The sequence below is a fragment of the Nocardioides pymetrozini genome (assembly GCF_046058985.1).
GTDB lineage: Bacteria > Actinomycetota > Actinomycetes > Propionibacteriales > Nocardioidaceae > Nocardioides.
The window spans coordinates 4,299,953-4,353,543 of record NZ_CP175556.1 but is presented as its reverse complement, the minus strand read 5'-3'; the positions used below and the strand labels follow the sequence as shown (position 1 = coordinate 4,353,543).

Below are 53,591 nucleotides of genomic sequence, written 5' to 3'. Positions count from 1 at the left end.
CTGGCCGGGGGTGCCCTCGCGGGAGCGTTGGTCGAGCTCCACGTGGCTGTCCTCGGGGTGCTGGTCGTGGCGCTGCAGGTGGGTGCGGCGGCGCTGCTGTGGTGGACTACCCGGAACCGCGGGACGGCATGACGGCCGCTCGGCCAGGTGAGGGTGAGGGATGTCGATGGAGATCGTGCTGCGACCGGTCGTGGCCGAGGACCTGCCGCTGCTGGCCGGCGGCGACTCGCCGTACGACGACTTCGGGCCGCGCGCGCCGCGCACGCAGCCGCAGCCGCCGTCGCTGCGCGAGGCCGGCGGCCTCGCGGTCTGCGACGCCGACGGGCTGCTGCTCGGCGACGTGAGCTGGATCTGGATGCAGTGGGGACCGACTCCGGAGTCGCGCAACCCGATGATCGGCATCTGGCTGCGCCCGGAGGCGCGCGGCCGCGGCGCGGGCACCGCGGCCCAGCGGGCGCTGGTCGACCTGATCTTCCGCCACACGACCGTCAACCGCGTCGAGGCGTCGACCGACGTCGAGAACCGCGCGGAGCAGCGGGCGCTGGAGAAGGCCGGGTTCACCCGCGAGGGCACGACGCGCGGCGCGCAGTGGCGCGACGGCGCCTACCACGACTGCTACTCCTACAGCGTGCTGCGCGCGGAGTGGACGGCCGGTTGACGCGGTCGCCGCGGGCCCGCGACGGTGGGGTCGCGGCTGCCGGACCGGTGTGACCGCCGCCTGGCTGTCGACCGGGGGTGTGCTCCACGGCTTCCGGGTACCGCAACCAGATGTGCACCGACTCGGGAGGTGTCCGATGACGAAGGTACGCACATGCGCCGCACTGCGCGCGGCGCTCGCTCTCGTGACCGCGACCGCCGCGGCCACGGCCCTGACGGCGGGGGCCGTGGACGCGCCGCCGTCGTACGCCGGGGACCGCGAGGTGCGCCCCATGGGTGACGCCTACGAGGCCGCCGTGCTCGACGGGCTCGAGCGCCGCCGCGAGCGGCGCGACCTGCGCGGTCTGGCCCGTCCTCGTGCGTCGACGAGTTCGCGGAGGCGCGGGCCCGGCGGATGGCGGTCAACGACGAGATGCGGCACTACGACGGCCTGCGCAAGGTCTTCCGCCGCTGCGGTGGCGTGCGGGTGGGCGAGATCCTGGCCCGCGGCAACGGCTTCCGCGAGCCCGCGATCGTGCTCCGGGCGTGGATGGACTCGCCCACGCACGAGGAGGTGATCGTGCAGCCGGCCTACCGCCAGGCGGCCGTGGGTGCCTGGCGCGACGAGGACGGTGAGGTCTTCGTGAGCGTGGTCTTTCGCGCTCCCTGACCGCGGGGCGAGCGGAGCGGTGCGATTGCTGTAGTGAGGTAATGATGTAGTAACTTCACTACATGGAGCCGAGTACGCCGCGTGAGGCGATCGACCGGGTGATGCAGCTGTCGATGCTGGTCGCCAGCGATCTCGCGCGCTACGAGAGGGAGTCGGGGCTCACGGCCGCGCGGATCCACCTGCTGTGGGAGCTGGGCCGCGGCGGGCCGCAGACCCAGCAGCGCCTGGCCGCCGCGATGGACGTGACGCCCCGCAACGTCACCGGGCTCGTCGACGGCCTGGTCGCCTCCGGCCACGTGACCCGCGAGCCGCACCCGAGCGACCGCCGCGCGACGCTGGTGACGCCCACCGCGGCCGGTCGCGCGGTGATCGAGGAGAACGAGGCCGGCTACGACGACCTGGCCCGCCAGCTCTTCGGCGACCTGCCGCCGCGGCGCCTGGCCACCTTCTGCGCCGTCCTCGACGAGACGATCGCCCGCTTCACCGCCCTGATGGAGGAGGCCGCGCCGTGAGCTCGCCGTGGAGGCTGGCGAAGCACGCCGTCCTGCTCGAGCTCGCGATCTGGCGCAACCTGGCCCGCTGGGTCGCGCGTCGGCCGGACGCTCCCGCCGGCGCCCTCCAGTTCGGCTACGGCCGGCTGACCGCTCCGGTGCTGTGGCTGTGGATCTTCGGCTCCTTCGCCGAGGTGGTCGCGCTGGAGCTCGTGCTCCGCTCGGTCGACGCCACCTGGGCCGAGGTGGTCCGGATCCCGCTGTTCGTCGTCGGACTGTGGGGCGCGCTGTGGATGCTGGGCATGGCGAGCTCGTTCGCCGTACGACGCCACCTGCTGCTCGACGACCGCGTCGTGGTGCGCAGCGGCCCCCGGTTCCGACTCGACGTGCCGCTCGCCGCGATCGTCTCCTGCCGGGTCGTCGAGCACGAGTTCGAGGGCATCGCCCGCACCGTCCACCACGAGGACGGGCTGCTCCTGGTCGGCCCCGGCAACCGCACCAACGTCGAGCTCACCCTGGACGGGCCGACGGCGCTGGCGACCCACGACGGGCAGCGGGTCGCCGACCGGGTGGGGCTGTGGGCCGACGAGCCCCGTGAGCTCGTCCGGCTCCTGGGCGCGCGGGTGCCGGGCGCGCGGTGAGCGATGCTCCGCCCGCGGCGCCCGGCACCCGGTCGGCTCAGCCGGCCTGCTTCCAGCTCGGGGCGTCCGCCCGCTCGCGGACCGCGACGTTGACGCGGTTGAACAGGTTGAGCGTCGCGATCTGCAGGAGCAGCGCGGCGACCTGCCGCTCGTCGTAGTGCTTGGTCACCTCGCGCCACAGCTCGTCGCTGACCGGGTCGTGGCTGTCGGCGAGCCGGGTGAGGGCGTCGGTGAGGGCGAGCGCCGCCCGCTCCGCCTCGTCGAAGTACGGCGACTCGCCCCACGCGCCGACACCGACGATGCGGTCCATCGACTCGCCGGCGGCCTGCAGCGCCTCGAGGTGCCCCTGGACGCAGGCGCTGCAGCCGTTGAGCTGGCTCGCGCGCAGGGCGACCAGCTCCAGCGTGGCGGTCGGGAGGCCGCCCTTGGCGACGGCGGTCATCAGGCTGCCGATGCCCTTGAAGGCGTCGGGCAGGATCTGGGCGGGGTTGGCCATGCGGGGGGTGACGGTGGTCATCGGGGTTCTCCTGGTTCGCTTGGGGGATCTGTCGACATCCCTGACCCGCGGCGGCAGCGGAGTGTGACCGGTCGGCGCGGAGAATCTCCGAGACCTGCCGGGTCCCGGTCACATCCCCGGTCCGGGAGGGGTCAGGGAGACGACCCCTGAGGAGAGGAACCGCCGTGAACGACGACGTCACCCTGGCCGCCGCCTTCGAGCAGCACCGCCGCCACCTGCACACCGTCGCCTACCGCGTGCTCGGCTCGGTCGCCGAGGCCGAGGACGCCGTCCAGGAGGCGTGGCTGCGCCTGCACCGCACCGACGCCGCGGACATCGACAACCTCGGCGGCTGGCTGACGACCGTCGTGGGCCGGATCGCGCTCAACACGCTGCGCTCGCGCGCGACCCGTCGCGAGGACTCGCTGGAGGAGCGGGTGGAGCGGCTGCCCGACCCCGTCGTCACGCCGTACGACGCGGCACTGCCCGAGGAGCAGGCACTGATCGCCGACTCCGTGGGCCTCGCCCTGCTCGTGGTGCTCGACCAGCTGGCGCCGCTCGAGCGGATCGCGTTCGTGCTGCACGACCTGTTCGGCGTGCCCTTCGAGGACATCGCGCCGATCGTCGAGCGGACCCCGGCCGCCACTCGCCAGATCGCCAGCCGAGCGCGCCGCCGGGTCCGCGGGACCGATGTCGTGCGCATGGACGGGCGGGCCCGCCAGCGCGAGGTGGTCGACGCCTTCTTCGCTGCCGCGCACGCCGGCGACCTCGAGCGTCTCGTCGGTGTGCTGGCTCCCGACGTCGCGCTGCGCTCCGACCTCGGTGCCCTCCGGGGCGGGGTCGTCGAATACCGGGGAGCCGAGACCATCGCCCGCAACGCGCTCATGTTCGCGCACCCGGACCGCGTCGTGCACCCGGTGCTCGTGAACGGCCAGGCGGGTGTGGTCATCACCCTGCACGACGAGCTGTTCAGCGTGATGGCGTTCACTGTCGTCGAGGGTCGCGTCGTCGGCGTCGAGACCTGGTCCGACCCGGACGTCCTGGCCGCGGCCGCCGCGGCCTGGGCGTAGGAGCGGGCGGACCGCTGGAATCCGCGACCGGGTCGTGGTGTTGCATGGCTCCGTGACAGCCGCGCCCACCGACGTCGTACGGGACTCCCGCGTCCAGCGCCTCCTCGTCGTCCTCGGGATCGTGGTCCTCGCCTTCAACCTGCGCCCGGCAGCGTCGAGCGTCGGCCCGCTGCTGGCGGAGATCCGGGCGGGCGTCCCCCTCGGCGACGCGGAGGCGGGCCTGCTGACCACGCTGCCGGTGGTCTGCTTCGCGGTGGTCGGCGGGATCGCCCCGCGCCTCGCCTCCTGGGTCGGCGTGCACCGGGTGTCCCTGGTCGGCCTGGTGCTGCTCGCGGGCTGCCTGTGGGCGCGTGGCCATGTGCACCAGGGCTGGCTCTTCCTGGTCCTGTCCTTCGCCGCGCTCGCCGGCGCGGCGGCCGCCAACGTGCTGATGCCGTCGCTGGTCAAGCTGCACTTCCCCGGACAGGTCGGCCTGCTCACCGCGGTGTACACGACGTCGATGGCCGTGGGGCTGACCCTGTCCTCCGCGCTGAGCGTGCCGATCGCGGGCATCGGCGGCGAGGGCGTCGACTACGCGCAGGGCCTGGGAGCGTGGGCGGTGACGGCGGCCATCGCGATCCTGCCCTGGATCGGGCTGGTCGGCCACGACCTCCACGAGGGTCGTCGTACCCGTGCCCTCGGGGTCGGCTCGATGGTGCGCACCCGGCTCGGCTGGGCGATGGCGGTCGCCTTCGGCCTCCAGTCCCTCCAGGCGTACGCCGTGTTCGGCTGGTTCGCCCAGATGTGCCGTGACGCGGGCTACTCCGCGGAGACGGCCGGGATCCTGCTCGGCATCGTGACCGGCGCGAGCATCCCGCTGTCGGTGCTGATCCCGATCCTGGCCGGACGCCTGCGCGACCAGCGCTGGCTGCTCACCGCCCTCATGGTCTGCTACCCGATCGGCTATGTCGGTTTCCTCCTGGACCCGCGCCCGCTGGGGTGGCTGTGGGCCCTCGCCATCGGCATCGGGTGCAGCACCTTCCCCCTCATCCTCACGCTCATCGGCCTGCGCAGCCGCACGGCGCAGGGCACCGCCGCGCTGTCCGGGTTCACCCAGTCCGCGGGCTATCTCCTCGCCGCGGTGGGGCCCTTCGGAGTCGGTGTGCTGCATGCCGCGACCGGCACGTGGACCGTCTCTATCCTGGTCCTCCTCGCGCTCTGCCTCCCCCTGTACCTCTGCGGGCTCTATGCGACCCGGAGCCGGTTCATCGAGGACCAGCTGCCGGCCAGGTGAGCCAGACCACACGATCGTCGCGATTTTCGCGTGACCGTGGGCGGGGCCGGCACGTCTACTCGTGACGGCAACGCGGCGCCTGGCGTCGCGGGTGGACGAACCCGCCGGCCGTCTCCCCAGACACAGGAGACGAACCTCTTCCATGCTCGACACACGGCGGCGAAGGCCACGACCCGGCCCCGCGCGCGCGTGGCACGAGAAGCGCGGGACCGAGCCGAGCCGCCACGGCTGACCTCACGCGCGACCCACGATCTCCCGGGAACCCCCCACCTGGGAGCCGCCGTGTGGTCCGGGCTCCGGCCTGGGCCACACGGCGCGTCGGCTTCGGGGGAGGGGACGGCGCTGTGGGGGTGCCGTCCCCGGCAGGTGTAACTACCTGTTCGTGTCACTGCCTGACCCGTCTACGGGTGCGGTAGTAGCACGAACAGGTAGTTACAGCTGCCCGACCCCACGGCCACCACCCGCCCTCGTACGGTCAGGCTCAGAACGACCCGGATGCGGTGGCCTGGCCGTCCCGGGTCACGCGCGCCGTCCCGGTGGCGTCCGCCGCGACGATCGTGTCCAGGCTGACGGTCAGCGGTCCCGGGTCGGTGCCCTGGTAGGCGAGCTCGCAGAGGACCCACTGGGCTCCGGGCTGCAGCTGGTACTGGCTGCCGTCCAGAGGGGCGCGGGTGCTCCCGTCCGTCGCCCAGCACTGCCAGCCCGCGCCGGAGAAGCCCAGGGTGTAGACGGTGGCGTCGTACCGCAGCTCGACCCCGACCTGGTACGGGCCGGGGTCGGTCGCCGTCACGTCGAGCGTCGTGTCGAAGGCAGTCGCCGACGTGCTGGTCCGTCCCAGCGCGCCGATCTCCGGGCACGCGCGGTGGCTGCCCAGGTCGCCGCGGAAGGAGGTGGCGACGCCGGGCGCGAGGGTGAACCCCGAGCGCGCCGCCGCGGTCACCTCCCACGGTCCCGAGCGCCCGTCGCCCTCGCTCAGCCGGTAGCGGACCCCCGTCGTGCTCGGCAGGTCGAGCCGGCCCCAGGCCCCGCAGGCGGTGATGGGTACGGCGACCGGTGCCGAGGGCCGCACCTGCGCCGCGCGCGCCATCTGGTGTGCCTGAGCGGCCGCCGCGGGGGTCGTCACCGGGGTCTCGGGGGTGGCGCTGGGCGCGGGAGCCGAGGGCGTGCTGTCCGGTGTCGGCTGGGCGACGGCGGGGATCCCGGCGGTCTCCGTCGGTTCGTCCGGGACCGCGCCGGGCCGCTCCTGGTCCGCGCTCGGCTCGACCAGCGCGGGTTCGTCCGAGCCCGCCGGCCACCAGGCGACCGCGGCCGCCACGGAGAGGACGGCGACGAGGGCGGCCGCGGCCGCGCCGCCGCCCACGACGGCGGGCGAGGCCGCGGAGAGGCCGCGGAGCCGCCCGGCGGTGCGGCCGGCGGTGCGCGCACCAGTGCGGACGCCCCGGGCGCCGGTCCGGGCCGCCGTCGCGGACGGGTTCGCCGAGGGGGCGGACGGCCCGCCGGCTCCGCCACCCGCCGCGCCCAGGGTCGCCCCCACCATGACGATCGGCAGCAGCAGCGCCGCCAGGCGGCGGTTGGTGTCCTCGAGCCCGGCGAGCGCCGCGGTGCACGACGCGCACGCCGCGACGTGGGCCTGCACCTTGTCCGCGGCCCGCGGGCTGAGACCACCGCGTACGTACTGGCTCAGCCGCGCGAGCGACCACTGGCAGGACCGGTCGGCGGCCCGGGTGGCGAGCTGGTGGTCCAGGTAGGCGAGCTTGAGGCCCTCCCGGGCCCGGTGCGCGAGCGACGAGGCCGCCGTCGGGCTCAGCGCGAGGAGTGCGGCGGCGTCCGCCAGGGGCCGGCCCTCCACCTCGACGTGCCACAGCACGCGGCGCCAGCTGTCGGGCAGCTGCGCGAGGGCCGCCGTCGCCGCGTCCTCGTCGAAGAGGTCGTCCACGGGATCCGCGACCTCCTCGCCCTCCAGCACCCACGGCTGGTCCGACACCGGGGTCAGCCGCGCGCTCCGGCGCACCTCGTCGACGTACCGGTTGCGGACCGCGGTGAACAGGTACGCCCGGAAGTTGGCCTGGGGGCCGCGGCCCTCGCGGACCTGGCGCAACACCCGCTCGAACGCGTCGGCGACGAGGTCCTCGGCCAGGTTCGGATCCGTCACGAGTCCCCGTGCGAAGCGCAGGGCCGCATCGCGGTGGAGGTCGTAGAGGGTCGCCAGGGCGTGCTGGTCGCCCTCGCGCACCAGCGTCAACAGGTCGACGTCGGCCGACGCGCTCACCGCAACCTCATGTCCATGTCCCCACCAGAAGCAGGGTCCAGGCTATCCGCCGCCCGCCGCCTCCGGAGCCGCTCTTGGCAAAACTTCTCACCGGCGTCCGCGACGCCTCGGCCGCGGATGTGAGGCGATCTGCACAGAACCTGCACACGTCGTGCGCGCCTCCCGGCCCCGCGCGCTCGTAGCCTCGGGGTCATGCCAGCGGACAGCGTGCGCCGTCGGGTCCTCGTCGTGGAGGACGACCCCGTCATCAACCAGGCGGTCGCCGACCGTCTCCAGGCCGAGGGATACGACGTGGTGCGCGCCTTCGACGGCCCCGGCGCCGTCGCCGCGCACGCCGAGCACACCCCCGACCTGGTCCTGCTCGACGTGATGCTGCCCGGGTACGACGGCCACGAGGTGTGCCGGCGGATCCAGGCCGACCGCCCGGTCCCGGTGATCATGCTCACCGCCCGCACGGACGAGGCCGACGTACTGGTGGGCCTCGGTGTGGGGGCCGACGACTACCTGACCAAGCCGTTCCGGATGCGTGAGCTGGTCGCCCGGGTCGCGGCCCTGCTGCGCCGGGTCGAGCGCGCGAGCGAGCTGGCCGGCCGGCGGGCCCTCGAGCTGGGCGACCTCCGGGTCGACGCGCCGGCGCGCCGGGTCTGGCGCGGCGAGGAGGAGGTGCGCCTCACCCCGACGGAGTTCGACCTGCTGATGTGCCTGGCCGCCACCCCCGGCGCCGTCGTCACCCGGGAGCGGCTGCTGGCCGAGGTGTGGGGCTGGGACGGCGCCACCGGCACCCGCACCGTCGACAGCCACGTGAAGGGCCTGCGGGCGAAGGTCGGCGCCGACCTGGTCCGCACCGTGCACGGCGTCGGCTACGCCCTCGACGTCCCCGGCGGCGCGCGATGAGTGCCCAGCCGCTCGTCGGCATCCGGTCGATCAAGGTCAAGCTCGGCGTGCTCGTGGCCGCGAGCGCGACGGTGGCGGCGCTCGTGGCCGCGCTCGGTCGGGCCGACGGCGTCCCCACCTGGTTGACGATCCCGGTCACGATCGGCCTCGCCCTGGCCCTCACCCAGCTCCTCGCGGTCGGCATGACCTCACCGCTGCGGCAGATGACCGCCGCGGCACGCCGGATGGCGACCGGCGACTACGACGTCCGGGTGCCGGATGCTTCGCGCGACGAGGTCGGCGAGCTGGCCAGGGCCTTCAACACCATGGCCCGCGATCTCGCCGGCGTCGACCGACAGCGCCGCGAGCTGGTCGCCAACGTCAGCCACGAGCTGCGCACCCCGCTCGCCGGCCTGCGGGCGGTCCTCGAGAACGTCGTCGACGGCGTCGTCCCCGACGACCCGGCCGTGCTGGCGACGGCGCTCGCCCAGGCCGAGCGGATGAGCGGGCTGGTCGAGGACCTGCTCGACCTGGCCCGCGTGGACGCCGGCAAGGCGCCCCTCTCCCCGCAGCCCGTGCGCCTGGCCGACCTCCTGGCGGGCGCCGTCGCGGAGGCCCGGGTGCTCGGGCGCGACGTCGAGTACGACGTCCGGCTGGTCCCGCCGGACCTGGTGGTCACCGCGGACCCGGCCCGGCTGCACCAGCTCGTCGCGAACCTCCTCGACAACGCCTCGCGGCACAGCCCGGCCGGCGGCACCGTGGTGGTCACGGCACAGCGGCGCGCCGAGCGGTACCTGCTGGAGGTCCGCGACGACGGCCCGGGCATCCCGGCCTCCGCGCGGGAGCGGGTCTTCGAGCCCTTCGGCACGCTGCGGGGGATCGGCGCGGCCGGGGGCGAGGAGACCGGAGCGACCGGCCTCGGCCTCGCGATCGCCCGGTGGGTCACCGACCTGCACGGCGGCACCATCGGCTTCCTCGACCCGCCCGCGGGGAAGGCGGGCGCGCGGGTGCGTGTCGACCTGCCGCTGGAGCCCGCGGCCCGGCCGGTCGTCGTACCCGGTGCGACGGACGTGCCCGCGGCGTCCGCCTCGCCGGCCCCGTCCCCGTCGTCGTCCCGCTCCACTGTCCCGGAGGGATCCGTGCCCGTTCCGACCGCACCGCCGCCCACCCCGTCCGTGCCTGCGCCGTCGTCGGTCGCCGACGACCTGTTCGGCGGCCTCTGGCCCGACCGCGGTGTCCCGGCCCGGCCCGGACTGCTGCTGGGTGCCCTCGGTGCCGGCCTCCTCGGCGGGCTCGTCCTCCCCGAGCGGGCGCTGGGCATCGGCACCTTCCTGGTGCTCCTCGCCGCGGGTGCGGTCGTGCTGTCCGCGAGCCGGCACCGCCGCGACCCGTTCACGCTCGCCTGCGCCGGCCTGTGCGTGCTGCTGGCCGCCACGGCCGTCCTCCGCGACGCCGAATGGGTGGTGGTGCTCTGCCTGTTCGCCGGGGCCGCGCTGTGCGTGTGCGCCGTGACCCGCGGTCGCACGCTCGCCGGCTTCGTCCTGTCGGGCCTGATGTGGCCGGTGGCCGGGTTGCGCGGGATGCCGTGGCTGGGCCGCACGGTCGTGGCCCTGCCGGTGGTCGGCCACGGCGCCGCGGTGCTGCGGACCCTGCTCTGGTCGGCACTCGGGCTGGTCGTCTTCGGCGCCCTGTTCGCCTCGGCGGACGCGCTGGTCGCCGAATGGGTGGACGCGCTCCTGCCCGACCTCACCATCGACACCTTCGTGCTGCGCGCCTTCGTGACCGTGGCCGTCGGCGGCACCGTCCTCGCCGCGGCCTATCTGGCTCTCAACCCGCCGCGCGTCGACCGCGACGGCTCGGCGGCGCGCACCGTCGCCCGCCGCTACGAGTGGCTCGCTCCCGTCCTGGTCGTGGTCGGTGTCTTCGCGGTCTTCCTCGTCGCCCAGGCGACGGTGGTCTTCGGCGGGCACGCCTACCTGCGGCGTACGACGGGGCTGACCTATGCGGAGTACGTCCACGAGGGATTCGCCCAGCTGACCATCGCGACCGCGCTCACCCTGCTCGTGATCTGGGCCGCCGCCCGCAAGGCTCCGCGCGACACCTCCTCCGACCGGCTCTGGCTCCGTCTGGCCCTCGGCGCGCTCTGCGCCGAGACGCTGGTGGTGGTCGCCTCCGCGCTGTACCGGATGGACGTCTACCAGGAGGCCTACGGCTTCACCCGGCTCCGGCTGCTCGTGGACGTCTTCGAGGGCTGGCTGGGGCTGCTCGTGCTCGCCGTCGCGGTCAGCGGCATCGCGTTGCGCGGCGCCTGGCTGCCCCGCTTCGCGCTGCTCAGCGGGGTCGTCGGGCTCCTCGGTCTGGCCGTGGTCAACCCGGACGCCTGGATCGCGCGGCACAACCTGGCTCGGTACGACGACACCGGCCGCGTCGACTGGGGCTACCTGCGCGACCTCTCCGACGACGCCGTGCCGACGCTCGCCGAGCTGTCCGGCGCGGACCGGAGGTGTGCGCTCGCCGGGCGCGAGCTGGACGACGACGACTGGCTGGAGTGGAACCTCGGGCGGTCGCGGGCGGCGGATGCGCTGGAGGGCTCCGAGCCGGTGACGCCCGACGCGACCGAGGCCTGCGCCGAGCACCGGGTGGAGGCGTCCGGGTAGTCAGCAGGCTGTGAACGGACTTGCCATTCGAACAGGTGTTCGATAGGATGAGCGCATGACTTCTCCCGGGGCGCTCGAGACGGCCACCGCCGTGTGCGAGGGCGCCGCGGAGCTGGCCGGCAGTGACTGGGACGCCCTCGACGGACCCGCGACCGTGGCCGGGGTGCAGGCGGTGGCTGCGGCGCGGGCGTTCCTCGACGCCGCACTGCTGCGGGGCATCGCCCGCCTCGAGGACACCGACGCGCTGCGCGAGCTGGGCTGGGCCTCGACCAAGGACTTCCTGACCCACCTCACCGGCGGCCACAAGGGCAGCGGCGGCGGACTGGTCCGCGCCGCCGAGCAGCTGCGCGACCTGCCCGCCGTGCAGACCGCGCTGGAGGAGGGTCGGGTCACGCTGCCGCAGGCCCGCGCGATCGCGGGCAAGGTGCAGACGCTGCCCCGGGTGCCCGAGTTCCGCACCCAGGTCGCCGACGCCCTGCTCGACCTCGTCGCGACCCACGGTCACGACGCCTCCGACCTGCAGACCGCGTTCACCGACGTCGTGCGCGAGCTCGACCCCGACGCCGCCCTCCTCAACGCCGAGAAGGAGAAGGCCAAGACCGAACGAGCCGCCCACCACGCCCGCCACCTCTCCTTCGCCCCCGACGGGCTCGGCGGGGTCCGGGTCAAGGGCTACGGCAGCGTCGAGGACGTCGAGCGGATCAAGGCCACCCTGCACCCCCTCGCCGCGCCTGTCACCACCGAGCCCGGGTCATGCGGCGGGACCGCCCGCCCGGCGGGTGCTCCGCTGTTCGACGAGGACGGTGTCGCGACCAGCGCCGCGTGCCTGACCCCGGGGTGCGCGCACACCGGCCGCGACCCCCGCGACGCCGGAGCCCGCCTGTGGGACGCCCTCGTGGACGCCTGTGAACGGCTCACCACCCTTCCCGACCTGCCCCGCGACCACGGCACCCGCCCCCGCGTGATGGTGCTCATCGACCACGACTCACTGCGCCAGAAGGTCCTCGACGCCGGCCTGGCCCGCCCCGGTCGCACCCCCACCGGCGCCCGGCTCTCCGCCACCGCCGTACGACGCCTCGCCTGCGACGCCGACATCCTCTCCGCCGTCCTCGGCGGCCAGGGCCAGGTCCTCGACGTCGGCCGCACCCAACGCCTGGTCACCCCCGCCCTGTGGACCGCCCTGGTCGCCCGCGACCGGCACTGCGCCTTCCCCGGCTGCACCCGCATGCCCCTGGCCTGCGACGCCCACCACATCACCCACTGGGCCGACGGCGGACCCACCGACCTCGACAACCTCGTCATGCTCTGCCGCCACCACCACACCCTCATCCACCAGACCCCCTGGGCCGTCCACATCGACCGCGACACCCGCCAACCCGTGTGGACCCCACCACCCCGCGCCACCCTCGCCAGCCACCACGACAAGCTCACCTACCTACCCGCCCGACCCCGCGCCGCCTGAGCCACCCGCGGCGTAGGTTGACGCTGTGCCGAGCCGCCGCGACATCGTCACCTTCCACGACCCGCCCGTCCCGGCCGGCGCCTCGCCCTGGGTCGCGGGTGCCGGCCCCAGCCCGGACGTCCGCGTAGTCGCGCCCGACCCGGGCTGGCCGGATGCCTTCGCCTCGGTGGCGGAGCGGGTACGGCGCGCGCTCGGCTGGCGGGCGCTGCTCGTCGAGCACGTCGGCTCCACGGCCGTGCCGGGCCTCCCCGCGAAGCCGGTGATCGACGTCGACCTGGTCGTCGCCGACCCGGCCGACGAGGCGGCGTACGTGCCGGCGCTGGAGGTGCAGGGGTTCGTGCTGCGGGTGCGCGAGCCGTGGTGGTTCGAGCACCGGCTGCTGCGCGGCGACGACCCGGCCAGCCAGGTCCACGTCTTCGGCCCGGACAGCCCGGAGATCGTCAAGCATCGCCTGTTCCGCGAGTGGCTCCGCGGCAACCCCGACGACCGCGAGCGCTACGCGGCAGCCAAGCGGGAGGCGTCGGCCGCTGCGGCGGCGGCAGGCGAGCACACGATGCAGTACAACGCGCGCAAGGAGCGGGTGGTGCGGGAGATCCATGCGCGCGCCTTCAGGGCCATGGGCCTGCTCGACGCGACCGGGGGCTGACCGGCCCGGCACCTGAGGACCACGACGCGGCACCTGCGGCGGAGGCAGGGCGGGCCCGGGCGTTCCTAGCGTGGACGCCATGACGATCCTGCTGTCCGACCCCCGCGTGCGTGCGGTGCCCGTGGCCGAGTGCGGCGAGCCCCTGGTGCGCCTCCCCGAGGACCTCTCGCCCGCCGGCGCCCTGGTGCGCGCGGACCTCGCCGACCGGCTGGTCGCCGCGGACCGGCTGCTGCCGGCCGGTGTGCGGCTCCGCGTGGTGGAGGGCTTCCGGCCGGTCGAGGAGCAGCGCGCCATCGTGGCGGCGTACGGCGCCGAGCTGGCCGCGCTACACCCGGGGATCGGCACGACCGCGCTCGAGCGGCTGACCAGCCGCTTCGTCGCTCCCGTCGACGTCGCGCCGCACGTGGCCGGGGCGGCCGTCGACCTCACGCTGGTCGACATCACCGGCGACGAGCTCGACCTCGGTACGCCGATCGACGCGACGCCCGAGCAGAGCGACGGCCGATGCTGGTTCTCGGCGGCCGGGATCGGCCAGGACGCGCGGGCGCATCGGACGCTGCTGGCGAGGGTGCTGCGCTCCCAGGGACTGGTGAACTACCCGACGGAGTGGTGGCACTGGAGCTACGGCGACCGGTACTGGGCACTCCTCACCCACGCGCCCCATGCGCTCTACGGTCCACTCGCCTCGGCTGTGGCGGCATGACCGGCCTTGCCGTGGCGCCTCGGCCGACCGGGGCGTCCACCCCGCAGCTGACGGTCGACCTCGGCGCCGTCGCCCGCAACACCCGCACCCTCGCCGAGCGCGCCGGTGGCGAGCTGATGGCGGTCGTCAAGGCGGACGGCTTCGGACACGGGGCGGTCGATGTCGCCCGGACGGCCCTCGCCCACGGCGCGACGCGGCTCGGAGTCACCAGCCTCGCGGAGGCGTTCGCGCTGCGCGACGCGGGCCTCGTCGTCCCGGTGCTCAGCTGGCTCAACCCGGTCGACGCCGACTTCCCCACGGCCGCCGCCCGGGATGTCGAGCTCGCCGTCCCGAGCGCCGCCCATCTGGCCGCGCTGACGGCCGCGCCGGGAAGGATCCGGGTCCACCTCCACGTCGACGCCGGCATGGCGCGCGACGGCGCCGAGCCCGGCGAGTGGGCCGCCCTGTGTCGCGCGGCCCGCCGTGCCGAGCAACGCGGTCAGGTCGAGGTCGTCGGGGTGATGGGCCACCTCGGCTGTGCCGACGACCCTGCCGACGCCTGCAACGCGCGCGGCCGGACCAGGTTCGCCTGGGCCGTCGAGGTCGCCCGCGCGGCCGGGCTGCGGCCCCGCGACCGGCACCTCGCCGCGACCGCCGCCACCCTCACCGACCCGCGCACCCACCACACGATGAGCAGGGTCGGCGCCGGCCTGGTCGGCATCGACCCGTCCCGGACCACCGCGCTGGAGCCCGCGATGACCCTGACCGCCCCGCTGGTGCAGGTGCGCCGCGTCCGCGCCGGCACTCCGGTCGGCTACGGCCACGACCACCGCACCACCGGTGCGACCCACCTCGGCCTGGTCCCGGTGGGGTACGCCGACGGCCTGCCGCGCGTCGCGTCGGGCCGCGCCGAGGTGCTGGTCCGGGGCGCCCGGCGGCCGGTCGCCGGCCGGATCTCGATGGACCAGGTCGTCGTCGACCTCGGGCCGGAGGGGGCCGAGGTCGGCGAGACGGTCACGCTCTTCGGTCCCGGCCGCTCCGGCGAGCCGACGGTCGCCGAGTGGGCAGCCTGGGCGGGCACCATCGAGCACGAGCTGGTGACCGGGATCGGGGCTCGCGTCGCGCGCCGCACCCGGGCCGTCCCGCACCTGCGCAGCGTCGATGCGGCGGGTTCGTCATGAGGACCCGGGTAGCCGTCGTCGGCGGCGGAGAGAACGGCGAGCACGACGTGTCCCTCGCCTCGGCGGCGTCCGTCGTCGCCGCGCTCGACCCGGCGTCGTACGACGTCGTCCCCCTCACCATCGGCCGCGACGGCATGTGGCGCGACCACGGCCTGCGCCCGATCGGGCTCAGCGGCGCCGCGCAGGTGCTGCGCGGGTGCGACGTCGTGTTCCCCGTCGTGCACGGCCCGCGCGGGGAGGACGGCGCGCTGGCCGCCCTGTGCGAGCTCGCCGGCCTGCCGTACGTCGGCAGCGGGATCCGGCCCGGCGCGCTGGCCATGGACAAATGGGCGACCAAGCTGGTCGCCCGCGCCGTGGGGATCGCGGTCGCGCCGGGGCTGCTGGTGACGGCCGCGAGCGCCGCGCACCTGCGCTGGAGCCGGCCCGTGGTGGTCAAGCCCGTCTCGGCCGGTTCGAGTCTCGGCGTCAGCCGGGTCGACGTACCGGAGGCGCTCGGTCCGGCGCTCGACGCGGCCTTCGCACTGGACGAGCGGGTCCTCGTCGAGGAGGTCGTCGCCGGCAGGGAGGTCGACGTCGCCGTCCTGCGGCGAGCCGACGGCAGCCTGTTCGTCCCGCCGGCGCTGGAGATCGTGGCCGACGGGATCTTCGACTACGGCGCGAAGTACGGCGGCGGCGCCGACTTCCGGGTCCCCGCCGCTCTCGACGACACCGATGCGAAGGCGCTGCAGGAGGCCGCCACCGGCGCGTTCGAGGCGCTCGGCTGCGCGGGCGTCGCCCGGGTCGACTTCTTCCTCACCGACGCCGGCCCGGTGCTCAACGAGGTCAACACGATGCCCGGCCTGACCGAGCACTCGCAGGTCCCGCGCATGTTCGCGGCGGCCGGCATGGGCTACGGCGACCTGCTCGACGAGCTGGTCCGCTCCGCGCACCGGTGAGGCGTGTGGTTCGCTGTCCCGGACAAGCGAAGGACCGGCGGGGAGGAGGATCCGGGTGAACCGTGCCGAGCGTTGGCTGCCCGACCTGCTCGCGGGCGCGGCGGCCCTGGCGGTCGGCCTCGCCGAGCTCCGACGCTCGGGGGAGTGGGGCTCGGCGGCCCCGTTGCTGGTGGTCGCCGGGGTCGCGGCCGCCGTCGGCCTGGCGCGCCGGCTCCCGGCGCTCGCCCTCGCGTCGGCCTGGCTCACCGGGATCATCCAGGTGCTGCTCGGCGTCGACCCCATGCTCACCGAGACACTGCTCGCCGTCGTCGCCTTCGGCTGTGCCCGCTGGGGCCGGCTGCCGACGGTGTGGCTGAGCGGCCTGTCGCTGCCCCTGAGCGCCGGCATCGCGGTCCTCCTGCTCTCGCCGTACGCGTTCTACGAGGCACTGCAGGTGCTCGGGATCGACCGGATCGCGGCCGACACCTACCGCGACGGCGGCTACGACTGGCGCCTGGCCGCCGGGCTCGTGGGCTTCGTGCTCCTCGCGACGCCGTGGCTGCTCGGCCTGGCGCTGCGCTTCGCCGACCGCTCGCGTGCCTCGCGCCGCTCCCAGGTCGCGGCCGAGGCCGAGCGCGACCAGGCGGCGGAGATCGCGCGGCTGCGCGACGGCCAGGCACAGCTCGCCCGCGACGTGCACGACGTCGTCGGCCACTCGCTGGCCGTGATCCTGGCCCAGGCGGAGTCCGCGCAGTATCTCGAGGACGTCGACACGCAGGCCCTCAAGAAGACCATGGCCAACATCGCCGGCTCGGCGCGCTCCTCGCTCGACGACGTCCGCCGCGTGCTGGCCACCACCACCGACGCCCCCGGGAGTGCCGCGCGGGCTCCGCAGACCGACCTCGACAGCCTCGTCGCCGGCGTGCGCGCCAGCGGCCACGAGGTGGTCGCCGCCGAGGTCGGCACGCCGCAGCCGATGCCGCCCGAGCTCGCCGTCGTGGCCTTCCGGGTGCTGCAGGAGATGCTCACCAACGCCATCCGGCACGGTCGCCGCGACCAGCCGGTCCATGTCGAGCGGCACTGGCAGGGGGACCTGCGCATCGAGGTCCGCAACGCCGTTCCCGCGGACGAGCCCGCGGGCAGCGGCGGCCAGGGCCTCGAGGGCATGCGGCGCCGGCTCGAGGCGGTCGGGGGCCGGCTGGACGTGCGCCGTCGGACCGACCCCCCGACCTTCACCGCCACGGCCTGGGTCCCGGTGAGGGCGCGATGATCTCCGTGCTGCTGGTCGACGACCAGGAGCTCTTCCGCGAGGGCGTGCGGGTGATCGTCGACGCGCAGGAGGGCATGCGGGTCGTCGGCACCGCCGCCGACGGCGTCGAGGCGGTGCGCCTGGTCGACGAGCTCGAGCCCGACGTCGTGCTGATGGACATCCGGATGCCGGAGATGGACGGCGTCGAGGCGACCCGGCAGATCTTCCTGCCCGACCGGGCCGCGCGCCGCCAGCGTCCGGTCCGCGTGATCGTGCTGACGACGTTCAACCTCGACGACCGCGCCGCGACGGCCATCCGGTACGGCGCCAGCGGGTTCCTGCTCAAGGGCACGACCCCCGTGATGCTGCGCGACGCCATCCGTACCGTCCACGCGGGCAACGCGGTCCTCGCGCCGACCGACCTGTCCGCGCTGCTGGACAACCAGTTCCAGGCGGCGGTGGCCCCGCCGGCGGCGTACCTCGCGCTCACGGACAAGGAGCGCGAGGTCTTCGGCGCCGTCGCGAAGGGACTGTCCAACCAGGAGATCGCCGGCCGGGTCTTCCTCAGCGAGTCCACCGTCAAGACCCACGTCGGCGCGGTCCTGCGCAAGCTCGGCCTGCGCGACCGCGTGCAGATCGTGGTCTTCGCGCACGAGCACGGGCTGGCGGGCTCCTGAGAGGTGCGGCGTCCGGGGACGATCTGCGTCGCCGATGTCAAAGCCCGTCGGTCGGCTCCGACGTAGCGGTGAGAGCTCGCCCACCCGGGCGGCGCGAACCGACAAGGAGCACCCATGACCGACATCCAGCACTCCGTCACCTCGGCGGACGGCACGACCATCGCCTTCGACCGGACCGGCTCGGGCCCGGTGGTTCTCGTCGTCAGCAACGTCGCCGAGGACCGCACCGGCGTCGCCGGCATCGCCGCCGAGCTGGCGAGGGACTTCAGCGTCGTCACCTTCGACCGTCGTGGCCGCGGTATGAGCGGCGACCCCCAGCCGTACGACCCGGCCCGCGAGGTCGAGGACATCGCGGCGCTCGTCCAGACCGTCGGGGTACCCGTCAGCCTGGTCAGCGGCTCCGGCGGCTGCGGTCTCGCCCTCGACGCCGCCAGTGCCCTGGGCGAGCGGGTGTCGGCCCTCTACCTCTTCGAGCCGCCCTTCATCGTCGACGACTCCCGCGCCCCGGCGCCCCGCGACTACGTCGAGCACCAGGAGTCGCTCGTCGCGGCCGGCAAGCGCAATGAGGCCGTCGAGTACTTCATGACGGAGATGGTCGGCGTGCCTGCCGAGTACCTGCCGATGATGCGGCAGGACCCCTCCTGGGCGCAGATGGCCGCCTACGCCCACACCTACGCCTACGACGGACGCATCCTGCGGGGCCTGCAGGACGGCACGCCGTTGCCCACCGACCGGTGGACCATCGAGGTCCCGGTCGCAGTCGCCGTCACCGAGCAGGGCGAGGAGTTCATCCGCCGCGGCGCCGCGGCGCTCGCCCAGCTGCTGCCGCAGGTCAGCGTGCTCGCGCTGCCGGGTCTGGACCACTCGGCATTCTGGGTGACTCCGGAGCCTGTCGCCGCCCAGGCGCGGGCGTTCCTCGCGTCGTGATGCCTATCATCGGCTCGACCACCGAGGGAGGCGACGTGAGGTTCCTGATCCTGGGATACACCCCGACCGAGTCGTGGGACGCGGAGACGGCCGACAGCGCATCTCCGGAGGCGCTGGCCGCCTTCGCCGAGTACCAGCGGTTCGAGGCGGAGCTGCGCGCGACCGGGGAGTTCGTCAGCGCCGAGGGCCTCGGCCATCCGGTGATGTCGACGACGGTGCGCCGGCGTGACGACGAGGTGGTCGTCTCGGACGGGCCGTACGCGGAGCTCAAGGAGGTCCTGGCGTCGTTCGCGATCGTGGAGGTGTCTAGCCTGGACCGTGCGAAGGACATCGTCGCGCGCATGGTGGCCGTGCTCGGCGAGCCCATGGAGATCCGCCCGATCATGGGCGAGGACTTCGTCACCTGAGCGTGGACCGCGACGAGCTCGAACGGGTGCTGCGCGCGGAGGCGCCGCACGTCGTCGGCGCGCTCGCGCGCCGGTTCGGCCGGTTCGACACGGCCGAGGACGCTGCGCAGGAGGCGCTGATGGCCGCGAGCGAGCAGTGGTCGTCCTCGGGCGTCCCCGCGTCGCCCCGGTCCTGGCTGATCCGGGTCGGCTACCGACGGATGGTCGACATGATCCGGTCCGAGGTCGCCGCGCGACGGCGCGAGGAGGAGGACGTCGCCCGCGATTCGCGCACGGTCGCGGACGACGCGGGCGCCGTCGTCGGCGACGACTCGTTGCACCTGTTGCTGCTGTGCTGCCATCCCGTGCTGTCGCCGGCGTCCCAGGTGGCGCTGACCCTGCGTGCGGTGGGCGGCCTGACGACGGCCGAGATCGCCCGCGCCTATGGCGTCACCGAGCAGACGATGGGCGTGCGCATCAGTCGCGCCAAGCAGCAGCTGCGCCGAGCCGGCGCCCGGTTCGAGTTCGCCGCCGGCGAAGACCTGGACGCGCGGGTGTCGTCCGTGCTGCGGGTGCTCTACCTGGCCTTCAACGAGGGCTACCACGCCTCCGCCGGTGATCGGCTGGTTCGCGCCGATCTCGCGGCCGAGGCGATCCGGCTCGCGCGCATGCTGCATGAGCAGCTGCCCCGCGATCCCGAGGTGGCCGCACTCGTCGCGCTCATGCTGCTCGTCCATGCGCGCCGCGACGCGCGCACCGACGCCGACGGGGAGCTGGTGCTCCTCGCCGACCAGGACCGCACCCGATGGGACGAGGCGATGCTCGCCGAGGGCACCGCGCTCATCGAGCGGGTCTGGACCCAGGGTCCCGTCGGGCCCTACCAGCTCCAGGCGGCCATCGCGGCCGTGCACGCCTCGGCGCCGAGCGCGGCGGCCACGGACTGGCGCCAGATCGCTGCCCTCTACCTGGCGCTGGAGCACCTGGAGCCCGCGGGACCCACCATGCTCGCCCGTGTCGTGGCGGTGGCGCACGCGTACGGCGATCGACGCGGTCTCGAGCTGCTGGAGGAGCTCGACGCCCAGCACGGACTCCTCCGCCACCCGTTGACCGCGCAGCGCGCCCACGCCGTCCGAGCGCACCTGCTCGACGGCGTGGGACGGCCCGCCGCGGCGCGCCGTGACTATCTGGCGGCCGAGCGGCTGGCCGCGAACGACGTCGAGGCCCGCTACCTGCGGCGCAGGGCGGGTCAGCCGAAACCCGGGCCGGAGTGACGGCACGGGCGTAGAGTCCGTTCTCAAGGAGGGCTCACCGAAAGGTCATCGTGATGAAGATCCACTCTCGGGGTGTCGCCGTGCTCGCGGCCGCGGCCACCATCGCCCTCGGGCTCCTCGTGCCCGCCTCCGGCTCCGCCGGCGCGGCCGTCTCCACCGCCACAGCCGACGCGTGCGGGACGCTGATCCCCAAGCCCGGCGGGGGGACCTGGTCGTGCACCTTCCACGACGAGTTCTCCGGCACCAGCCTCGACCGGACGGCGTGGGTGCCGCAGACCAACTTCGTCAACGGCTCCTCGACCCGCTACGCCTGCTACATCGACGACCCGGCCGTCGTGTCCGTGTCCGGCGGCAGCCTGCGCCTGTCGGTCAAGGACATGGGCGCGCCGGTCGCCTGTCCGGCCGGCCTGTCGTCGACGTACGCCGCCGGGCAGGTGTCGACCTTCTACAAGTTCTCGCAGCAGTACGGCCGGTTCGAGGCGCGGATGAAGGTCCCCGCCGCGACCCAGCCGGGTCTGCAGGAGGCCTTCTGGCTCTGGCCCGACGTGCGCTACCACGACACCTCGACCTGGCCGCTGTCCGGCGAGATCGACATCGTCGAGACCTACTCGCAGCACCCGACTCTGGCGATCCCGTTCCTGCACTACTCGGCGGACGCCGGTGGTCCTCAGCCCGGCCTGAACACGGCGTGGAACTGCATCGCGAACCGGGGTGTCTGGAACACCTACACGCTGGAGTGGTCGGCGAGCCGGATCGAGATCTTCGTCAACGGCGTGTCCTGCCTGGTCAACACCTCGGGCGACGCAGCCTTCCAGAAGCGCTACATCGTGGCGTTGACGCAGGCGCTCGGTCGCGGGGGCAACGCCTGGGACGGCAGTGCGGGGCTGGTCCCGGCCACGACGGAGGTCGACTACGTGCGCGTGTGGCAGTAGCCGACCTCCGAGACCGTCAGCGGGCGACCCGGACCGGCTCCCACGCGAAGCCGTCCGGGTCGGTCGCCGGCGTCTCTCCGCCGAGGAGGACCAGCCGGTGTGAGCCGCTGCCCTCGATCGGGACGCCCGCGTCCTTCGCCAGCGCCTTGCGGCTGAGCAGGCCCAGGGTCACCCGGCCCGTGCCGGGCTCGAACTCGACGTACTTGCGACCGAAGCTGCGCGCCACGCCGAATCCGTGCTCCACGTAGAAGCGCTTGGTGGCGAGCACGTCGCTCGCGCCGATGAGCAGCACGATGCTCTCGATCTCGCGGCTCGCGGGCCCGGTGTTCCGCTTCGAGGAGCTGACGACCTTCCAGATCGCGCCGTCGGGCGCGCGCAGCACCCCGCCGTAGCCCCAGAAGGACTTGGCGACGGGCTTGATCTCGGTCGCGCCTGCGGCGAGGGCGCTCTCCACGAGGCCGTCGACATCGGCGGGCTGAGCCAGGGTGAGGGAGACGTGGAAGCCGCGGAAGCCCTCGGTGGGGGCCTCGGAGGCGCGGAAGTCCAGGGGGAGGTCCGGGCCGAAGGCCCGGGCGTAGAAGTCGCGAGCGGCGGCCGGGTCGGCCACCTCGAGGAGGAGGGTGTCGATGGAGTTCATGTCCCCGACGCTAGGACCGGCGCGGGGGCCGGTGCTTCTCGATTCCTGACCGCTTGGGGCGGTGGTCCGCGCGGGCGCGGATCAGCCCTCGGTGAGGGACCGCAGCCGCCGGCGCACCAGCGCGGCATCGGGGTCCGGCAGCGCGCAGCCGAGGGCGGCCCGGTACGCGTCGGCGGCCTCCTCGCGGCGGTCGAGCCGGGCGAGGAGCTCGGCTCGCGTCGTGTGGAGCCAGGGGTAGGCGCGCAGGTCCAGCCGGTCGATCTCGGCCAGGGCCGGCTCCGCTCCGGCCGTCTCGGCCAGCACGACCGCCCGGTTGAGCCGGACGACATCGGTGTCCAGGACGCGCAGCAGGCGGTCGTACAGCTCGAGCAGATGGGGCCACGGAACCGTGGGATGGGTGTACGCCGCGGCGATCCGCGCCTGGAGCAGGAAGCGACCGCCGTCCGCGCCGTGACGCCGTGTGAGCAGGTCCACGGCCTCGGCCACGAGCGGCCACTGCCACGCGCCGCGGTCCTGCTCGGGCAGCGGCACCAGCTCGCCCTCGCGCTCGCGGGCGGGGCGCCGCGACTCCTGGAGCAGCATCAGCGCCAACAGGCCCGCGACCTCGGTCTCGTCGGGCATCGCCGCCAGCAGCAGGCGGCCGAGCCGCACCGCCTCGGCGCCGAGCTCGGCCGGGCCGCGGTAGCCGGCGTTGAAGACCAGGTAGACCACGGAGAGCACCTGGTCCAGGCGGTCGGGGAGCGCCGGCGCAGGCGGGACGGCGAACGGGATCGCGGCGTCGCGGATCTTCGTCTTCGCCCGGGTCAGCCGGCGCTTCATCGTCTGCTCCGGGACGAGGAACGCGGCCGCGATCTGCCGGGTGCTCAGCCCGAGCACGCAGCGCAGGGTCAGCGCGACCTGCGCCTCGGTCGCCAGCGCGGGATGGCAGCAGGTGAAGATCAGGGCGAGCCGCTCGTCGGGCAGGTGGTCCGGCAGGACCGCGTCCGCTCCGGCGAGGGTCTCCGGCAGGTCGGCCTCCCGCGGGTCGCCGACCGGGACGTCGCGCCGTGACCGGATCCGGTCGACCGCCTTGCGCCGGGCCGTGGTGATCAGCCAGGCGGCGGGACTCGACGGGACCCCGTCGCGCGGCCACCGCTCCGCGGCGACCGCGAACGCCTCCTGCGCCGCCTCCTCGGCGAGATGGATGTCGCCGAGGAGGCGGGCCACGACGGCGAGCACGCGGCCCCACTCCTCACGGAAGGCCGTGGCGACCGCGTCGTCCACGAGAGGCGCCGGGTCAGCCGCGGTCGACGACCGGGCGGATCTCCACGGAGCCGCCGAGCCGGGCCGCGGGGATGCGCCGGGCGACGTCGATCGCCGCGTCCAGGTCGTCGGCCTCCAGCAGGTAGAAGCCGCCGAGATACTCCTTGGCCTCGCTGAAGGGGCCGTCGGTGAGCACGACGTCGCCGTCGGCGACGCGCACGGTCGTCGCGGTGGAGACGGGCATCAGCTGTGCGCCGCCGTACATGCCGGGCGCCTCGGCCAGCTCCTGGTACTCCCGCATCAGGGCCGCCACCTGCTCCTCGTCCATCCCCTCGAAGGGGGTCGGCAGGTCGTTGATCAGCAGTGCGTACTTCATGAGCTCTCCTCGGGCTCGCGGTGATGGGTCGACCCTAGGACGCAGGAGGGTGCCCGATGGGGACAGCGGAGCCCGAGGAGATCTCGGCTAGCCGGCGGACGCCGCCGGGGCGCTCGGGGCGAAGCCTCGCAGGCGCAGGCTGTTCGAGACGACGAACACCGACGACAACGCCATGGCCGCCCCGGCCAGCATCGGGTTGAGCAGGCCGGCGGCGGCCAGCGGCAGGGCGGCGACGTTGTAGGCGAACGCCCAGAACAGGTTGCCCTTGATGGTGGCGAGGGTGCGGCGGGAGAGGCGGATGGCGTCCACCGCGACCTGGAGGTCGCCCCGCACCAGGGTGAGGTCGCTGGCCTCGATCGCCACGTCGGTGCCGGTGCCCATCGCCAGGCCCAGGTCGGCCTGGGCGAGCGCCGCGGCGTCGTTGACACCGTCGCCGACCATCGCCACGACCTTGCCCTCGCCCTGCAGCCGCTTGACGACGTCGACCTTGTCGGCCGGCAGGACGTCGGCGATGACGTCCTCCTCGGCGATGCCGACCTCCGCGGCGACGGTCCGTGCCACCACCGCGTTGTCGCCGGTCAAGAGCACCGGACGCAGGCCGAGCTCGCGGAGCCGGCCGATGGCGGTGGCCGAGGTCGGCTTCACCGCGTCCGCCACGACGACCACGCCACGGGCCTGGCCGTCCCAGCCGACCGCGACCGCCGTACCGCCGGTGCGCTGGGCCTCCTCGAGCGCCGACGCCAGCGCGGGCGAGAGGCGTTGCGACCACTCCTCCAGCAGGCGCGGCCGGCCGACGAGGACGGCGTGGCTCGCGTCCCCGTCCAGCAGCACGCCCTGGACGCCCAGGCCCTCGACGTTCGCGAAGTCCTCGACCGTCGGCAGGGTGCCGTGCTGGTCGCGCGCCGCGTCCGCGATGGCGCGGGCGATCGGGTGCTCGGAGGAGTCCTCGAGCGCCCCGGCATAGCGGAGGACCTCGCCGGCGTCCTCGCCGTCGGCCGCGATGACGTCGCGCAGCGTCATCCGCCCGGTGGTGACGGTGCCGGTCTTGTCGAGGACGACGGTGTCGACGGCCTTCGTCGACTCCAGCACCTCGGGCCCCTTGATCAGGATGCCGAGCTGGGCGCCGCGGCCGGTGCCGACCATGAGGGCCGTCGGGGTGGCCAGGCCGAGGGCGCACGGGCAGGCGATGATGAGGACGGCGACCGCGGCCGTGAACGCCGCCGCGAGGCCGTTCCCGGTGCCGAGCCAGAAGCCGAGGGTGCCCGCGGCGAGCAGGATCACGATGGGCACGAAGATGCCGGAGATCCGGTCCGCCAGGCGCTGCACCTGGGCCTTGCCGTTCTGGGCGTCCTCGACCAGCCGGGCCATCTGCGCCAGCTGGGTGTCGGCGCCCACGCGGGTCGCGCGGACCACCAGGCGGCCGCCCGCGTTGACCGTGGCGCCCACGACCGCGTCACCCTCGCCGACCTCGACCGGCACGGACTCGCCGGTCAGCATCGATGCGTCGACCGCGGAGCTGCCGCGCTCGACCACGCCGTCGGTGGCGATCTTCTCACCGGGGCGGACGACGAACAGGTCGCCGACCTGCAGCTCGCCCACGGGGATCCTCGTCTCGGTGACGCCGTCGGGTCCGAGGACCGCGACCTCCTTGGCGCCGAGCTCGAGGAGCGCCCGCAGCGCTGCTCCGGCCCGGCGCTTGGAGCGCTGCTCGAAGTAGCGACCGGCCAGGATGAACGTCGTGACGCCGGCGGCGGCCTCGAGGTAGATGTTGCCGCTGCCGTCGCTGCGCTCGATGGTGAGCTCGAAGGGATGGGTCATGCCGGTCACCCCGGCCGTCCCCCAGAACAGCGCGTACAGCGACCACCCCAGTGCGGCGAGCGTGCCGAGCGAGATGAGCGTGTCCATCGTGGACGTGCCGTGGCGCAGGTTGGTCCAGGCCGCCTTGTGGAAGGGCCACGCGCCCCACACCACGACCGGGGCGGCGAGGGTCAGCGAGAGCCACTGCCAGTTGTCGAACTGCAGCGCCGGCACCATGGCCATCGCGATCACCGGAACCGAGAGCACGGTGGAGACCAGGAGCCGCTGCCGGAGGGGGCGGATCGGGTCGTCCGCGGGCTGCGCCTCCCCGGTGACACTCTCGGCCGGCGGCCTCGGCAGGGAGGCGCCGTACCCGGCTGCCTCCACGGCCGCGACCAGGTCGTCGGTGGAGACGCCCTCGGCGTAGGTCACCTTCGCCTTCTCCGTCGCGTAGTTCACCGTCGCGCTGACCCCGTCGAGCTTGTTGAGCTTGCGCTCGATCCGGTTCGCGCAGGAGGCGCAGGTCATCCCGGTGAGGGCGAGCTCGACCTGCTGGCCGGGTGTCGTGGGCTCAGTGTGCGTGGCCACCGCTCTCTCCCTCCTGCTGGCCGTGCTTCTCCTCGGACTCCTCCGCCGGGGCGGCGTTGCCGCCCGCGGTGACGGTGAACGCCGCGGTGCGAACGACGCCGTCGTGCTGGAAGTCGAGGTAGAGGTGGTAGGTGCCGTTGCTGGGTACGGCGGTGTGGAAGACGACGTCCGGGCCGGGCTCGGTCGCGCCGTCGCCCGGCTCGCCGTCCGGGTGGACGTGGAGGTAGGCGAGGTCGCCGGCGCGCAGCGCGACCAGGTGGCCGTAGGCGCCCAGATAGGGCTGCAGGTCGGTCACCGGCCGCCCGTCCTTGCTGACGCTCAGCGTGAGCCGGGCGTCCGCGCCGGCGGTGAGGTCGCCCTCGAGGGTGACCTGGTAGCCGTCGACCAGGGCGGTGCGGGTCTCCTCCAGCGGAGCCGCCGCCTCGAACGCGCCGTCGACCGCGAGGTCGGCGCCGAGGGTGAGGGCCTCGCCGCCGGCGGCCTTGAAGTCCGCGAACAGCCGCCACGTCCCGGGCGTCAGGTCCAGGTCGGTCGACCAGGTCCCGTCGTCGAGCGTGGGGTGGACGTGCTGGAATCCGGTGAAGTCCCGTCGTACGGCGATCAGGTGGAGCTGCTTCTCGTGCTGGACCTCGTACGACGTGACGGGGACGCCGTCGGGCCCGGTGATGGTGAAGCTCACCGGGACGTCCGCGCCGGCCGCGGCGCGGTCGGCGTCGAGCGTCAGGGTGTAGCCGTCCTGCGCAACCATGAGTCCTCCTGGGATCTCGGTCCTCCCGGTCGCGGGCGTCAGCGGCGTACGGTCGGCGTGCGCGCCGTGTCCGTCCTCCGCCGGCTCGTCGGCGACCGGGCCGACGACCCGGCCGCCGACGAGCGCGAGCCCGAAGACGGCCGCGGCCGCCGCGGCGAAACCGGCCAGCCGGGCCGGGGTGTTCATGCGAGCTGGTAGCCGGCCTCCTCGACGGCCGCCCTCACTGCGGACTCGTCGAGGGGGGCGGCGCTGGTGACCGTGACCGCCCCGGTGGGGAGGTCGACCGCGACGTCCTCGACGCCCGCGATCTCCTGCACCTCCTCGGTGACGGAGGCGACGCAGTGGCCGCAGGTCATCCCGGTCACGGTGAAGGTCTGGCTGAACTTGTCGGTGGTGCTCATCGGAGCTTCCTCTCTGGATGGGTGACGTGATCGGGGCGGTCAGGAACGGACCAGGCGGGCGATGGCGTCGGAGGCCTCCTTGAGCTTGATTGCGGCCTCCTCGCCCCCTTCCTGCGCGGCGTTCACGACGCAGTGCGCCATGTGCTCGTCGAGCAGGCCCAGGGCCACGGACTGGAGCGCCTTCGTCATCGCGGAGACCTGGGTGAGGATGTCGATGCAGTACTGCTCCTCCTCGACCATGCGCTGCAGCCCCCGCGCCTGGCCCTCGATGCGGCGCAGCCGCTTGAGGTAGTCGTCCTTGGTGCGGTTGGCGATGTAGCTGTGCTGGTGCCCGTCGCCGGATCCGGTGTGTGCCATGCCCTGTGTCCTTCGTGTGCTGGGGATCGACCTGCATGGACAGGATACCCCCCTGCGGTATTTCGTGGTACCGTCCCGATCTCGTAAGTACGGTACCCCCCTAGGGTACCCACCTGTCAAGAAGGAGATCACGATGTCAGTCCTCACCTCACCGGCGACCGAACGCGGGAGCCGTCGTTGGCTCGGGCTCGCGGTCATCGCCGCCGCTCAGTTCATGGTCATCATGGACACCTCGATCATCGGCGTCGCCCTGCCGGAGATGCAGCGCGAGCTCGGCTTCACGCCGGAGAACCTGTCCTGGGTGTTCAACGCCTACGTCGTCGCGTTCGGCGGCCTGTTGCTCCTCGGCGGCAAGGTCTCCGACGTCCTCGGCGCCCGTGCCGTCTTCTCGGCCGGCTGGGTGGTCCTCGCGGCCGGCTCGCTGGTCGCCGCGGTGGCCGGCAACGTCGAGGTGGAGCTCGCCGGCCGCGCCATCCAGGGCGCGGGTGCCGCGCTCATCGCACCGTCCGCGCTGACCCTGCTGATGATGCTGTTCGGCGGCAACCCGCGCGAGCTGACGAAGGCCCTGGCCCTGTACGGCGCTGCCGCACCCGCCGGCGGCACGGCCGGGGTCTTCCTCGGCGGTGTGATCACCGAGTACCTCAGCTGGCCGTGGGTGTTCGCGATCAACATCCCGATCGCCCTGTTGATCCTCGCTCTGGTCCCCGCCTCGATGCCCGGTGGTCGCCCCGCCGGTGCGGGGCGCGTCGACGTCGTCGGCGCGGTCACCGTCACCGCCGGCCTCGCGGCTCTGGTGTACGCCGTGGTCCAGGCGCCCGAGGTCGGCTGGGACGCTCCGCGCACGTGGTGGGTGCTCGGTGCCGGCGTGGCGCTGATCGTTGCGTTCGTCGCCCTGCAGGCTCGTGGCCGCGACCCGCTGGTCCGCCTCGGCATCTTCCGGGCGCCCGACCTCGCGGCCGCCAACCTCGGTCAGCTGCTGCTGGGCGCCGCGTGGATCCCGATGTGGTTCTTCCTGAACCTCTACCTCCAGCAGGTCCTCGGCTTCACGGCCTTCCCCAGCGGCGCCGCCCTGTTGCCCATGACGCTGCTGATCATGGTCGGCATGGTGGTCCTCGCGCCGAAGGTGCTGGGCGCGCTGGGTGTCCGCACCACGACGGTGACCGGCCTGGTCCTGCTGGCCGCCGGCATGGCCTGGCTGGCGATGATCGACCCGGACGGCAGCTACGCGGTCGACGTACTGCCCGCCTCGCTCGTCGCCGCGCTCGGCATGTCCCTCGCCTTCATCCCCACGCTGGGCACCGCGATCTCCGCGGCGCCACCGGAGGAGGGCGGCCTCGCGTCGGGGATCGTCAACACCAGCTACCAGATCGGCTCGGCCCTCGGACTGGCGGTGATGACCGCCGTCGCCGCCGCTGCCGGGGCCGACCGGCTCGGCGACCCCGTGGCCCTGACCGACGGCTACTCCGCGGCCTTCGTGGGTGCCGCGGTGGTGGCGGCCGTCGGCGCCGTGACCACGGGAGCACTGCTCCGGGGCAACCGGTCGTGACCGTCCGCTCTCTTCTCGGGGTCGTCGCCGCGTGCGCGTTGCGCTGCGTGGCGGCGGCCCTGGTGGGATTCGTCACCGGGCCCACGACGGGTGAGCCGGGACCGCGGGCGGCCGGGTCGTGCGGGTGACGGGCGGGCGGGGCTCAGCCGACCAGCCCGGCGAGGAAGATCCCGACTCCGATCAGCGCGCAGAGACCGAGGGTCCGCAGCGGGCTCCAGCCACGGCGGAACATGACGAGGACCGCGACGGCGGTGACCGCGAAGGCGACCGGGTCCCACGAGCCGAGGACCGGTACGTCGAGGTGGACCGGTCCCGCGTCGGCGTCGCGGGTGCGGTCGAAGAGGTTGTGCAGCGCGAAGAACACCGCGAGGTTCGCGATCACCCCGACGACCGCAGCCGTGATGCCGGTCAGCGCGGCGGTCAGGCCGCGGTTGCTGCGCAGCCGCTCCACGTACGGCGCGCCCAGCAGCACGAACAGGAAGCACGGCACGAAGGTCACCCAGGTCACCAGGAGCGAGGCGACCACGGCGGCGATCCACGGGTCGAGGGAGCCCGGGTTGCGGTAGGCGCCGACGAAGGCGACGAACTGGACGACCATGATCAGCGGGCCCGGGGTGGTCTCCGCGAGCGCGAGCCCGCGGACCATCTCGCCGGGGGCCAGCCAGTGGTAGACGCCGACCGCCTGCTGCGCGACATAGGCCAGGACGGCGTACGCGCCACCGAAGGTGACGACCGCCGCCCCCGAGAAGAACAGGCCCTGGTCGACGAAGACCGGGGTGTCGGTGGTGCCGGCGAGGAGCGCGAACGCCGCGACCGGCGTGAGCCACAGCAGGACCCCGAGCAGCAGGACGCTCCCGGAGCGGCGCACGCTCGGCAGCTCGTGATGCAGTGCCTCGTCGCTGATCAGCGGCTCGGGTCCGTCGGCGGCACCATGGGCGGGCTGCTCACGCAGGGCCGGGATGCGCAGGCTGAGCAGCCAGCCGATGAGTCCCGCGGCGAAGACGACGGCCGGGAAGGGCACCGCGAAGAAGGTCAGGGCGACGAACGACGCCACGGCGAGGGCGACCAGCGCCGGGTGGTGCAGGGAGCGCCTGCCGACGCGATGGACCGCCTGGACGACGATCGCGATCACGGCCGGCGCGACACCCGCGAAGAGCGCCGTGACGAAGTCCGTCTCCCCGAAGCCCACGTAGATGCCCGACAGAGCGAGCAGCGCGAGCATGCCGGGGAGCACGAAGAGCCCGCCCGCGATCAGGCCGCCGCGGATCCCGTTGAGCAGCCAGCCGGTGTAGATCGCGAGCTGCTGCGCCTCGGGTCCCGGCAGGAGCATGCAGAAGTTGAGGGCGTGGAGGAAGCGCCTCTGGCCGATCCAGCGCTTCTCGTCGACCAGCTTGTGCTGCATGACGGCGATCTGGCCGGCCGGCCCGCCGAAGGTCTGGAGCGAGATCTGGAACCACGCGCGGGTCGCCTCCCCGAGCGGGATGACGTCGCCTCCGGTGGGGTGGGGCGAGTGCGCTCCGGTCATGGCAGCAATCTCCCACAGCCGCCGCTCGTCGGGCTCACGAGGCCGGGACCAGCTCCCAGCCCTCGAGCGCCGCCCGGACCTGCTCCGCCGCGTCGATGTTCAGCGGGCCGCTCGTCCACATCGCGTACGGCAGGTTCAAGAAGCGCCCCTCCCGCACCGCGGGCAGGTCCCTCGTGGCCGGGTTGGCCTTCAGCACCGCGACCTTCTGCTCGAAGCTCTGGCCGGGGTAGTCGACGAACACGAACGCGTCCGGCCGGGAGGTCGCGAGCCTCTCCCAGGACACCTCGGTCCACGAGTCCGACGTGTCGGCCATGGCGTTGACCCCGCCAGCGGACTCGATGATCGCCTGCGGTGCTCCGAACGCCCCGGAGGTGAACACCGCCTTCTCGCCGCTGTCGAAGACGAAGACGACCGGTGGCTCGACCGGCTGCGGGGCACTCGCCAGAGCGGCGAGGCGCCGGTCGAGGTCGGCGACGACGCCCGCCGCGCGCTCCTCCTGGCCGGTGATCGCGCCGAGGTTCGTCAGGTCGTCCCGCAGCGCCGTCCAGGGCTCGACGATGCCGCGGGCGCTGGTGCCGTCCTGGCGGCAGGACTCGGTGAGGACGTACGCGGCGATGTCGCGCCCCGCGAGGCTGTCGGGGGTGAGGCGCTTCGTCTCGTCGTACCCGTAGCTCCAGCCCGCGACCATCACGTCCGGACGAGCGGCCACCACGGTCTCCAGGCTCGGGTAGTCGTCGGAGACCTGGTTCAGCCCGGCGACCGCCTCACCGTAGTGCTCGGTCAGCACCTCCTCGTCACGGCCGATGCCCGAGACCGCCGCGACCTGGTCCTCGGCGCCGATCGCCAGGATCATCGAGGCCAGGTTCGAGTCGTTGACGAAGATCCGCCGGGCCGGCGTCGGGAAGTCGACCGGCCGGCCGCAGTTGGTGATCGTGGTCGACGGACGCTCCTCCGCCTCGTCGGCGCCGGCCGAGCAGCCGGCCAGGAGGACGACGGCCGCGGTGGCGACGGCGCCGTACGAGCGCAGGTTCACGGATGGGTCTCGCTTTCGTCGTGACTGAACAGGAGGTGGGTTCGACCCGTCAGGGGATGGGTGACCCGGGTGGCCAGGACGCCGAACGCGTCGTGCAGCACGGTGGGGGTGAGGACCGCATCGGGCTCGCCGACGGCGACGAGCCGGCCTCGGTGGAGCACGGCGATCCGGTCGCAGAACGTGGCGGCGAGCTCGAGGTCGTGCAACGCGAGCACGACGGTGCGGCCCAGCCGGCGGACCAGCCGCATCAGGGCCAGGCGGTGGCCGATGTCGAGGTGGTTGGTCGGCTCGTCGAGGAGGAGCAGCGGGGCCTCCTGGGCCAGGCCACGGGCGAGCACCGCCCGCCGCCTCTCGCCGCCGGAGAGCCGGTCGAGGGGCTGGGCCGCGGCGTACTCGAGGTCGACGAGGCGCAGCGCATGCCGGACGGCTGCCCGGTCGTCCGGACCGAGCCGGCCCCGGGCACCCCGGTGCGGCAGCCGGCCGAGGGCGACCAGCTCGGCGACCAGCAGGTCGGAGGGCGCCGCCTCCTCCTGGGCGACGTACCCGATCCGGCGCGCCCGCTCCGGTGGCCGGAGCCGGGTGAGGGGCCGGTCGCCAACCCGGACCTCACCCGACGCCGGTGTCCGGACGCCGGCCAGGGTCCGCAGGAGCGTCGACTTGCCGGTGCCGTTGGCGCCGATCAGCCCGAGCACCTCGCCCGTGCGGACCTCGAGGTCGATCTCGCGCAGCACGACGCGGCGTCCGATGGCGCAGGTGACGCCGTCGGCGCTCAGGGCGGGCGCGGCGGTCCGGGCCGGGGACTCGAGGAGGCTCACGCGTCACCCCCGAACCGGTACCGGCGCCGGCCGAGCAGGACGAGGAACACCGGCGCTCCGATCAGGCCGGTGACCACGCTGAGCGGGATCTCGGTCGGCCGGACCGCGACCCGCGCCGCGACGTCGACCCACACCAGGAAGACGGCTCCGGCGAGCGCGGCGACGGGCAGCGCCACGCGGTGCCGCGGCCCGACGACCATCCGGGCGAGGTGGGGCACCACCAGGCCGACGAAGCCGATGCCGCCCGCCACGGCGACGAGGACCCCGACCAGCACCGCGAGCAGTGCGAACAGGCCGATCCGCAGCCCGGTGACGGGTACGCCGAGCGCCGCGGCGGTGTCCGGTCCCACCGCGAGCGCGTCCAGCCAGCCGCTGGCAGCCAGGAGCAGGACGAAGCTCACCAGGACCGCGGCGCACGGCAGCCACAGCTGCGCCCACGTCGCTCCCGAGACCGAGCCGAGCAGCCAGAACAGCACCGACTGGGCCGCCTGCGGCTCGGCGCTGCGGAAGACCAGGAAGCTGGCCATCGACGAGAACGCCGCCGACAGGACGGTGCCGGTCAGCACCAGGCGCAGGGGCGTGAGCCCGCCCTGCAGCAGGGCGATGCCGAAGACGAGGACGGAGGCGAGGAGGGCGCCGACGAGGGCGCCCAGCGACAGTGCCCACAGGCCGGTCCCGGCCAGCGCGCCGGTCGTGATCACCGCGGTGGCGCCCACGCTGGCCCCGGAGGAGACGCCCAGCAGGTAGGGGTCCGCCAGCGGGTTGCGCACCAGGGTCTGCACGCCGGTGCCGGCGAGGGCCAGCCCGGCGCCGACGGTGAGGGCGAGCAGGGTGCGGGGGAGTCGGATCTGCCACACGATCGCGTCGTACGCCGGGTCGACGGGCCCGCCGGAGAACCGGGCCGCGATCGTCTCCACGACGATGCGCGCCGGCAACGGCTCCGCGCCGAACCCGGTCGAGAGGACGGCCGTGGCCAGCACCGTGGGCACGAGGACGGCGACGAGCAGCCCGGCGGGAAGGCGGCGCGCGTCGGGCCGACGCTCCACCGCATCGAGGTTGTGCATCGAAGACCTGTCGGGGCCGGGAGCTCAAGTCGCGAAGCTCGTTGGACACGGTGAGCCAGCAGGTCTTCGGACTCGGGGTCAATCGAGCGAGGCGCCTTCCCAGGCCGAACTGCGGCCCAGTGGCTTTCGTGCCTCGCCCGTCGCCCTCACCGCTGCGCGACAGTTCCGGACTCTCACCGGATTCCCTCACCCCGGGGGGTGTGACTGGCTCGATGCGGAATCTACGCACCGCCGCTCGGGTCGACAAGCGCGGGGGGTGTCGGAAGGCTCACGCCAGCCGCGAGAGCCGGTGCGCCTCCTCGAGCAGGAGGCGGCCGAGGAGCGGCTGCCGGTCCGGCCGGAAGCGCTGCTCGACGCCGGTCAAGGTGAGCGCCCACTCGGGACGGCCCGACGCGTCGAAGACCGCGGCCGCCATGCCCCACGAGCCCTCGACGACGTGGCCGGGGTTGAGGGACCAGCCGGTACGCCGCGTCGCCGCGAGGCGCTCGCGGACCAGGGGCTCGGCGTGCGCAGGTCCCCAGTCGGCGACCAGGTCGGCGCGGGCGAAGTACGCGTCCACGTCGCGCTCGGTCAGGTGGGCCAGGATCGCGAGCCCGCCGGACACGACTGCGAGCGGGAAGCGAGCGCTCTCGTAGAGCACATAGGAGCGGATCGGGAAGTCGCCGTCCTCGCGCAGGAGCACGACCACCTCGTCGCCGCGGCGGACCGAGAAGAAGGCGCTCTCACCGGTCTCCCTCGCGAGCCGGTGGACGCTCGCGCGAGCCTCGTTGGTCAGGTCGTAGCGGGCGGCGGCGGCCACGCCGAGCACGTAGGTCTCGGGGCCCAGGAACCAGCGCCCGGTGGACGGGTCACGGTCGGCGAGGCCTTCGGCGGCGAGGGACTCCAACAGCCGGTGAGTGGTCGCCCGCGGCTGGCCGGTGGCCGCGGCGAGCGCGGTGGTCGTCGTGCCGGACTCGGCCGTGGAGAGCGCGCGCAGCAGTGCGGCGACCTTCTCGACCACTCCGGGGGCGCGCTCCACGTCGGCGATGCTACGCCCACTCAGTGGACGCTCCGGCGGACCGGCATCCACCGAGCGGCCACTTCCTTGACCGTCCGCCGACGGCGCGAGGGGATACCAGCCATGAGCAAGCGGGCGCAGGACGCCCGGGCCGCGGTGGCGGAACGGGTGCGGGACGGGATGACGATCGCGGTGGGTGGCTTCGGGCTGTGCGGCGTTCCGCGCGACCTGATCGAGGCGGTGCGCGACAGCGGTGTGCGCGACCTGACGATCGTCTCCAACAACATGGGCGTCGACGGCAAGGGCCTCGGCCTGCTGTTGGAGAACAGCCAGGTCAGCAAGGTGGTCGCGTCGTACGTCGGCGAGAACAGGCTGTTCGCGCAGCAGTACCTCGAGGGAGTGCTCGAGGTCGAGTTCTGCCCCCAGGGCACGCTCGCGGAGCGGCTGCGCGCGCCGGGGGATCCGGGATCGCCGGCTTCTACACGCGCACGGGTGTCGGCACCGAGGTCGCCGAGGGCAAGCCGCACGAGGTGTTCGACGGTGAGACCTTCGTCCTCGAGCGCGGCATCGTCGCCGACCTCGCGCTGGTCCACGCCCACACGGCGGACGCGGAGGGCAACCTGCGCTATCGCGCGACCGCCCGCAACTTCAACCCGCTGGCCGCGATGAGCGGCCGGGTCTGCATCGCCGAGGCCGAGCACCTGCTGGAGGGCTACCTCGACCCCGACGAGGTGGTCACGCCCGGCATCTTCGTCGACGTCACCGTGCAGGCGAGCGACCGGCCCAAGGACATCGAGCAGCGCGTCGTACGCGCGCGGACCCACGCCGAGATCGGAGCCTGACATGTCCTGGACCCGCGACGAGATGGCGGCGATCGCCGCCCGCGAGCTCAACGACGGCGACTACGTGAACCTCGGCATCGGCATCCCCACCCTGGTGGCCGACCACCTGCCGGCCGGCGTCAACGTGCTCCTGCAGAGCGAGAACGGCCTGCTCGGCATGGGCCCGTTCCCGTACGAGGGCGAGGAGGACGCCGACCTCGTCAATGCCGGCAAGCAGACGGTCACGACCGCGCCCGGTGCGTCCTTCTTCGACTCGGCCACCAGCTTCGCCATGATCCGCGGCGGCCACGTCGACATCGCGATCCTCGGCGCCCTGCAGGTCGCGAGCAACGGCGACCTGGCCAACTGGACGGTCCCCGGGAAGCTGGTCAAGGGCATGGGCGGGGCGATGGACCTGGTCGCGGGCACCCGCCGGGTGGTCGTCATCACCGACCACGTCGCGAAGGACGGCACCCCCAAGATCGTGGAGCGGTGCACCCTGCCGCTGACCGGCGCCGGCGTGGTCGACCGGATCGTCACCGACCTCGCGGTCCTCGACGTGACCGACGACGGCCTGGTCCTGGTCGAGGTCGCGCCCGGGATCGAGGTCGACAAGGTGCGTGAGCTCACCGGCGCGCCGATCCTCGAGGCGGCGCGCGGCTGACCCGCCGGTCCCTCGGCTGAGCCCCCGTCGGCCGGGTACCGCGCGGTGCGTACGGCCCGCGGGGGCCGCCAGCCGCAGAGAGGAGCGCAGGGATGCCGAAGGGCGACGTCGAGACCGTCTTCGTGGACGGCACGTGGACCAACCAGGTGGAGGGCGAGGGGCCGACCGGCCACCTCTTCCAGACCAAGGACCGGGCGGTCGAGGCCGGCCGCGAGCTCGCCCGCGAGCGCGCCAGCGAGCACATCATCAAGAACCAGGACGGCACCATCGGCGAGCGCAGCACCTACGGGGACGACCCCCGGGACATCCCCGGCTAGTTCCCGGCTCACCGCTGCCGGTCAGGGCCGCGGCACCCGGCTGAGCGCGATCTCCTCGTCGATCGAGGTCAGCTTGGCGGGGTTCCGCATCGCGAGGATCCGGGTGATCCGGCCGTCCTCGACGACCAGGCTCACCGCGGTGAGCTCGCCCTCGGCGTCGATGCGGGCACCGGGCGCGCCGTTGAGCCAGACCGGCTCGACGGTCGCCGTCGGAGCGTAGAGCGCGAAGTTCGCCAGCAGCCGGGCGACCGGCTCGGCGCCCGCGAGCGGCTTGCGGATCGCGTTCGCCACCCCGCCGCCGTCGGCGAGCAGCACCACGTCGGGAGCGAGGGCGTCGAGCAGGCCCTGGAGGTCGCCGGTCTGCACCGCCGCGAGGAAGCGCTCGACGACGGCCTGCTGCTCGGTGCGGTCGACGTCGACGCGCGGCCGCCGCGCCGCCACGTGGTTGCGGGCCCGCGTGGCGATCTGGCGCACGGCCGCCGACGTCTTGCCGACGGCGGCCGCGATCTCGTCGTACGGCGTGTCGAAGACCTCGCGTAGCACGAACACCGCGCGCTCCGTCGGTCCGAGGGTCTCCAGCACCGTCAGCATCGCCATCGACACGCTCTCGGCCAGCTCGACGTCCTCGGCGACGTCGGGCGCGGTGAGCAGCGGCTCCGGAAGCCACTCCCCGACATAGTCCTCGCGCCGGCGTGCCAGCGTCCGCAGCCGGTTGAGTGCCTGCCGGGTGACGATCCGGACCAGGTACGCACGCGGGTCCTGCACCGGCGCCGCCTCCGGCTGGGCGAGGCGGTCGGCCCACCGCAGCCAGGTCTCCTGGACGACGTCCTCGGCGTCGGCGGCCGAGCCGAGCATCTCGTAGGCGACGGTGAAGAGCAGGCTGCGGTGGGTGACGAACGGGTCCGCCTCGGTCATGCGCGCGAGCCTACGGCGGCCGACGGTCCGGGCTGCGCCAGCGGCCTCATCCCACAGGCCGACGCGAAGCCCTCCGACTCGATGCCGAGCGCGGTGTTGGACCGCGTGGTCAGGTTGGCGAACCCGATCACGCTGGTGAGCTCGAGGAGCCCGGCCGGACCGAGCGCGTCGAGCAGCGGAGCGACCATCTCGTCGGTGACCGTCGGTGGGGTCTGGCTCGCCGCCTCGGCGTACTCCATCACCTGACGCTCCAGCGGCGAGAAGACGTCGGAGTCGCGCCACCGCGGCACCTCCCGCGCCTTGTCCTCGTCCAGGCCCCTGTCGCGGGCCATGAAGTAGTTGAAGTCCAGGCACCACGAGCAGCCGACGAGCGAGGCGACGGCCATGTGCGCGTAGGTCTTGAGGGTCTCGTCGCAGGCGTCCCACTTCTGCAGCTTCTGGCCGTAGGCCATGCTGGCCTTGAGGGCGGGCAGGTGGTGCCACATCACGCCGAGCGACTCGGGCACCCGGCCGAACATCCGGCCGGCGAACTTCTTGACCATCGCGCCGTAGAGGCCGGTGATCGGCGCGGCGGGGATCCGAGCGGTGGTGGTCATGTCTCTCCTCCTTCGTGGGGATCTTCGACATGGAGACACCGGTGCCGCCGGGTCTGTGACAGGTCGTGCCGGTTCACTCCTCGAGGAGGTCCTCCATCGCGGCGATCTCGGCGGTCTGCGCCTGCACGATGTCGTCGGCCAGCGCGACGGCATCGGGGAACCGGCCGTTCTCCCGCTCCTCCTCGGCCATGGCGATCGCACCCTCGTGGTGCTCGATCATCATCGTCAGCCACAGTCTGGGGAAGGCCGCGTCGGAGGACGACTCCAGCTCCTCGATCCGGTCCGCGGACATCATCCCGGGCATGTCCGGCAGGTCGTCGGGCATCTCGCCGCCCTCGTGGCCGTGTCCTCCGTGGACGTGGTCGAGCGTGGTCGGCGGGATCTCCTGGTCCCAGTCGGTCAGCCAGGTCGTCATCGTCTCGACCTCGGGCACCTGCGTCGCCTGGACCTGCTCGACCAGGGCACGGACCTCCGGCGCCAGCGGCCGGTCCTGGGCGAGCAGCGCCATCTGCACCGCCTGCGCGTGATGGGGGATCATCGCTGTCGCGAACTCCACGTCGGCGGTGTTGAAGACGTCGCCGTTGCGAGCGGTCTGCACCGCGACCGGCCGCTCCGGTGACGGCTCGTCGCCGCAGGCCGCCAGGGTGGGAAGGAGCGCGACGAGCACGACCACGGCGCGGGGGTCAGGGCGCATAGCCCAGGCCGATCTCCGCCATCGCCCGCTCCAGCCGGTCGAGCGCGATGGGTCCGACGCCGTGCAGGGCGGCGAGGTCGGCGCGGCGCCAGCCGCTGACGGCCTCGAGGGTGTGGACGTCGACCTCCCGCAGCGCCCGTGTCGCGGGCGCGCCGATGGTGCGCGGGAGAGGGGTTCCGGTACGCCGGGGCGCGCGCTCGCGCGGGCCGTCCTCGTGGTCGAGCACCGCCTCGCCGCGCGGCGAGAGGCGGTAGCCGATCGCCAGCGACTCGGTCAGCCCGCGCTCCTTGAGCTTGCGCACGTCCTTCTTGAAGTCGGGCGTCTCGCGGCCGAGCTCCGCGGCCAGGTCGGGAGCGCGGACCTCGGGGTTGCGGTCGATGATCCGCAGGGTGGCGCGGGTCCACGGCCCGACCGGCGAGGCCGCATCGAGCCGATCGAGGCCCGCGAGGATCGTGACGATCTCGGCGGAGTCGGGAATCGCTGCCCGTAGCGCCTCGCGCGGGTCGGCGCCGGCGTATCTCAGGCCGACCCGGAAGACCGGCCGGTCCGCCCGGGCCGCGAGCGCCTCCTTGAGCGCGGCGAGCGAGGCGGCGCCGGCGCGGCGGGCGTCCTCGGCGCGCAGCGCGGACAGTGCGGTCTCCCGTACGTCCGTCACCTCGACGACCCCGACCGCGGTCCGCAGCCGGCTGCCGACCTTGACCCGGGGCCGGTCCCAGCGCCGGAAGGCGAGGTCGATCGTCCCCGCGCGCACGCCCTCGAGCTCGGCCGGTCGCATCATCACGACGCCGAGCATAGGCCGTTGACATCTGTCGCTCCACGGTGATTACATCGCCATATGGCGATGAATCGGAGCTCTCTTCTCTCCGCGGGTCCGACCGAGGTCGATGCCCTGGCGGACGTGGCCGGGCTGCTCCACGCACTCAGCGATCCGCACCGCCTCGCCATCCTCGAGCACCTCACCCTCGGGGAGCACCGCGTCGTCGACCTCACCGCCCACCTCGGTCTCGCCCAGTCGACGGTCTCGAAGCATCTCGCCTGCCTGCGCGACTGCGGACTGGTCGTGTCCCGGCCCAGCGGGCGCGCCTCACTGATCTCGCTGGCCCAGCCCGAGCTGACGCGCGAGCTCGTCCGCGCCGCCGAGCGGCTGCTCGCGGTCACCGGCGGCCCCTGCGGGAGGGACTGACGTGGGCGTCGGACACGGGCACGGACACGGGCAGGGCTCCGGGCAGGTCTCGGGGCACGCCGGCGGGCGGCACCGCTGGCGGCTGGCGCTGTCCTTCGCGCTGATCGCGGCGTTCTTCGTGGTGGAGCTGGTCGTCGGCCTCGTCAGCGGCTCGCTCGCGCTGATCTCGGACGCGGGCCACATGGCGGCCGACGTCGTCACCCTGGGCGCCGCGCTGGTCGCCACCAAGGTCGCCGTCCGGCCCGACAGCACCGGGCGCCGTACCTATGGGTCCTACCGGGCCGAGGTCTTCGCGTCCGGCCTGGCGGTGCTGATGATGCTGGGCGTGGCGGCGTACGTCGTCGTGGAGGCGCTGCGCCGGATGGGCGCGGATCCCGAGGTCGCGACCGGTCCCCTGCTGGCCGTCGGTCTCCTCGGCCTCGGCGTCAACCTCGTCGTGATGGCCCTGCTGCGTGGCGGCGCCCAGGAGTCCCTCAACGTGAAGGGCGCCTACCTGGAGGTCGTGGCCGACACCGCCGGCAGCGTGGGCGTGGTGGTCGCCGGGCTCCTGATCGTGGCGACCGGCGACGGCATCTGGGACACGGTCGTCGCCTTCCTGATCGGCGCGTTCGTCGCGGTCCGCGCGCTGTTCCTGGGCCGCGAGGTGCTCGCCGTGCTCGGCCAGCACGTCCCCGCGGGCGTCGACATCGACCACGTCGCGGGCGCCCTCGGCGGGATCGACGGGGTGTGCGACGTGCACGACCTGCACGCCTGGACGCTGACCTCCGGGATGAACGTCGCGACGGCCCATCTCGTGCTCACCGAGGGTGCGGACGGCGCCGGCGTCCTGCGCGCGGGCCAGGTGCTGCTCCGCGACCGGTTCCAGATCGAGCACGCCACCCTCCAGGTCGAGGGCCACCGCTCGGCCGCCTGCGACGCCGTCACCTGGTAGGCGGCGGCGTCCGTCCAGCCGTCCGTTCAGGCGTCCGTTCAGCCGTGCGTTCAGGTGTCGCTCAGGCGTGCGCCAGCGAGAGCTTGACCGCGAACCCGAGGAAGATGGCGCCCACCGCGGAGGTGCCCGCGGCCGAGAGTCCGCGCCGGCGACGGAAGGCCGCCGCGAGGCGGGTCCCTCCGAAGATGAGGCCGCTCAGATAGGCCACGCTGGCGATCTGGACGAGCGTGCCGAGCACGAGGAAGGACAGCGCCGGGTGGGCGTAGTCCGGGTCGACGAACTGTACGAAGAAGGCGACGAAGAACAAGATCGCCTTGGGGTTGAGCAGGCTGATGACCAGCGCTCTGCGGTACGGCCGCTCGTTCGGAACCGCGGGCGGAGCGCCCTCCTCGACCGCGCGCACCGCCTGGCGCCGCGAGCGCCACATCAGCAGCGCGCCGCGCAGCATCGTGAAGGCCAGGTAGCCGAGATAGCCGGCGCCGACGAACTTCACGACCGCGAACGCGACGTCGTTGGCCTTCAGCAGCGACGCCACCCCGGCGGCGGACAGGACCATGAGGACCGCGTCCCCCGTCCACACACCCGCCGCCGCGGCGTACCCGTCGCGTGCACCGCGCCGAGCAGCCACCGAGAGGACGTAGAGCGAGTTCGGGCCCGGCAGCAGGATGATCAGCACGAGGCCCACGACGTACGTCGACAGGTCGGTGATCCCCAGCACGGCCGAGATTCTCCCACGCGCGGCGATGAGTCGGCGCGTCCTTTCCGGTCACCATCGCCATGGGCATCGTCACCGCGGACATCAGCGTCACCCTCGACGGCTTCGGGGCGGCGGCCGACCAGTCGCTCGAGCACCCGTTCGGCTCGATCGACGAGGACCGTCTCCACCGCTGGATGTTCGACCATCGCGACGACAACGCCGCCGAGGCCGCGGCGATCGTCGACGCCGGCGCCTTCATCATGGGGCGCAACATGTTCACGCCGGGTCGCGGTGACTGGGACCTGTCCTGGCGCGGCTGGTGGGGCGAGGACCCGCCCTACCACGCGCCGGTGTTCGTGCTCACCCACCACGAGCGGGACCCGCTCCCGATGGAGGGTGGCACCACCTTCCACTTCGTGACCGACGGCCTGGCGTCCGCGGTGGCGCAGGCACGCGCCGCGGCGGGCGAGCGCAACGTCGCCGTCGCCGGCGGCGCCTCCACCATCAACGCCTGTCTCGCCACCGGCGTGCTCGACGAGCTGCGCCTGCACGTGGCGCCCTATGTCGCCGGGCTGGCGCAGGGCTCACGGATGTTCGACGGCGTGGGCGCGCTCGGCCTGGAGCCGGTCGCCGCGCGCCACACCCCCCACGTCACCCACCTGACCTACCGCCGGCCCGCCGACTGACGCCGCGGTCGGTGTCCGTGCGTTCAGGACCTCACGCAGCCCTGGGTGGTCACGAAGCAGCCCGTGTGATGCGGTCCCGCCGGGAAGGGGCTCACGCCGGACGTTCCCTGCCAGGTCTGCGCCGTCGTCCACGGGTGGTTCTGGAGGACCCACGGGGGCACGAAGTGCATCGTGGTCCACGAGCCGTCGACCTGGGTTCCGCTGGCGGCCTTCACCCAGCCGTGCAGGACGACGCCGCCCTGACCGTCGTACCACCACACCGCGCCCCCGGAGTCTCCTCCGCTGACGAGGCCCGCCGGGTTGGTGACCCGGCAGGTGGTGCTGGAGGCGAGGCAGTCGGCGCTGACGGTGCCACAGCGATAGGACCCTGCGGCCTGGGTCGCATCAGCGAACCCCGAGTGGCACACCTGCATCCCCAGCCGCAGGTCTCCGGGATGGCCCACCGTGCTCACCGGCGCGTCCTGCCAACCGTCGGAGACCCTGATCCTGGGTGCGATCGGGCGGGTCCCCGTGGCGATCAGCCCGATGTCGGGCCCGCCGGTCCCGTACGTGCTGTGGCTGACGTGGCCGAGCCCGCCCTGCCCGCTCGGCGCGGTCTCCTCCTTCCACGACCCCAACGGCTGGTCGACGTGTGCCACCCCCGGGACGTAGTACATGCCCTCATAGAGCCAGAGGCCCGCACCCGACGACCCTCCGCCGGGCCCGAACCGCATCGACGCCGACCCCGCGGGATGCGTGGCCGAGCTCCACGTCCATCCGTCCTCACCCGCCGCCGGCCCTGGCGCCAGCCAGGCGAGGACCGACCCCAGAAGGGCGAACAGCAGTGCACGACGACACCTCGACCTGGTCATGCGTGTGGGCCTCTCGCTCGGGCTTGCTCAGCCGTGTATCCGTCGAAGGCCGGAGCCCCCTTCGACTGACCGCCCAGGTCGGCTTTCCTTACGGCAGTCGGGCGTCCTGCGGCAGCCGGCGCGGCCGATCAGTCCGGGCAGACGGCGGCGGGCACGCCTGTCCCGCTGGGAGCGCGGTGGCTCCCGGCCAGCTTCTTCAGCGCCCGGTGGACGTTGACCGCGACCGTTCCGGGCTTCTTGTCCACGATCGTGGCGACCTCGGCCACTGACAGGCCGGCCACGACGCGCAGCATGACCATCTCGGCCTGGGGTGGGGGGAGGCTGGCGACCAGGCGGACGGCGGCCTCGGTGTCCACCCGCTCGAGGGCCGCGGCCTCGGCGCTGGGCGCCGTACCGATGTCGATGACCTCGGCGGTGGGCGTGCTGGGGCGGGCCGCGCGGGCGCGTCCGGCGTCGATCGCGCGGTGCCGGCCGAGGGTGAACAGCCAGGCGCGGAACTCCGAGGGGCCGCCGGAGAAGCGGGAGAGGTCGCGGATGACGTGCAGCCAGGTCTCGGCGGCGATGTCCTCGGCCGTGTCGCGGTCGCGCACGCGGAGATAGCGCAGCAGCGGGGGGTGGAGGAGGCGCCAGACCTCGGCGAACGCGCCCTCGTCGCCCTCGAGTGCCCGTGCCAGCGGCTCGCCGAGCGGATCGGCCCGCGGCACGCCGGGCAGGTCGACGGTGCGGTCGGGCTCCCGCACCATGCTCACCTCCGCGTCCTTCACCCCTTCAAGACGCAGCGGGAGCGCGATCGGTTGCGTGCGGCCTCGAAGCTGTTTCGAGCTTCGTGCCGACGAGACCGCGCGTCGTGTGCTCGGTCGGCTCAGTCCAGCGCGACGACGGCGAGCGGCAGGTCGCCGACCCGCTGGTCCTCGGGGAGCTCGTCGAAGGCGACACCCTCGAGCAGGTCGCCGCACAGGTGGCGGCCGCGGTTGCTGGAGAGGATCCGGCCGAAGCTGTTGACGACCGCGATCGGCAGCTGGCTGGCGCGCAGCGACGGCAGCAGCGCCTGCTCGGCGCTCTTGACCGCGATGTCGGCGCCGCCGACGCCGCAGAACAGGCCGCCGACCACCACCGGAACGGTGAAGGTCAGGGTGTACTCCTCGGTGCACAGGTAGTCGACGTACGGGCCGGTGACGTGCCGGCGCCCGGTCTCTCGCGGGACGACGAACCACGGCAGGTGCTCGTACTCGTAGAACCCGATCGCCTGCGGCTCGGAGTGGGTGACCAGGCGCTGGGGGCGGCCGTCGCCGTCGCGGGCGAACCACTCCAGCCACCACTCGGCGTCCTGGAGGATCCCGGGGGCGGCGACGAAGCCGGCTCCCTGGACGGGCTGGCGCAGGTCGCCGAGCGCGGGGACGAGGAGCGTCTCGACCGCACCGAGGTCGGTACGACGCGGGGCGCGCCTCTCGGCGAGGGCGCCGGCGACCGTCTCGGCGATCTGCTCGGCGAGCCCGAAGGCCTGCTCGGCGATTGCGGCGACCGCGGCGCGGACCGGGGCGGTGTCGGCGGGGGAGAGGCGGACGCTGCGGAGCGGGCCGGAGGGAGCGTTCATCAGGGGACCTCGCTGAGCTGGTAGTCGATGAGGCGGGCGGTGGAGTCGGCCACCCGCTGCTCGGCCGCCTCGCGGGCGGCGTGGGGGTCGCGCTCGGCGATCGCGTCGACGACGGCGCGGCAGCTGCGGACCATCTGGGCGTGGCTGTCGTCGTCGCCGAAGGCGAGCCACAGGAGGGTCCCGAACTCGGCCTGGAGGCTGACCTCCTCGTGGTAGAGCCGGGGGGACTGGGCGGCCGCGGCGACCTCGATGTGGAACTGGGCGTCGGCCCGGCGCCGGGCGTCGGGCTTCTCGGCGTGCGCGAGGGCGTCGGCCACGCGCTCCAGGCGGTCGATGTCGTCGGGGCTGGACCGGCGGGCGGCGAGTGCCGCGCTGGCGCCGCTGATCGCGGCGTACACGTCGCCGAGGTCGCGCAGCTCGCCCAGGCCCAGGCCGTCGAGGCGGCGGCGGGCGAGGTGGCTGACGCCGTTCTCGGGGGTGCGCACGAAGCTGCCGCCGCCGCGGCCGCGGCGGGTCTCGATCAGGCCCTCCGAGCGCAGCACGGAGAGCGCCTCGCGCACCGTGACGGTCGAGACGCCGAAGATGCCGGCGAGGTCGAGCTCGCCGGGCAGCTGCTCGGAGTCCGGGAGCAGGCCGAGGGCGATCGCGTCGGTCAGCCGCCGCACGACGAGCTCCGAGCGGCTCGACGACTCCAACGGCGAGAACACCGCTGCGGATGCGCGTCCGTAGAACGGCACGGCCACCGACCGACCTCCTGCTCCCTCGACATCGCACGGGTGCCGCGCGACTTTCCTCGACCATCTTGCCCGAAGGCCTTGTGCTTTGAACTGTGAAGTCATATCTTAACGCCAATCCGAACGTGACGAAAGGCACATCCGATGTCTCTCTCGACCAGCACAGCCGCCGAGGCGGTTGCCGTCGACCGCACCCCCGCGATCGCCATCCGCGGGCTGCGCAAGGCCTTCGGCGACGTCGTCGCGGTCGACGGCGTCGACCTCGACATCGCCGACGGCGAGTTCTTCTCGATGCTCGGCCCCTCGGGCTCGGGCAAGACCACCGTGCTGCGGCTCATCGCCGGCTTCGAGCAGGCCACCGCCGGGACCGTCGAGCTCGGCGGGGTCGACGTCACGCGCAGCGCGCCCTTCGAGCGCGACGTGCACACCGTCTTCCAGGACTACGCGCTCTTCCCGCACATGAGCGTCCTCGACAACGTGGCCTACGGCCTGCGGGTGCGCGGGCTCGGCAAGAAGGAGCGTCGGGAGCGGGCCCAGCAGGCGCTCGACACGGTCCGGCTCGGCCACCTCGGGGCCCGGCGGCCGGCCCAGCTCTCCGGCGGCCAGCGCCAGCGGGTGGCGCTCGCGCGCGCCATCGTGCTCGAGCCGCGCGTCCTGCTGCTCGACGAGCCGCTCGGCGCGCTCGACCTCAAGCTGCGCGAGCAGATGCAGGTCGAGCTCAAGCAGCTCCAGCGCGAGCTCGGGATCACCTTCGTCTTCGTCACCCACGACCAGGAGGAGGCGCTGACGCTCAGCGACCGGATCGCGGTCTTCGACGCCGGCCGCATCCAGCAGCTGGGGACGCCGCGGGAGATCTACGAGAACCCGACCTCGGCGTACGTCGCCGGCTTCGTCGGTACGACGAACCTCTTCGACGCGGCGACGTCCCAGCGGATCCTCGGCGTCGCCGCCGAGCATGCCGTGCGGCCCGAGCGGCTGCGGCTCTCGCCGGCCGGCGAGGGCGACGGCCCGGCCCGGCCCGACGAGATCCGGCTCGACGCGGTCGTCGTCGAGACCATCTACCTCGGCACCGGCAACCGCGTGCACCTGCGGACCTCCGACGGCGTCGAGCTGATCGCGCTCGAGCAGTCGACCGGCTCCCTCGACGCGCGCGAGCACCGCGGTGACGACGTCACCGTCCGGTTCGCTCGCGCGGACGTCGTCCCGCTCGCGGCCGGCGCCTGAGCCGCCGCACCCCCTGTGCTCCCACCCATCTGCCCCTCAACAGAAAGCGGAGAAACCCGATGAACCACTCCCTCCGGAAAGGCCGCGTGGCCACCGCCTGTCTGACCCTGCTCTCGGTCTCGGTGCTGAGCGCCTGCGGCAGCGGGGACGACGACAAGTCCACCGAGGCCGTCGAGAAGCTCGGCAAGACCGAGGGCCAGGTGTCGATCCTCGCGTGGCCCGGCTACGTCGAGGACGGCAGCAACGACCCGGCCGTCGACTGGGTCAGCGCGTTCGAGAAGGACACCGGCTGCGAGGTCACCAGCAAGGTCTACGGCACCTCGGACGAGGCGCTCAACCTCGCCAAGTCCGGCGAGTACGACGTCATCGCCGCCTCGGGCGACCTCTCGCTGCGCCTGATCGCCTCCGACGAGGCTCAGGAGATCAACACCGACCTGGTGCCGAACTACGAGAACGTCTACGACTTCCTCAAGGACACCGAGTGGAACTCGGTGGACGGCAAGAACTACGGCGTCCCGCACGGCTACGGCGCCAACCTGCTCATGTTCAACAAGAAGAACTTCGCGGAGCCGCCGACCTCGTGGGGCGCGGTGTTCGACAAGGAGCAGCTGGAGCGGAACAAGGGCAAGGTGACGGCGTACGACTCGCCGATCTACATCGCCGACGCCGCGCTCTACCTCATGAAGACCCAGCCCGAGCTGGGCATCGAGAACCCCTACGCCCTGGACCAGGAGCAGCTCGACGCCGCGGTCGCCCTCCTCAAGGAGCAGCGCAAGTACGTCGGGGAGTACTGGTCGGACTACCTGAAGGAGATCCAGGCCTTCGAGACGGGCGACTCGGTGGTCGGCACGACCTGGCAGGTCATCAAGAACAACATCAAGAACCCCGACGTCGACGTCACGCTGCCGACCGAGGGCGCCACCGCGTGGAACGACACCTGGATGCTCTCCTCGCAGGCGAAGAACCCCAACTGCGCCTACAAGTGGATGGACTACATCCTCAGCCCGGAGGCCAACGCGCAGGCGACCGAGTACTTCGGCGAGGCGCCCAACAGCCCGGAGGCGTGCGAGAAGACCACCGACCCGAAGCACTGCGAGACCTTCCACGCCGGTGACGAGGAGTACGCCCAGCAGCTGTGGTTCTGGCGTACGCCGATCAAGGACTGCCTGGACGGCCGCACCGACGTCGAGTGCACCGACTACGCGCAGTGGACCGAGGCCTGGACGGAGATCAAGGGCTGATCATGTCCGCCACGTCCACCTCGTCGAACGACACCCGGCCCGGCCGGTCCACCGACCCCGCTCTGCGGGGCCTGGTGGCCCGGCCGGGGTCCCGGCTGCTGCACCGCCTGGTGTGGCTGCGACTCTCGCTCCTGCTCTCCGCCCCGCTCGCCTGGATGCTCCTGGTGTACGTCGTCGCGCTGGTGGCTCTGCTGATCACCTCGCTGTGGTCGGTGGACAGCCTCAGCAGCGAGATCGACCGGACGTGGACGTTGGACAACTTCCGCACCCTCCTCGAGAGCGAGGTCTACCGCAACGTCACCGTCCGCACGCTCGCCGTCGCGGCCGCCGTGACCGTGGTCGACCTCGCCATCGCGCTCCCGATCGCGTTCTACATGGCGAAGGTCGCCTCGCCGCGCGCCCGCCGGATGCTGGTGGTCGCCGTGCTGACCCCGCTGTGGGCCAGCTACCTGGTCAAGGTCTTCTCCTGGCGGGTGGTCCTCTCCGAGGGCGGTCTCGCCGAGTGGAGCGGCCTCGGCTCGCCCGGGTACGGCCTGACCGCCGTCGTGATCACCCAGGCCTATCTCTGGCTGCCCTATGTCATCCTGCCGATCTTCGCCGCGCTGGAGCGGGTCCCCGACTCGCTGCTCGAGGCCGCCGGCGACCTGGGTGCCCCGACCGGCATGGTCGTGCGCTCGGTCGTGATGCCGCTGCTCGTGCCGGGCATCGTCGCAGGCGCGATCTTCAGCTTCTCGCTGACCATGGGCGACTACATCACCGTCAACATCGTCGGCGGCGCCAGCCAGATGCTCGGCAACCTGGTCTTCATCAACGCCGGCGCGGCCAACAACCTCCCGCTCGCCGCCGCCATCGCGATGATCCCGATCGTCGTGATGCTCGTGCTGCTGACCGCCATCCGTCGTACCGGAGCCCTGGAGAACCTCTGATGACGCTCAGCCCCCTCTCCCGCAAGGTGCTGGCCGGCCTGACCTTCGGCGTGCTGGCACTGATCTACCTGCCGCTGCTCGTGGTCGTCGCGAACTCGGTGAACCCGAGCCAGTCGATGACCTGGCCGCCCGACGGCGTCACCTTCGAGTGGTGGCGCCGGGCGGCGCACAGCGACGGCGCCCGCGAGGCGCTGGTGACGAGCCTGCAGGTCGCGGCGATCTCGACGCTGCTCGCGCTGGTCCTCGGCACGCTGCTCGCGCTCGCCCTGCAGCGCTACTCGTTCTTCGGCAAGAGCTCGGTCAACCTGCTGGTGATCCTGCCCATCGCGCTGCCGGGGGTCGTCACGGGCATCGCGCTGAACAACGGCTTCAAGGGCATCCTCGGCGTCGACCTGTCGATCTGGACGATCGTCGTCGCGCACGCGACCTTCTGCATCGTCACCGTGTTCAACAACGTGCAGGCCCGGCTGCGCCGGCTGGGCACCAGCCTCGAGGAGGCCTCCGCCGACCTCGGTGCCGGCGTGCTGACCACCTTCCGGCTGGTGACCCTGCCGCAGCTTCGCTCGGCCCTTCTCGCCGGTGGCATGCTGGCCTTCGCACTGAGCTTCGACGAGATCATCGTGACCACGTTCACCGCCGGCAACGGCGCCAACACCCTGCCGATCTGGATCCTGAACAACATGTTCCGGCCCAACCAGGCGCCCGTGGTGAACGTCGTCGCCGTGATCCTCATCGTGTTCTCCATCATCCCGGTCTGGCTGGCGCAGCGACTCTCCTCGGACGTCGAGGCCGCCCGCTAGGCCGCGGAGCCAGCACCACCCGCACCATCCCGCACCCGAACCCATCTGCCCGTGTCGAAGGAGACCCCCGCATGACCGAGTACGCCGTCCGCAATCCCGCCACCGGAGAGCTGGTCGAGACCTTCCCGACCGCCACCGACGCCGACATCGCGGCCGCCGTCGACGCCGCCGCCGCGGCGTACTCCTCCTGGGGGCGGACCTCCACCGTCGCCGAGCGCGCGGCGCTCGTCCGCCGGGTCGCCGAGCTGCATCGCGAGCGCATCGACGAGCTCGCCGCGGCGATCGTGGAGGAGATGGGCAAGCCGTTGAGCGACGCCGAGGGCGAGGTCGACTTCTCGGCGGCGATCTACGAGTTCTACGCCGACAACGCGGAGCGCTTCCTCGCCGACGAGCCCATCGAGCTCGGCGAGGGTGAGGGCAGCGCCGTGATCCGCCGCGCGCCCGTCGGCGTGCTGCTGGGGATCATGCCGTGGAACTTCCCCGTCTACCAGATCGCCCGCTTCGCCGGTCCCAACCTGGCGACCGGCAACACCATCGTGCTCAAGCACGCGCCGCAGTGCCCCCGGTCGGCGGCCCTGCAGGAGCAGATCTTCCGCGACGCCGGCTTCCCCGAGGGTGCCTACGTCAACGTCTACGCCACCAACGAGCAGGTCGCGGACATCATCGCCGACCCGCGCGTCCAGGGCGTCTCGCTGACCGGCTCCGAGCGCGCCGGCGCGGCGGTCGCCGAGATCGCCGGGCGCAACCTGAAGAAGGTCGTCCTCGAGCTGGGCGGCTCGGACCCGTTCATCGTGCTCTCCACCGACGACCTGGACGCCACGGTCGAGGCAGCCGTCTTCGCCCGCATGGACAACGCCGGCCAGGTCTGCAACGGCGGCAAGCGGTTCATCGTCGTCGACGGCCTGTACGACGAGTTCGTCGCCAAGTTCACCGAAGCCCTGCTCGCGGCGTCCGAGGGCTCTCCGCTCTCCTCCGTCGCGGCCGCGGACACCCTCGAGAAGCAGGTCGGCGAGGCCGTCGCCGGCGGCGCGCAGCTCGCCAGCGCCGGCGAGCGCAAGGGCGCCTTCTTCCCCAGCGGGGTGCTCTCGGACATCACCACGGACAACCCGGCCTACCGCCAGGAGCTGTTCGGCCCGGTCGCGATGGTCTTCCGGGCGGGCGACGAGGACGAGGCGGTCCGGATCGCCAACGACACGCCCTACGGCCTCGGCTCCTACGTCTTCTCCACCGACCCCGCGCAGGCCCAGCGGGTCGCCGACCAGATCGAGGCCGGCATGGTCTTCGTCAACGGCGTCGGCCTCGACGCCGCCGAGCTCCCCTTCGGCGGCGTCAAGCGCTCCGGCTTCGGTCGCGAGCTCGGCCGCTTCGGCATGGAGGAGTTCGTCAACAAGAAGCTGATCCGCATCGCCGGCTGACCCCGGTGGTTGAGCTGCGAGGAGCGCTAGCGACGAGCCTCGAAACCTCCGGGTCGAACACCCCTCGCCCCGCGACCCCACCTCACGCCTCGCCCACCCGGCGGACCGCCCGCGTCTCGCGGTCCGGTCCGCCGGTTGTGCCGATCGCGTTCCGGCGACGGCCGTCGCGGCGTACCGTGGAGCCTCGGGGCAGGTCCGGGACGCCCGCGTCATGGCGGCAGAGGCGTCGGATCGGCAAGCCGGCGCCGGAATGGGGGCCCGGTGCTGCGCTCGGTCAACCCCGGCCTCTGGGTCGAGGCGGTGGTCGTCGTCGTCCTCGGCCTCGGCTCCGTCGCCTGGTTCCTGCGCCGGCACCGGGCATCTCCCGGAGCCCGGGCGATGGTGCTGGAGATCTGCGTCGTGGCCGTGCTCGTCGTCGGCATCTACTTCCTGGTCGTGCGGCCCGAGCGCTGATGCCGAACGCCGGCCCCCGGCGCTGAGGCCGTGTGCGGTGTGCCGAGGCGGGCGCCGCTCACTCCTGCGGCGGGCAGAGGCAGAACGGGTGGCCGTCGGGATCGATCATCACCCGCCAGGCGCCGCCGACGCTGGCCGCGGGCTGGGTCGCCGCGACCGTCGCGCCCAGCGCGGTCGCGTGCGCGGTGGCGGCCTCGAGGTCGGGCACCCGGAAGTCGAGGTGGAACTGCTGGGGGTGCTCCTGACCGGGCCACTGCGGGCGGGCGTAGTCGGCGACGGTCTGGAAGTTGAAGGTGGCACCGAGGATCGACGCGGAGGCGTAGCCGTACTCCGGGTAGTCGCCGGTCACCTCGCCGCCGGTCAGGTCGGCGTAGAAGCGGGCCAGCGCGGCGGCGTCGGACGCGTCGATGGTGAAGGCGATGAGCTCGGTCAGGGGGCTGGCGACAGGAGTGGTCATGGGTCCACCTTCGCCGGCCACACCGACACCGTCTTGAAAGAATCCGACACATGCGCTGGCGCCCCGACGGACCCCTCGACGTGGTCGAGCCCGCGCAGCTGCGGGACGCGCGCGGGTTCAGTCCCTCGCTGCGACGCTACGCCCCGCCGCCGTGGCTCGGCGAGCTCGTGCGCCGCTTCTGGGTGCCCGTCTGGTCGCTGCCACCGGGACGGAGCTCGGTGCAGCGGGTGCTGCAGTACCCGGTGTGCCAGGTCGTCGTCGGCCCGGACCGGGCCGAGCTGGTCGGACCGCACACCGGCCTGACGACCGAGGAGCTGCGCGGCGACGGCTGGGTCGTCGGCGCGATGATGCAGCCGGCGGCCGGGCTGGCGCTCGCCGGGGGACCGGTCGCCGAGCTGGCCAACCTGCGTCGAGACCTCGCCACGGTCGCGGGGGTCGACGCCCCTGCGCTCGTCGCGGCGGTGCGCGGCGCGCTCGGCACGGATCCCGCCGAGATTGCCCGTCAGCAGGAGGCGTGCGCGCTCCTCGCGGAGGCTCTCGCCGTCCTCGTCCCGGTCGACGAGGAGGGCCGGCTGGTCAACGCCGTCGTGGAGTACGTCGAGGGTGCGCGGGAGGTGCAGCGGGTCTCCCAGGTGTGTGAGAAGTTCGGCATCGGGGAGCGGGCGCTCCAGCGGCTGACCCGCCGCAGGATCGGCCTCTCTCCGAAGTGGCTCGTCCAGCGCCGGCGTCTCCACGACGCCGCCGACCTGCTGCGCGCCGGCGAGCACGTCGACCTCGCGCGTGTCGCCGCCGACCTGGGCTATGCGGACCAGGCGCACTTCACCCGGGACTGGCGGGCGGTCACCGGCCTGACGCCGGGGGAGTTCGCCGCGGAGCCGACCGCGGACGGCGACGAGACCGCCCGGCCAGCGTCACGAGGGCCGGGGGCCTGAGAGGTCGACCTCGAGGCGCGGGAGCACCCGGCCGGGGACGGAGCCGGACGGGACGCCGCCCACCCGGCGCGCGCCGTGCGCGAGATAGAACGCCTCGGCGTTGGGGTCGGCGTCGAGGGTGAGCAGCCGGAAGCCGGCCCCCCTCGCCGCCTCGAGCTGATGGGTCAGGAGCGCGGCGCCGAGGCCGCGCCCGATCGCGACCGGGTCCACGAAGAGCATCCCCAGCTCGCCGACGGGCGGCGCGCCCTCCAGGGTCGCGAAGCCGTGGAGGTGGCCGTCGACCTCGGCCACGACGGTTCGGCGCTCGGCGAGCTCGTCGTCGCGCAGCGTGAGCTCATCGCGGCAGGCGTCGAGGAAGCCCGCGTCGTAGCCCCAGTGCGCCTTCGACCGGAGGGCCAGAGCCGACAGCAACGCGGCCTCGCCCGCGCGCGCCGGGCGCAGCCGCGTCATGCGAGATCGCGCAGGTAGCACAGCATGCGGCACTCGGCGCCCGGCTCGATGTTCGTGAAGCCGTGGCGCTCGTAGAAGCGCCGGGTGTCGACGTCGACCTCGTCGACGTTGATCAGCATCTCGATGGCGCCGCGCCGCTCGACCTCGGCGACCGCGTGGGTGAGCAGCGCGGTGCCGATCCCGCGGTCGCGCAGGTCCGGGACGACGTAGAGCTCCTCGAGCTGGGCCAGCGGCCCGTCGCCGTACGGCGTGGGGCGCAGGGTGAGATAGCCGAAGCCGGTCGCCGCGCCGGAGGCCGGGTCCTCGGCGAGCACCACCAGGACGTCCGGGCGGGCCAGCAGCGCCGTGAACCGGTCGCCGAAGTCGGCGGCGCTGGGCGTGGGCACCTCGAACTCGGTGTTGAAGTCGAAGAGCATCCCGCCGACGACGAAGGCGTCGGCGGGCGTGGCGAGGCGGGTCGGTGCCGCGGGCGGCGGGGTCG

The 53,591-nt window shown here is 73.4% G+C and carries 58 protein-coding genes, 2 pseudogenes and 1 riboswitch (2 of these 61 running past the window's edge); of the genes and pseudogenes, 34 read left to right on the top strand and 26 right to left on the bottom strand.

Annotation, left to right across the window (positions count from 1 at the left end):
• From ACJ5H2_RS21285 to ACJ5H2_RS21265, 5 genes and pseudogenes are all read left to right on the top strand, one after another.
• Nucleotides 1-132 carry the 3' portion of an MFS transporter gene (locus tag ACJ5H2_RS21285; protein WP_408897435.1) on the top strand. 1,161 nt of this gene lie to the left of the window's left edge, so 132 of the gene's 1,293 nt are visible here — the last part of the coding sequence; its start codon lies beyond the left edge, outside the window; it ends in the stop codon at nt 130-132.
• A 28-nt stretch (nt 133-160) separates the two neighbouring features.
• The gene (locus ACJ5H2_RS21280) at nt 161-658 is read left to right on the top strand and encodes a GNAT family N-acetyltransferase (RefSeq protein ID WP_408897434.1); all 498 of its coding nucleotides are present in this window, start codon (nt 161-163) and stop codon (nt 656-658) included.
• A 363-nt stretch (nt 659-1,021) separates the two neighbouring features.
• Nucleotides 1,022-1,306, top strand: a pseudogene (locus ACJ5H2_RS21275) (CAP domain-containing protein); the annotation flags it as partial.
• Between the two features lie 62 nt (nt 1,307-1,368).
• Entirely contained in the window at nt 1,369-1,818 is a 450-nt protein-coding gene (locus ACJ5H2_RS21270) for a MarR family winged helix-turn-helix transcriptional regulator (RefSeq protein WP_408897433.1), read from the top strand.
• Nucleotides 1,815-2,438: a hypothetical protein gene (locus ACJ5H2_RS21265; protein WP_408897432.1), complete on the top strand. Its 624-nt coding sequence runs from the start codon at nt 1,815-1,817 to the stop codon at nt 2,436-2,438. Before ACJ5H2_RS21270 ends, ACJ5H2_RS21265 begins: the two co-directional genes overlap by 4 nt.
• A 37-nt stretch (nt 2,439-2,475) precedes the next feature.
• Here the strand turns inward: ACJ5H2_RS21265 and ACJ5H2_RS21260 are convergent, their stop codons facing one another.
• Entirely contained in the window at nt 2,476-2,955 is a 480-nt protein-coding gene (locus ACJ5H2_RS21260) for a carboxymuconolactone decarboxylase family protein (protein ID WP_408897431.1), read from the bottom strand.
• A gap of 164 nt (nt 2,956-3,119) precedes the next feature.
• Between ACJ5H2_RS21260 and ACJ5H2_RS21255 the strand changes: the two genes are divergently transcribed.
• Together ACJ5H2_RS21255 and ACJ5H2_RS21250 are read left to right on the top strand one after the other, a co-directional pair.
• Nucleotides 3,120-4,004, top strand: coding sequence for a sigma-70 family RNA polymerase sigma factor (locus ACJ5H2_RS21255; protein WP_408897430.1), 885 nt, complete (start codon nt 3,120-3,122; stop codon nt 4,002-4,004).
• Between the two features lie 52 nt (nt 4,005-4,056).
• Nucleotides 4,057-5,277 carry an MFS transporter gene (locus ACJ5H2_RS21250; RefSeq protein ID WP_408897429.1) on the top strand — a complete coding sequence of 407 codons (1,221 nt, stop codon included), beginning with the start codon at nt 4,057-4,059 and terminating at the stop codon, nt 5,275-5,277.
• 481 nt (nt 5,278-5,758) lie between these two features.
• Here the strand turns inward: ACJ5H2_RS21250 and ACJ5H2_RS21245 are convergent, their stop codons facing one another.
• Nucleotides 5,759-7,546 (bottom strand): sigma-70 family RNA polymerase sigma factor, encoded by a 1,788-nt coding sequence (locus ACJ5H2_RS21245; RefSeq protein ID WP_408897428.1) that lies wholly within the window; start codon nt 7,544-7,546, stop codon nt 5,759-5,761.
• Nucleotides 7,547-7,753: 207 nt separating this feature from the next.
• On the opposite strand from ACJ5H2_RS21245, the gene ACJ5H2_RS21240 reads away from it, so the two are divergent.
• The 13 genes from ACJ5H2_RS21240 to ACJ5H2_RS21180 all read left to right on the top strand — a co-directional run bounded on the left by ACJ5H2_RS21240 (nt 7,754) and on the right by ACJ5H2_RS21180 (nt 21,403).
• Entirely contained in the window at nt 7,754-8,440 is a 687-nt protein-coding gene (locus ACJ5H2_RS21240) for a response regulator (RefSeq protein WP_408899663.1), read from the top strand.
• Nucleotides 8,437-11,076, top strand: coding sequence for a DUF4153 domain-containing protein (locus tag ACJ5H2_RS21235; RefSeq protein WP_408897427.1), 2,640 nt, complete (start codon nt 8,437-8,439; stop codon nt 11,074-11,076). The genes ACJ5H2_RS21240 and ACJ5H2_RS21235 overlap by 4 nt, the downstream gene beginning before the upstream one ends.
• A gap of 55 nt (nt 11,077-11,131) precedes the next feature.
• Nucleotides 11,132-12,538, top strand: a complete 1,407-nt coding sequence (locus tag ACJ5H2_RS21230; protein ID WP_408897426.1) for a DUF222 domain-containing protein — start codon at nt 11,132-11,134, stop codon at nt 12,536-12,538.
• 25 nt (nt 12,539-12,563) lie between these two features.
• Nucleotides 12,564-13,184, top strand: coding sequence for a GrpB family protein (locus tag ACJ5H2_RS21225; RefSeq protein WP_408897425.1), 621 nt, complete (start codon nt 12,564-12,566; stop codon nt 13,182-13,184).
• Between the two features lie 79 nt (nt 13,185-13,263).
• Nucleotides 13,264-13,887, top strand: coding sequence for a M15 family metallopeptidase (locus tag ACJ5H2_RS21220; protein WP_408897424.1), 624 nt, complete (start codon nt 13,264-13,266; stop codon nt 13,885-13,887).
• Complete coding sequence (alr, locus tag ACJ5H2_RS21215) at nt 13,884-15,047, top strand: alanine racemase (protein WP_408897423.1); 1,164 nt, start codon at nt 13,884-13,886, stop codon at nt 15,045-15,047. Before ACJ5H2_RS21220 ends, alr begins: the two co-directional genes overlap by 4 nt.
• The gene (locus ACJ5H2_RS21210; RefSeq protein ID WP_408897422.1) at nt 15,044-15,982 is read left to right on the top strand and encodes a D-alanine--D-alanine ligase; all 939 of its coding nucleotides are present in this window, start codon (nt 15,044-15,046) and stop codon (nt 15,980-15,982) included. The genes alr and ACJ5H2_RS21210 overlap by 4 nt, the downstream gene beginning before the upstream one ends.
• Nucleotides 15,983-16,037: 55 nt before the next feature.
• Nucleotides 16,038-17,231 carry a sensor histidine kinase gene (locus ACJ5H2_RS21205; protein WP_408897421.1) on the top strand — a complete coding sequence of 398 codons (1,194 nt, stop codon included), beginning with the start codon at nt 16,038-16,040 and terminating at the stop codon, nt 17,229-17,231.
• Entirely contained in the window at nt 17,228-17,887 is a 660-nt protein-coding gene (locus tag ACJ5H2_RS21200) for a response regulator (RefSeq protein ID WP_408897420.1), read from the top strand. Before ACJ5H2_RS21205 ends, ACJ5H2_RS21200 begins: the two co-directional genes overlap by 4 nt.
• Nucleotides 17,888-18,001: 114 nt before the next feature.
• A complete protein-coding gene (locus tag ACJ5H2_RS21195; RefSeq protein WP_408897419.1) occupies nt 18,002-18,814 on the top strand; it encodes an alpha/beta fold hydrolase in 813 nt (270 codons plus the stop codon).
• Nucleotides 18,815-18,849: 35 nt separating this feature from the next.
• Nucleotides 18,850-19,221 (top strand): YciI family protein, encoded by a 372-nt coding sequence (locus tag ACJ5H2_RS21190; protein WP_408897418.1) that lies wholly within the window; start codon nt 18,850-18,852, stop codon nt 19,219-19,221.
• 2 nt (nt 19,222-19,223) lie between these two features.
• Entirely contained in the window at nt 19,224-20,471 is a 1,248-nt protein-coding gene (locus tag ACJ5H2_RS21185; RefSeq protein ID WP_408897417.1) for an RNA polymerase sigma factor, read from the top strand.
• Nucleotides 20,472-20,524: 53 nt separating this feature from the next.
• Complete coding sequence (locus ACJ5H2_RS21180; protein ID WP_408897416.1) at nt 20,525-21,403, top strand: family 16 glycosylhydrolase; 879 nt, start codon at nt 20,525-20,527, stop codon at nt 21,401-21,403.
• A gap of 16 nt (nt 21,404-21,419) precedes the next feature.
• On the opposite strand, the gene ACJ5H2_RS21175 is transcribed toward ACJ5H2_RS21180, so the two are convergent.
• The 7 genes from ACJ5H2_RS21175 to ACJ5H2_RS21145 form a co-directional block, all read right to left on the bottom strand.
• Complete coding sequence (locus ACJ5H2_RS21175) at nt 21,420-22,040, bottom strand: glyoxalase (protein ID WP_408897415.1); 621 nt, start codon at nt 22,038-22,040, stop codon at nt 21,420-21,422.
• A gap of 81 nt (nt 22,041-22,121) precedes the next feature.
• On the bottom strand, nt 22,122-23,303 hold the full coding sequence (locus ACJ5H2_RS21170) for an RNA polymerase sigma factor (RefSeq protein ID WP_408897414.1): 1,182 nt from the start codon (nt 23,301-23,303) through the stop codon (nt 22,122-22,124).
• A gap of 13 nt (nt 23,304-23,316) precedes the next feature.
• Nucleotides 23,317-23,658 carry a YciI family protein gene (locus ACJ5H2_RS21165; RefSeq protein ID WP_408897413.1) on the bottom strand — a complete coding sequence of 114 codons (342 nt, stop codon included), beginning with the start codon at nt 23,656-23,658 and terminating at the stop codon, nt 23,317-23,319.
• A gap of 87 nt (nt 23,659-23,745) precedes the next feature.
• Nucleotides 23,746-25,983, bottom strand: a complete 2,238-nt coding sequence (locus ACJ5H2_RS21160; RefSeq protein ID WP_408899662.1) for a heavy metal translocating P-type ATPase — start codon at nt 25,981-25,983, stop codon at nt 23,746-23,748.
• A gap of 43 nt (nt 25,984-26,026) precedes the next feature.
• A complete protein-coding gene (locus ACJ5H2_RS21155; protein ID WP_408897412.1) occupies nt 26,027-26,977 on the bottom strand; it encodes a hypothetical protein in 951 nt (316 codons plus the stop codon).
• Nucleotides 26,974-27,192, bottom strand: coding sequence for a heavy-metal-associated domain-containing protein (locus ACJ5H2_RS21150; RefSeq protein WP_408897411.1), 219 nt, complete (start codon nt 27,190-27,192; stop codon nt 26,974-26,976). The genes ACJ5H2_RS21155 and ACJ5H2_RS21150 overlap by 4 nt, the downstream gene beginning before the upstream one ends.
• A gap of 39 nt (nt 27,193-27,231) precedes the next feature.
• Nucleotides 27,232-27,549 carry a metal-sensitive transcriptional regulator gene (locus ACJ5H2_RS21145; RefSeq protein WP_408897410.1) on the bottom strand — a complete coding sequence of 106 codons (318 nt, stop codon included), beginning with the start codon at nt 27,547-27,549 and terminating at the stop codon, nt 27,232-27,234.
• Nucleotides 27,550-27,682: 133 nt separating this feature from the next.
• On the opposite strand from ACJ5H2_RS21145, the gene ACJ5H2_RS21140 reads away from it, so the two are divergent.
• Nucleotides 27,683-29,095, top strand: a complete 1,413-nt coding sequence (locus tag ACJ5H2_RS21140; RefSeq protein ID WP_408897409.1) for an MFS transporter — start codon at nt 27,683-27,685, stop codon at nt 29,093-29,095.
• Nucleotides 29,096-29,237: 142 nt separating this feature from the next.
• Here the strand turns inward: ACJ5H2_RS21140 and chrA are convergent, their stop codons facing one another.
• From chrA to ACJ5H2_RS21115, 5 genes are all read right to left on the bottom strand, one after another.
• Nucleotides 29,238-30,620: a chromate efflux transporter gene (gene chrA, locus ACJ5H2_RS21135; RefSeq protein ID WP_408897408.1), complete on the bottom strand. Its 1,383-nt coding sequence runs from the start codon at nt 30,618-30,620 to the stop codon at nt 29,238-29,240.
• 34 nt (nt 30,621-30,654) lie between these two features.
• Entirely contained in the window at nt 30,655-31,653 is a 999-nt protein-coding gene (locus ACJ5H2_RS21130) for an ABC transporter substrate-binding protein (RefSeq protein WP_408897407.1), read from the bottom strand.
• On the bottom strand, nt 31,650-32,468 hold the full coding sequence (locus tag ACJ5H2_RS21125; protein ID WP_408897406.1) for an ABC transporter ATP-binding protein: 819 nt from the start codon (nt 32,466-32,468) through the stop codon (nt 31,650-31,652). Before ACJ5H2_RS21125 ends, ACJ5H2_RS21130 begins: the two co-directional genes overlap by 4 nt.
• On the bottom strand, nt 32,465-33,532 hold the full coding sequence (locus ACJ5H2_RS21120; protein ID WP_408897405.1) for a FecCD family ABC transporter permease: 1,068 nt from the start codon (nt 33,530-33,532) through the stop codon (nt 32,465-32,467). Before ACJ5H2_RS21120 ends, ACJ5H2_RS21125 begins: the two co-directional genes overlap by 4 nt.
• Before the next feature lie 39 nt (nt 33,533-33,571).
• Nucleotides 33,572-33,756: riboswitch (cobalamin riboswitch) on the bottom strand.
• 44 nt (nt 33,757-33,800) lie between these two features.
• Complete coding sequence (locus ACJ5H2_RS21115; protein WP_408897404.1) at nt 33,801-34,550, bottom strand: IclR family transcriptional regulator; 750 nt, start codon at nt 34,548-34,550, stop codon at nt 33,801-33,803.
• Between the two features lie 102 nt (nt 34,551-34,652).
• Between ACJ5H2_RS21115 and ACJ5H2_RS21110 the strand changes: the two are divergent.
• The 3 genes and pseudogenes from ACJ5H2_RS21110 (at nt 34,653) to ACJ5H2_RS21100 (ending at nt 36,331) form a co-directional block, all read left to right on the top strand.
• Nucleotides 34,653-35,371 (top strand): annotated as a pseudogene (locus tag ACJ5H2_RS21110) (CoA transferase subunit A).
• Between the two features lies 1 nt (nt 35,372).
• Complete coding sequence (locus tag ACJ5H2_RS21105; protein WP_408897403.1) at nt 35,373-36,014, top strand: CoA transferase subunit B; 642 nt, start codon at nt 35,373-35,375, stop codon at nt 36,012-36,014.
• A gap of 92 nt (nt 36,015-36,106) precedes the next feature.
• Nucleotides 36,107-36,331: a DUF2188 domain-containing protein gene (locus tag ACJ5H2_RS21100; protein ID WP_408897402.1), complete on the top strand. Its 225-nt coding sequence runs from the start codon at nt 36,107-36,109 to the stop codon at nt 36,329-36,331.
• A 21-nt stretch (nt 36,332-36,352) separates the two neighbouring features.
• Here ACJ5H2_RS21100 and ACJ5H2_RS21095 read toward each other — a convergent pair whose 3' ends face one another.
• The 4 genes from ACJ5H2_RS21095 to ACJ5H2_RS21080 form a co-directional block, all read right to left on the bottom strand.
• Nucleotides 36,353-37,246 carry an RNA polymerase sigma-70 factor gene (locus ACJ5H2_RS21095; protein WP_408897401.1) on the bottom strand — a complete coding sequence of 298 codons (894 nt, stop codon included), beginning with the start codon at nt 37,244-37,246 and terminating at the stop codon, nt 36,353-36,355.
• Nucleotides 37,243-37,842, bottom strand: coding sequence for a carboxymuconolactone decarboxylase family protein (locus ACJ5H2_RS21090; RefSeq protein ID WP_408897400.1), 600 nt, complete (start codon nt 37,840-37,842; stop codon nt 37,243-37,245). The genes ACJ5H2_RS21095 and ACJ5H2_RS21090 overlap by 4 nt, the downstream gene beginning before the upstream one ends.
• Nucleotides 37,843-37,915: 73 nt before the next feature.
• Nucleotides 37,916-38,536 (bottom strand): DUF305 domain-containing protein, encoded by a 621-nt coding sequence (locus ACJ5H2_RS21085; RefSeq protein ID WP_408897399.1) that lies wholly within the window; start codon nt 38,534-38,536, stop codon nt 37,916-37,918.
• Entirely contained in the window at nt 38,526-39,317 is a 792-nt protein-coding gene (locus ACJ5H2_RS21080; protein ID WP_408897398.1) for a hypothetical protein, read from the bottom strand. Before ACJ5H2_RS21080 ends, ACJ5H2_RS21085 begins: the two co-directional genes overlap by 11 nt.
• A 60-nt stretch (nt 39,318-39,377) precedes the next feature.
• Between ACJ5H2_RS21080 and ACJ5H2_RS21075 the strand changes: the two genes are divergently transcribed.
• Together ACJ5H2_RS21075 and ACJ5H2_RS21070 are read left to right on the top strand one after the other, a co-directional pair.
• On the top strand, nt 39,378-39,719 hold the full coding sequence (locus tag ACJ5H2_RS21075) for an ArsR/SmtB family transcription factor (protein ID WP_408897397.1): 342 nt from the start codon (nt 39,378-39,380) through the stop codon (nt 39,717-39,719).
• Between the two features lies 1 nt (nt 39,720).
• Nucleotides 39,721-40,650 (top strand): cation diffusion facilitator family transporter, encoded by a 930-nt coding sequence (locus tag ACJ5H2_RS21070; protein ID WP_408897396.1) that lies wholly within the window; start codon nt 39,721-39,723, stop codon nt 40,648-40,650.
• Between the two features lie 61 nt (nt 40,651-40,711).
• On the opposite strand, the gene leuE is transcribed toward ACJ5H2_RS21070, so the two are convergent.
• A complete protein-coding gene (gene leuE / locus ACJ5H2_RS21065) occupies nt 40,712-41,368 on the bottom strand; it encodes a leucine efflux protein LeuE (protein WP_408897395.1) in 657 nt (218 codons plus the stop codon).
• A gap of 59 nt (nt 41,369-41,427) precedes the next feature.
• Here leuE and ACJ5H2_RS21060 point away from each other — a divergent pair, with 59 nt between their 5' ends.
• Entirely contained in the window at nt 41,428-42,033 is a 606-nt protein-coding gene (locus ACJ5H2_RS21060; protein WP_408897394.1) for a dihydrofolate reductase family protein, read from the top strand.
• Between the two features lie 23 nt (nt 42,034-42,056).
• Here ACJ5H2_RS21060 and ACJ5H2_RS21055 read toward each other — a convergent pair whose 3' ends face one another.
• From ACJ5H2_RS21055 to ACJ5H2_RS21040, 4 genes are all read right to left on the bottom strand, one after another.
• Nucleotides 42,057-42,689, bottom strand: coding sequence for a hypothetical protein (locus ACJ5H2_RS21055; RefSeq protein WP_408897393.1), 633 nt, complete (start codon nt 42,687-42,689; stop codon nt 42,057-42,059).
• Nucleotides 42,690-43,012: 323 nt separating this feature from the next.
• On the bottom strand, nt 43,013-43,627 hold the full coding sequence (locus tag ACJ5H2_RS21050) for an RNA polymerase sigma factor (protein WP_408899661.1): 615 nt from the start codon (nt 43,625-43,627) through the stop codon (nt 43,013-43,015).
• 119 nt (nt 43,628-43,746) lie between these two features.
• Nucleotides 43,747-44,478, bottom strand: a complete 732-nt coding sequence (locus ACJ5H2_RS21045; RefSeq protein WP_408897392.1) for a cache domain-containing protein — start codon at nt 44,476-44,478, stop codon at nt 43,747-43,749.
• Nucleotides 44,478-45,221 carry a FadR/GntR family transcriptional regulator gene (locus ACJ5H2_RS21040; protein ID WP_408897391.1) on the bottom strand — a complete coding sequence of 248 codons (744 nt, stop codon included), beginning with the start codon at nt 45,219-45,221 and terminating at the stop codon, nt 44,478-44,480. The genes ACJ5H2_RS21045 and ACJ5H2_RS21040 overlap by 1 nt, the downstream gene beginning before the upstream one ends.
• Before the next feature lie 135 nt (nt 45,222-45,356).
• On the opposite strand from ACJ5H2_RS21040, the gene ACJ5H2_RS21035 reads away from it, so the two are divergent.
• The 6 genes from ACJ5H2_RS21035 to ACJ5H2_RS21010 all read left to right on the top strand — a co-directional run bounded on the left by ACJ5H2_RS21035 (nt 45,357) and on the right by ACJ5H2_RS21010 (nt 51,271).
• Nucleotides 45,357-46,436, top strand: coding sequence for an ABC transporter ATP-binding protein (locus ACJ5H2_RS21035; protein ID WP_408897390.1), 1,080 nt, complete (start codon nt 45,357-45,359; stop codon nt 46,434-46,436).
• A 59-nt stretch (nt 46,437-46,495) separates the two neighbouring features.
• Nucleotides 46,496-47,677 (top strand): extracellular solute-binding protein, encoded by a 1,182-nt coding sequence (locus ACJ5H2_RS21030; protein WP_408897389.1) that lies wholly within the window; start codon nt 46,496-46,498, stop codon nt 47,675-47,677.
• A 2-nt stretch (nt 47,678-47,679) separates the two neighbouring features.
• Entirely contained in the window at nt 47,680-48,603 is a 924-nt protein-coding gene (locus ACJ5H2_RS21025) for an ABC transporter permease (RefSeq protein ID WP_408897388.1), read from the top strand.
• Complete coding sequence (locus tag ACJ5H2_RS21020) at nt 48,603-49,403, top strand: ABC transporter permease (RefSeq protein ID WP_408897387.1); 801 nt, start codon at nt 48,603-48,605, stop codon at nt 49,401-49,403. The genes ACJ5H2_RS21025 and ACJ5H2_RS21020 overlap by 1 nt, the downstream gene beginning before the upstream one ends.
• Before the next feature lie 71 nt (nt 49,404-49,474).
• On the top strand, nt 49,475-50,818 hold the full coding sequence (locus ACJ5H2_RS21015; protein WP_408897386.1) for an NAD-dependent succinate-semialdehyde dehydrogenase: 1,344 nt from the start codon (nt 49,475-49,477) through the stop codon (nt 50,816-50,818).
• 261 nt (nt 50,819-51,079) lie between these two features.
• On the top strand, nt 51,080-51,271 hold the full coding sequence (locus ACJ5H2_RS21010) for a hypothetical protein (RefSeq protein WP_408897385.1): 192 nt from the start codon (nt 51,080-51,082) through the stop codon (nt 51,269-51,271).
• Between the two features lie 58 nt (nt 51,272-51,329).
• Here the strand turns inward: ACJ5H2_RS21010 and ACJ5H2_RS21005 are convergent, their stop codons facing one another.
• Nucleotides 51,330-51,728: a VOC family protein gene (locus ACJ5H2_RS21005; RefSeq protein WP_408897384.1), complete on the bottom strand. Its 399-nt coding sequence runs from the start codon at nt 51,726-51,728 to the stop codon at nt 51,330-51,332.
• A 50-nt stretch (nt 51,729-51,778) separates the two neighbouring features.
• Between ACJ5H2_RS21005 and ACJ5H2_RS21000 the strand changes: the two genes are divergently transcribed.
• Entirely contained in the window at nt 51,779-52,660 is an 882-nt protein-coding gene (locus ACJ5H2_RS21000) for a helix-turn-helix domain-containing protein (protein ID WP_408897383.1), read from the top strand.
• Here ACJ5H2_RS21000 and ACJ5H2_RS20995 read toward each other — a convergent pair.
• On the bottom strand, nt 52,640-53,110 hold the full coding sequence (locus ACJ5H2_RS20995; RefSeq protein WP_408897382.1) for a GNAT family N-acetyltransferase: 471 nt from the start codon (nt 53,108-53,110) through the stop codon (nt 52,640-52,642). The two genes, ACJ5H2_RS21000 and ACJ5H2_RS20995, sit on opposite strands and share 21 nt — an antisense overlap.
• Nucleotides 53,107-53,591, bottom strand: the 3' portion of a protein-coding gene (locus ACJ5H2_RS20990) for an N-acetyltransferase family protein (protein WP_408897381.1). The gene runs 16 nt beyond the window's last position; the window shows 485 of its 501 coding nt (coding positions 17-501); the start codon falls outside the window, past its right edge — the gene reads right to left on this strand; it ends in the stop codon at nt 53,107-53,109. The genes ACJ5H2_RS20995 and ACJ5H2_RS20990 overlap by 4 nt, the downstream gene beginning before the upstream one ends.

What these genes read in the sequence shown, in the direction of transcription:
- ACJ5H2_RS21055 (WP_408897393.1), bottom strand. Translation starts at nt 42,689, where the DNA reads ATGTACTACGTCCCGGGGGTGGCACACGTCGACCAGCCGTTGGGGTCG.
- ACJ5H2_RS21260 (WP_408897431.1), bottom strand. Translation starts at nt 2,955, where the DNA reads ATGACCACCGTCACCCCCCGCATGGCCAACCCCGCCCAGATCCTGCCC.
- ACJ5H2_RS21235 (WP_408897427.1), top strand. Translation starts at nt 8,437, where the DNA reads ATGAGTGCCCAGCCGCTCGTCGGCATCCGGTCGATCAAGGTCAAGCTC.
- ACJ5H2_RS21030 (WP_408897389.1), top strand. Translation starts at nt 46,496, where the DNA reads ATGAACCACTCCCTCCGGAAAGGCCGCGTGGCCACCGCCTGTCTGACC.
- ACJ5H2_RS21045 (WP_408897392.1), bottom strand. Translation starts at nt 44,478, where the DNA reads ATGAACGCTCCCTCCGGCCCGCTCCGCAGCGTCCGCCTCTCCCCCGCC.
- ACJ5H2_RS21195 (WP_408897419.1), top strand. Translation starts at nt 18,002, where the DNA reads ATGACCGACATCCAGCACTCCGTCACCTCGGCGGACGGCACGACCATC.
- ACJ5H2_RS21020 (WP_408897387.1), top strand. Translation starts at nt 48,603, where the DNA reads ATGACGCTCAGCCCCCTCTCCCGCAAGGTGCTGGCCGGCCTGACCTTC.
- ACJ5H2_RS21210 (WP_408897422.1), top strand. Translation starts at nt 15,044, where the DNA reads ATGAGGACCCGGGTAGCCGTCGTCGGCGGCGGAGAGAACGGCGAGCAC.
- ACJ5H2_RS21095 (WP_408897401.1), bottom strand. Translation starts at nt 37,246, where the DNA reads ATGACCGAGGCGGACCCGTTCGTCACCCACCGCAGCCTGCTCTTCACC.
- ACJ5H2_RS21075 (WP_408897397.1), top strand. Translation starts at nt 39,378, where the DNA reads ATGAATCGGAGCTCTCTTCTCTCCGCGGGTCCGACCGAGGTCGATGCC.
- ACJ5H2_RS21220 (WP_408897424.1), top strand. Translation starts at nt 13,264, where the DNA reads ATGACGATCCTGCTGTCCGACCCCCGCGTGCGTGCGGTGCCCGTGGCC.
- ACJ5H2_RS21155 (WP_408897412.1), bottom strand. Translation starts at nt 26,977, where the DNA reads ATGAACACCCCGGCCCGGCTGGCCGGTTTCGCCGCGGCGGCCGCGGCC.
- ACJ5H2_RS21150 (WP_408897411.1), bottom strand. Translation starts at nt 27,192, where the DNA reads ATGAGCACCACCGACAAGTTCAGCCAGACCTTCACCGTGACCGGGATG.
- ACJ5H2_RS21200 (WP_408897420.1), top strand. Translation starts at nt 17,228, where the DNA reads ATGATCTCCGTGCTGCTGGTCGACGACCAGGAGCTCTTCCGCGAGGGC.
- ACJ5H2_RS21230 (WP_408897426.1), top strand. Translation starts at nt 11,132, where the DNA reads ATGACTTCTCCCGGGGCGCTCGAGACGGCCACCGCCGTGTGCGAGGGC.
- ACJ5H2_RS21105 (WP_408897403.1), top strand. Translation starts at nt 35,373, where the DNA reads ATGTCCTGGACCCGCGACGAGATGGCGGCGATCGCCGCCCGCGAGCTC.
- ACJ5H2_RS21180 (WP_408897416.1), top strand. Translation starts at nt 20,525, where the DNA reads ATGAAGATCCACTCTCGGGGTGTCGCCGTGCTCGCGGCCGCGGCCACC.
- ACJ5H2_RS21270 (WP_408897433.1), top strand. Translation starts at nt 1,369, where the DNA reads ATGGAGCCGAGTACGCCGCGTGAGGCGATCGACCGGGTGATGCAGCTG.
- alr (WP_408897423.1), top strand. Translation starts at nt 13,884, where the DNA reads ATGACCGGCCTTGCCGTGGCGCCTCGGCCGACCGGGGCGTCCACCCCG.
- ACJ5H2_RS21050 (WP_408899661.1), bottom strand. Translation starts at nt 43,627, where the DNA reads ATGGTGCGGGAGCCCGACCGCACCGTCGACCTGCCCGGCGTGCCGCGG.
- chrA (WP_408897408.1), bottom strand. Translation starts at nt 30,620, where the DNA reads ATGACCGGAGCGCACTCGCCCCACCCCACCGGAGGCGACGTCATCCCG.
- ACJ5H2_RS21100 (WP_408897402.1), top strand. Translation starts at nt 36,107, where the DNA reads ATGCCGAAGGGCGACGTCGAGACCGTCTTCGTGGACGGCACGTGGACC.
- ACJ5H2_RS21120 (WP_408897405.1), bottom strand. Translation starts at nt 33,532, where the DNA reads ATGCACAACCTCGATGCGGTGGAGCGTCGGCCCGACGCGCGCCGCCTT.
- ACJ5H2_RS21015 (WP_408897386.1), top strand. Translation starts at nt 49,475, where the DNA reads ATGACCGAGTACGCCGTCCGCAATCCCGCCACCGGAGAGCTGGTCGAG.
- ACJ5H2_RS21000 (WP_408897383.1), top strand. Translation starts at nt 51,779, where the DNA reads ATGCGCTGGCGCCCCGACGGACCCCTCGACGTGGTCGAGCCCGCGCAG.
- ACJ5H2_RS21035 (WP_408897390.1), top strand. Translation starts at nt 45,357, where the DNA reads ATGTCTCTCTCGACCAGCACAGCCGCCGAGGCGGTTGCCGTCGACCGC.
- ACJ5H2_RS20995 (WP_408897382.1), bottom strand. Translation starts at nt 53,110, where the DNA reads ATGACGCGGCTGCGCCCGGCGCGCGCGGGCGAGGCCGCGTTGCTGTCG.
- ACJ5H2_RS21280 (WP_408897434.1), top strand. Translation starts at nt 161, where the DNA reads ATGTCGATGGAGATCGTGCTGCGACCGGTCGTGGCCGAGGACCTGCCG.
- ACJ5H2_RS21160 (WP_408899662.1), bottom strand. Translation starts at nt 25,983, where the DNA reads ATGACCTGCGCCTCCTGCGCGAACCGGATCGAGCGCAAGCTCAACAAG.
- ACJ5H2_RS21140 (WP_408897409.1), top strand. Translation starts at nt 27,683, where the DNA reads ATGTCAGTCCTCACCTCACCGGCGACCGAACGCGGGAGCCGTCGTTGG.
- ACJ5H2_RS21175 (WP_408897415.1), bottom strand. Translation starts at nt 22,040, where the DNA reads ATGAACTCCATCGACACCCTCCTCCTCGAGGTGGCCGACCCGGCCGCC.
- ACJ5H2_RS21005 (WP_408897384.1), bottom strand. Translation starts at nt 51,728, where the DNA reads ATGACCACTCCTGTCGCCAGCCCCCTGACCGAGCTCATCGCCTTCACC.
- ACJ5H2_RS21085 (WP_408897399.1), bottom strand. Translation starts at nt 38,536, where the DNA reads ATGCGCCCTGACCCCCGCGCCGTGGTCGTGCTCGTCGCGCTCCTTCCC.
- ACJ5H2_RS21165 (WP_408897413.1), bottom strand. Translation starts at nt 23,658, where the DNA reads ATGAAGTACGCACTGCTGATCAACGACCTGCCGACCCCCTTCGAGGGG.
- ACJ5H2_RS21090 (WP_408897400.1), bottom strand. Translation starts at nt 37,842, where the DNA reads ATGACCACCACCGCTCGGATCCCCGCCGCGCCGATCACCGGCCTCTAC.
- ACJ5H2_RS21145 (WP_408897410.1), bottom strand. Translation starts at nt 27,549, where the DNA reads ATGGCACACACCGGATCCGGCGACGGGCACCAGCACAGCTACATCGCC.
- ACJ5H2_RS21060 (WP_408897394.1), top strand. Translation starts at nt 41,428, where the DNA reads ATGGGCATCGTCACCGCGGACATCAGCGTCACCCTCGACGGCTTCGGG.
- ACJ5H2_RS21025 (WP_408897388.1), top strand. Translation starts at nt 47,680, where the DNA reads ATGTCCGCCACGTCCACCTCGTCGAACGACACCCGGCCCGGCCGGTCC.